Origin of the sequence: Candidatus Burkholderia verschuerenii (assembly GCF_001189365.1) — a bacterium.
GTDB classification, from domain to species: Bacteria; Pseudomonadota; Gammaproteobacteria; order Burkholderiales; family Burkholderiaceae; genus Caballeronia; species Caballeronia verschuerenii.
In genome coordinates, this window is sequence record NZ_LFJJ01000016.1 from 1 (window position 1) to 49,806 (window position 49,806).

The window sequence follows — 49,806 nt, forward strand, 5'->3', positions numbered from 1 at the left end:
TCGGCGAAGTTCCAAACTCCCAGGAAACCATTCAGATCAATATTGCTTCTGGGAGTTCTGGGAAACACGATCTTCCGGCGGCCCCTTGCCACCCTTGACTTCGACTAATTCTGAAGGGCCGACTAAGTATGCTCGTTTCCGCATCCGCTGTTCGATCGGCGCATCCGGCTCGAATGCTGGCGCAACGCGGAAGATCAGGCGCGCGTGGCGGCGTGCAACATGCTCGGTCACGCTGAACCGTTCGATGCCGTGTCGTGGTTCTGGTCCGATCAATACGACACGACGATCCAGATCGCCGGCATGCCGTCGCACGGCGCGACGACTGTGATACGCGAAGCAGGCGACGATGCGCGCGTCTACTTCGCGCTCGATGGCGATGGTATCTTGGTGGGCGCGAGCGGCATCGGCCAGGCGGGACAGATTGCGAAGGATGTGCGGATCGCGCAGGCGTTGATCGCACGTCGCGCGCGTCGATGCGGCCACGCTCGCGGATCGTTCGATCAAACTGCGTTCTCTTTTAAGCGCCACGCTCGACGCCACGACATGACACAACGACTCGTCGTCTTTCAATCGCTCTGGGCAATGGAGCGCCGTAATACCGACGGCCACGAGCGCACGCTCGAAGAAAACGTGCGCATGATCGCGCAAGCCGGTTTCGACGGCGTCAGCGCGCATTACACGAAGCGCGACGACGTGCGCACGCTGGCCGCGCTCTTGAAGGAACATGGTCTGCAAGCGGAAGGACAATGCTTTCCGCGCACGGTCAGCGATCTCGCGCCCGTGCTGGAGAATGCGCTTGAATTCGGCGTGCATCATATCGATGTGCAACCGGACGTGCGGCCGCGCACCGTGCGCGAATGCGTCGCGCTGCTCGAAGGCTGGCAGCGTCTCGCCGATGATGCGGGCGTGCACATGTATATTGAAACGCATCGCGACCGCATGACGACGGATCTGCATTTCACGCTCGATCTGCTCGATGCCATGCCCGATCTGAAACTGCTCGCCGATCTCTCGCATTACCTCGTCGCGCGCGAATTCCCGTATCCCGTCTCGGATGAAAATCACGCGATGATTCATCGCATCCTCGATCAATCGTGGGCGTTTCATGGGTGCGTGGCGAGCCGCGAGCAGGTGCAGGTCGAAGTGTCGTTCGAGCCGCATCGCATGTGGGTCGACCTGTTTCTCGACTGGTGGACATACGGCTTCGCATCGTGGCGGCGGCGTGCCGGCCCGGACGATACGCTCGCCTTCACCTGCGAGCTCGGCCCCAAGCCTTACGCGATCATCGGGCGCGACGGCAACGACACGACGGATCGCTGGGCCGAAGCGCTGCTGATGAAGGAATGGATCGAGTGCATCTGGCGCGAGACCGAAGTCTCGACGCGTTAGGCCGGATCGGTTTCGCCGCTTTCGTCGGCGGGCAGGTTGTTGATCTCGGGCGCGGGGCGCCTTTCGATAGCGTCGCGAAGCGGAAGCCGTTGCGGCCCTTGCGCTTCGCTTCGTACATCGCGCGATCGGCGTCGGAGAGAATCGTGTCGGGACACACGCGCGAACCCGGCGGACACGTCGCGATACCCACGCTGGCGCCGATCTGCGCGCGCGTCGCGCCGAGTTCGAACGCGCGGCCCACGCTGCGGCAAATATCCTGCGCGATGCGGCTGCACGCGCTCGACGACGACACGCCGCGCACCAGCAGCACGAATTCGTCGCCCGCGAGGCGGCAAACGAGATCGTCGGCGCGCGTGATCTTTTTCAGGCGTTGCGCGACCTGTCTGAGCAGATCGTCGCCGACATCGTGACCGTAATCGTCGTTGACGTTCTTGAAGCCGTCGAGGTCCATGAAGAACAGCGCGAAGGGCGCGTCTTCGGTATGCGCGGCATCGACCGCGAGCGCGAGTTGTTCCTGAAGCGCGCGACGGTTCGGCAAGCCGGTCAGCATGTCGCGCATGACTTCGGAGCGCATCGCGTTCTCGCGATGCTTACTGTCGGTGATGTCCTGCGACATGATGTACAGGCCGACCACTTCGCCGCGCTGCAATTCGGGCACGTACGTCGCCTTCCAGATGCGATCCGGCGCGGCATTGTAGACGACTTCTTCGAGCGTCACGCGTTCGCCCGCGAGCGCGCGCAGCAACGACGGCTGGCAGCACGAATACGATTTTTCTCCGAGCGTTTCGCGCACGCTCTTGCCGCGCAGCGCGCCCGGATCCACGCCGAATATTTCGCGATACGTCTGATTGTTGAAGCGATATCGCAGCGTTTCATCGACGTGCGAGATCAGCACCGGTAAATTGTCGGTGATGGTCTGCAAGGCCGCGCGGCTGCTGGTCAGTTCGCTGGTGCGTTCGAGCACGCGGCGTTCGAGTTCCTGCTGATAGTCGCGCAAAACCTGTTCGCTCTGCTTACGACTGGAAATGTCCTGCATCACGCTGACGAAGTGCAGCGGGCGGCCCTTGTCGTCGCGAATCAGCGCGACGCTCAGATCGACCCACACCAAACCGCCATCGCGGCGTCGATAGCGCTTTTCCAGCGAATACGTCTTGCAGCGTCCGGCCAGCAGATCGCCGACGAGTTGCAAGTCGGCGTCGAGATCGGCTTCCTCGGTGATCTGCTGAAACGTCATGCGCCTGAGGTCGTCGGCGGTGTAGCCGGTGATTTCGCACAGTTTCGGATTCACTTCGACAAAGTGGCCGTCGAGATCGACGATGGCCGCGCCGGTCGGCGTCTCATGAAAAATGGTGTGAAAACGCGATTCGCTCAACAGCAGCTTGCGGCGATCGACTTCCTGCACGACGCGCGACACGCGCGCGAATTCGCGTTGAATCAGTTCGCGTTCGATGGTCGCGGCGAGATCGCACAAGGCGGACTGCGCGCTCGCGCTCAGCGTGCGCGGCTTCGAATCGATCACGCATAAAGTGCCGAGCACGAGGCCTTCCGACGATCGCAGCGGCACGCCCGCGTAAAAGCGGATAAACGGCGCGCCGGTCACGAGCGGATTGTCCGCGAAACGCAGATCGCGGTGCGTATCCTCGACCACCAGCAGCCGGCCCGAATGCACCGAATGCGCGCAGAACGACGCATCGCGCAAGGTTTCGCACACGTCCACGCCGACGCGCGACTTGAACCACTGGCGCTGCGCATCGACCAGCGAGACGAGCGCGATCGGCGCCTGCAGCATTTCGGCGGCGACGCGGGTCACGCGGTCGAATACTTCCTCGCTCGGCGTGTCGAGCAATTCGAGGCTGCGCAGCAGCCGCAATCGTTTGTCTTCGTTGGCGGGAAAAGGCGCCACCTGCCAGTTTTTCACGCTTCTGACTCTCGTCTCGTTGACTCCAACCCGATGCGCGGCTCGCGCGCGAATGGGCTTCGAACGGCAGCTTTGCGCGCATCGCGCACGGCCCACTGCCACGTTCGCAATGTACTCGCCGATACGCTCGTTCGAAACGCCGAATAAAGGGTGACTTGTGCCTCAGTTCACGGCCGAAAGCGGACGAAGCTCGAATCATCGGATGAATAAGCGCCGAACGCGGCGCGCCAAGCTTTCGACAGTTAATAAATAAAATTACTAAAGCCTGTCAAATGTATTTCACATTTATTTCATAAGGTAGCGCGTCATCCGGCGAGCCGGGATGTCGCACGCCGGATTCCACCCCACAAATCCAAGGATTAGAACCACACATGGCGCAGCCACTCGATCTTTCCCGTCGCAAGGCCCTCAAGATCCTCGCGGGCGCACCGATGCTTCCGCTCGGCTCCGTCGCGGCGTCGACCTCGTTCCTGACCGCGTGCGGCGGCAGCGACGACAACACGCCCGCGCCCGTCGCCAATGCGCAGTTCACGACGGCGTCGTTCGGCGGCATGGCCGCGCCCGCGCTCACCGACGCAGCCGCGATGGCCAAGACCACCGTCGCCTCGACGATGACGCTCAGCTTCAGCGACGGCAGCAGCCGCGCCTACAAGCTTGCGTATCAGCCGTTCTTCATGACGGGCGACACGGTGACGAATACGGCGGGCGGCACCATCGTCGCGGGCGGCTACTTCGATATCAACAATCAGCCGATCATCGACAGCACGGTGGCGAGCGGCGCGCGCCAGTATTTCTCGGACTGCCCGGACGGCACCTCGCTCATCAAGATCGACAATTCGACCGTCAAGGGCGTGAAGGGCAACGCGGTGTTCGCCGTGGTGCAGTTCGAATACACCACGCGCGACGGCGCGGGCGAGGACATGTACGGCCGCCTGCCGTCGCCGATCGCCGTGCTAACGCTCGATCAGGACCCGGCCACCGACAAGCTCGCGCTGGTGAGCTACGCGAACGTCGATACCTCGAGCGCGAACGGCCTGTGGATCACCTGCGGCGCGAGTCTGTCGCCGTGGAACACGCATCTGTCGAGCGAAGAATACGAGCCGGATGCCGCCACGCTGTCGACCAACGATCAGTTCAAGGCCTACAGCAAGAACCTCTATGGCGACAAAACGCGTGCGCGCGCCTATCACTACGGCCATCTGCCGGAAGTGACGGTGCATGCGGACGGCACGGGCACCATCAAGAAGCATTACTGCCTCGGCCGCATCTCGCACGAACTGATTCAGGTGATGCCCGACAAGCGCACCGTGATGATGGGCGACGATGCGACCAACGGCGGCCTCTTCATGTTCGTCGCGGACAAGGAAGCCGATCTGTTGGCGGGCACGCTCTATGTGGCGAAGTGGGCGCAAACGTCGTCGGCGGGCGCGGGCTCGGCCACGCTCACGTGGATGAACCTCGGTCATGCGACCAGCGACGAAATCCAGAACCTCGCCAATACGCTGACCATCGCCGACATCATGGACGTGGTCACCGACGAGAAGATCGGCGCGACGCTGGATACGAGCTATACGCGCATCAACTACAGCGGCAAGTACAACTGGATCCGCATCAAGCCTGGCATGGAGAAGGCCGCCGCGTTCCTGGAGACGCATCGCTACGCCGCGCTGCGCGGCGCGAGCCTCGGCTTCACCAAGCTCGAAGGCACGACGGTCAACGCGAAGGACAAGATCGTCTACACGGCGATGTCGCAGATCACCGCATCGATGATCAAGACCAGCAAGTACACGATGGATATCGCGCTGGACAAGCAGATTTCGTCGGGCGCGGTGTATGCGTTGAACCTGAAGAGCGGCCAGAAGGACCTGACGGGCGGCACGATCAGCAGCGAATGGGTGCCGGTCGATATGGCCGCGCCCGCCGCGCTGGTCGGCGAAGACCTCGCCGCCGCCGATGCGCTCGGCAACACGGCGAATCCGGAGAAGGTCGCGAACCCGGACAACCTGAAGTTCTCGGAGAAGCTGCGCACGCTGTTTATCGGCGAGGACAGCAGCATGCACGTCAACAACTTCCTGTGGGCGTACAACGTCGACCCGAAGACGCTGACGCGCATTCTGTCGACGCCGGCGGGCGCGGAATCGACGGGTCTGCACGCGGTCGACGAGATCAACGGCTGGACCTACATCATGAGCAACTTCCAGCATCCGGGCGACTGGGGCAGCGTGCACAAGCAGGTCCAGTCCACGCTCGATCCGCTGGTGCGGGCGAACTACAAGGACCGCTACGGCGCGTCGGTCGGCTATCTGACCGGCGATCCGGCGGCGGTCAAGCTGGCCTGAGCGGGCTGAATCCTGCCTGAATGTCGATAAGGCGGGCTGCGGCGCGCCTTATTTGTTTTCGGCCGCATTCCACGTATGCGCCGTCGTGCGCCATTTGCCGTCCGTGCCTCGAGTCATGACCTTGAGCAGCACACCCTTGAACGCCTGCTTCTTGCCGTCCTTGTCCAGCATCGCGCTCCAGTTCGCCGTCTCGTACATCACGTTGCCATGATGGCTCGCGTGCACGACGCTGGTCGCGTGATCGTGGACGCCAGCATCGAAGAAACTCTTGAAGAGCTTTTCGATTTCATCGCGTCCCTGCACGGTCTTGCCGTTGCCGGGCGAAACGACGGCTTTCTCGTCGTAGAGCGCGGCGAGCGCGTGGGCATCGCCCTTGTTGAAGGTCTGGTCCCAGAGCGCGTTGGCGTGTTCGACGGACGAATCGGCGGCATGCGGATACCACGCCGGACTGAGTGCGACGAGCACGACGAGCTTCCCGATCATCTTCTGCATGACGTTCCTCCGATGCGAAAGGTAAGACGTAAATGAACGCACGTGTTTTGAAACAATCGTTTGTGCGTTACATTTAATGAGGATTGTTCGTCAGTGCGTGAAGTATAGGAACGGGCGGCTCCGTTAATCAATTACGGAGAAGGTCTCAAAGCGCCGCCGCCAGCGCGCCGATCTGCCGGAAAGCCGCGTCTCGCTGCGCGGGCGCCGCGTGCACGGCTTGCGTGAGATACGCGGCGACGAGAATGGGCGCGCGTCCCGTCGGCCACACGATGGCGATATCGTTCGCGGTGCCTTGTTCGCCCGTGCCGGTCTTGTCGCCGATGCGCCAGTTCGACGGCAAGCCCGCGCGCAATCGCGTGCCGCCGGTCTGATTGGCGACTAGCCACGCCACCAGCCGATCGCGCGACGACGAAGACAGGCGCTGACTGAGCAAGATCTCGCGCATGTCGGTGAGCATCGCGCTGGGCGTCGTGGTATCGCGGAGATCGCCGTCGATGGCTTCGTTGAGCGCGGGTTCGATTCGATCGAGCCGCGTCGTCCGATCGCCGATCTGGCGCGCGAACGCCGTCAGCGCCGTCGGCCCGCCGATGCTCGCGAGCAGCAGATTCGCCGCCGTGTTGTCGCTGCGCGTGATCGCCGCTTCGCATAGTTCCGCGACCGTCATGCCCGCGCCGCCCGCGCGCGGACCGCTGACGGGCGAATTCGCGACCACATCGTCTTTCGTGAAGGCGATCCGCCGATCCAGCGATTCCTCGGCACGATCCTGTCGTTCGAGAATGGCCGCGGCCAGCAGAAACTTGAAGGTGCTGCACATCGGGAAGCGCTCGTTCGCGCGGTACGCGTAGTGCGTGCCCGATGCGGTATCGAGGATCGCCACGCCGAGCCGTCCGCCGGTTTCCGATTCGATCGACGCGAACTGATGTTCGATCGCATCGTCGGCGGCGAAGGCTTTCCATGCCGAGCCGAAGGCCACGCATGTCAGCGCGGTGGAAATAAAGGTACGTCCGGATGTCATCGTCGGCTCCGTGAGAGAAGCCGTCACTATCGTGAGTTTCGCTTTTCGGGACAAACGATGAATTGTTGCCGCTGCCTTTAGAAAAACTATCGGCTTACCTGAACGCCCGCATCTGCGCCGTCATCATCTGCAGCATCTTGTTCGACGCCACCGACAAGCGCCGGCCCGTGCGCGTGACGAGATGCGCTTCGGCATCGGCGAGAATCGGATGCGTGATGTCCACCGCGTACAGTTCGCCCGCTTCCATTTCGGTCGTGACGGCAAAGGCGGGCAGCACGGTAATGCCGAGTCCCGATTTAACGAACTGCTTCAGGATGGCGATGGAGTTGGTCGTCATGACCGGATCGAAGCGGATTTTTTCCGCGTATTCGACCGCCTGCAGCATCTGGCACGTGCCGTAGGACGCGTGCGTGACGGCGAGCGGGTACTTCGCCAGATCGTGCACGGTCATCGACGTGACGTGCTTGCGCGGAAATTTCGGTCCGACGATGGCCATCATCGGCTGACGCTTGATTGCGCGCGACACGAGCTTCGGCTCCTGCGGCGGGTTGTAGACGAGGCCGATTTCGCCTTCGTCCTCGCCGATCTTGCGGATCACGTCGTTCGTGCCGCCGAGATCGAGATTCACCTTGATGCTCGGATAGTGCTTGCAAAAGGTCTGCATCGGTCCGGACAGCAGATCGGACACGAAGCCTTCGCCGAGCACGATATTCACCTGACCGGTGCGCAGCCCGCGCAATTCCTGAAGGCGCGAAAGCAGGTCGTCGCGATGCGCCAGCTGCTCGCGAAAATACTCGATCACGCATTGCCCGGCGTCGGTCGGTTTCACGCCGCGCGCGTGACGCTCGACCAGCGTCGCGTCGAGTTCCTTTTCCAGCAAGCCGATCTGCCGGCTCACCGCCGATGGCGCGACGTTCAGGAAATCCGCCGCCGCGCGGATCGTTCCGCAGCGCACCGCTTCGAAAAAATAGACGATCCGGCTGTCGGTCAGGTTGTCGCTCATGGCTTATCCGTACAGTTCCGAGTATTCTAATTTTTAGAACAATCTCAATATTGTCGTTGATTGATTGTACGGCTCCCCGGCGTGAATATGACAGGAACACGCAACGAGAAGGAGTCTCGCGGATGAAAACGGTAGGTGTGATCGGCTTGGGGAACATGGGGCGCGGCATGGCGCTGTCGGCGGTGCGCGGCGGATATCGCGTGCTGGGCTTCGATGCCGCGCCGGGCGTCGCGGAAAAATTGCAGGCGGAAGGCGTGGAAGCACGCGCATCGATCGCGGCGATCGCGGCCGATGTCGACGTGCTGATTCTGTCGCTGCCGACATCGGCAATCGTCGAGGACGTGGTGCTCGGCCAGGGCGGCGTCGCGCAGAGCGGCAACCCGGGCCTGATCGTCGTCGATACCACGACGGCGGACCCCAACAGCACGAAGAAAGTCGCCGCCGCGTTGGCGGAATGCAAGATCGGTTTCGTCGATGGCCCGGTAAGCGGCGGCCCAAAAGGCGCGGCCACGGCCACGATGACGATGGTCCTCGGCGGCTCGGATGCGGACGTCGCGGCGGTCGAGCCGATTCTCGCGGTGATCAGCGCCAAGCGCGTGCATGTCGGCCCGGTCGGCGCGGGTCACGTGACGAAGATCATCAACAACATGCTGACTGGCGTGCATCTGCTCGCCGCGAGCGAAGCGGTGCGCGCGGCCGAAGCAAACGGCGTCGATCCGGAAAAGCTCGTCGAGGCGCTCAACGGCGGCTCGGGCCGCAATAGCGCGACGCTCACCAATTACCCGACGTGGATCTTCAACGACACCTTCAATTCCGGCTTCACGATGAAGCTGATGCGCAAGGACGTGCGCCTCGCGATGGCGCTGCTCGACAGCGTGCACGCGAGCGCGCCGATCGCCAAGGAATCGGGACGCCTGTGGGCCGCGAGTGAAGCGAGCATCGGCGATGCGGAGGATTTCAACCGCATCGTGCAGTTCATCGAATCGAAGTAAAAGGATCGGTAAAAAATGGAATACAACGCAGCGGAACAACTTCTCGCGGCCTTCGCGCATTTCTTTCCCAACGCGAAGACCATTGGCTCGTATGTCGGCGGCGAATTGATCGAAGGGCAAGGCGAAACCATCCAGCTTTACGATGCCGCGACCGGCAAGCCGAGCCTCGCGTACAAGGACGGTGGCGAAGCGGTCGTCGTGCAGGCGGCGGCAGCGGCGGAACGCGCGCAAAAACAATGGTGGGCGATGACGCACGCCGCGCGCGGCCGCGTGATGTTCGAGATCGCGCGCGAGATTCGCAAGGAAGCGGAAAACATCGCGCGTCTGGAATCGCTCGGTTCGGGCAAGCCGATCCGCGATTGCCGTGGCGAAGTCGCGAAAGTCGCGGAGATGTTCGAGTACTACGGCGGCTGGGCCGACAAGTTTTACGGCGAAGTGATTCCCGTGCCGACCTCGCATCTGAACTACACGCGCCGCGAGCCTGCCGGCACCGTATTGCAGATCACGCCGTGGAATGCGCCGGTCTTCACTTGCGGATGGCAGGTCGCGCCCGCCATTTCGATGGGTAACGCCGTGCTGCTGAAGCCGTCCGAACTCACGCCGTTCACGTCGATCGTGGTCGGGCTGCTGGCCGAACGCGGCGGCGCGCCGAAGGGTTTGATCAACGTGCTGGCGGGTCTCGGTCACACGGTCGCGCAATCGGCGATCGCCAACAAGGCGGTGAAGAAGGTCGTGTTCGTCGGCTCGCCCGCGACGGGTGCGCGCATCGCGGAAAGCGCGGCGAAACGCGTGCTGCCGTGCGTGCTGGAACTCGGCGGCAAGTCGGCCAACATCATTTTCGGCGATGCCGATCTGAAGCGCGCCGCGCTCACCGCGCAGGCCGCGATCTTCGCGGGGGCGGGACAAAGCTGCGTCGCGGGTTCGCGTCTTCTGGTGCAGCGCTCGGTCTACGACGAATTCGTCGCGATGGTCGCGGCGGGCGCGAAGAAGATCAAGGTCGGATCGCCGCTCGACGATACGACCGAAGTTGGCCCGATCAATAATCGTAAGCAGTACGATCATGTGATCTCGATGATCGAACGCGGCATCGCGTCCGGCGCGACGCTGGCGGCAGGCACGTCGGAACGCTCGGATGCAGGCTATTTCGTGCCGCCGACGGTGCTCGCCAATGTATCGAACGAAATGGATGTGGCGCGCACGGAAATCTTCGGGCCGGTCGTCGTCGCGATTCCGTTCGATACCGAAGAAGAAGCCATCGCGATCGCCAACGATACGGAGTTCGGTCTCGCGGGCGCGGTCTGGACCAACGATGTATCGCGTTCGCATCGCGTCGCGGCGCAGGTGAATGCGGGCACGTTTTGGGTCAACGGCTACAAGACCATCAACGTGGCGTCGCCGTTCGGCGGTTACGGTTTGTCCGGCTACGGGCGTTCGAGCGGCGTCGAGGCGCTGTACGAATATACGCAGACCAAGAGCGTGTGGGTCGAAACCGCAAAAGATCCCGGCACGACTTTCGGCTATCTATGATGTCTTGACGCAGTGCATCCGCGCCGCGCAAAACCATGCGGCGCGGAGCGAACAGGGGAGAAGAAAAAATGGAAAGCACGTTGAGCGCGGGACGCCACGAAAGCAGTGGTTTAAGAACCGCGAAGCTCTTTTTCTATGCGGCGGTCATTCTGCTGATCGCGGAGTTCATCGGCTCGTTTACCTTCAAGATCGGGCCGGGCAAGGTCATTCTCTTGCCGATGATCTGGGCGCTGTTGCTCGGCGCGGCGCTCGGGCTCGTGTCCGAACGCTGGAAGAGCAGCGCGCGGCTCGACGTGCGTAGCCAGTTTTATGCGGCGGCCATTCTTCAACCCGCGTTGCTGTTGTTCGTATCGAAGCTCGGCCTGATGGTCGGCAGCGCCTTGCCGAAGCTCGCGGCCGCAGGCTGGGCGCTCGCGTTTCAGGAACTCGGCCACTTCGTCGGCACCATTCTGCTCGGCTTGCCGCTCGCGCTGCTGCTCGGCATCAAGCGCGAGGCGATCGGCACGACGTTTTCCGTGGGACGCGAACCGAGTCTTGCGATCATCGGCAAGAAGTACGGCATGGATTCCGCCGAAGGCCGTGGCGTGCTCGCCGAATATCTGACGGGCACGGTGTTCGGCGCGGTGTTCATCGCGATTTTCGCGGGCTTCGTCGCGAGTCTGCATATCTTCCATCCGCTCGCCCTGGCGATGGGCTCGGGCGTCGGCTCAGGCAGCATGATGGCGGCGGCATCGGGCGCGATCGCGGCGCAGCAGGACCCGGAAACGGCCAAGTCCGTGCTGACGTTCGCGGCGGCCAGCAATCTGATCACGACGACGGTCGGCACGTATTTCAGGCTCTTCATCTCCTTGCCGATGGCGCTGTTCGGCTATCGCGTGCTCGAGCCGATCATCGGCCGTAAGACGAAGGCGTCCGCCGCCAGCGAGGCCGTCGCCGCGCCCAAACTCGGTGACGTGAAAACCGAAGCGCCGGAACTCGGCTACGGCGGCAAGCTGCTCGCATGGGCCGCCACCGCGATCATGGCGCTCGCCGCCGACTGGATCACGCACGGCACCACGCCGATGCAAGGCCTGCCCGGCATGCTGATCATGGTGCTGGCGACCATCGTCGGCGATGCCATCGCGCAAGCGACGGGCCGCAAGATTCCGGCGGTGTGCTGGGTATCGATCGTCGCGATGTTCCTGACGTCGCCGTGGTGTCCGTGTGGCGCGCAGATCGCGCAAATCAGCTCGGTCAACGACTTCCTCGGTGTGACCACGCCGATGCTGACGTTCGCGGGCCTGTCCATCGCGAAGGATATTCCGGCGTTTCGCCGGCTCGGCTGGCGCATCGTGCTGGTGTCGTTCGTCGCGAACGCGGGGACGTTCCTCGGCGCGGCGATCGTCGCGCAGCTCTTTCATATCTGATCGACGCCGATCGATCGGCCGACGACGGTGGGCGCGGGGGTATAAAATCGACAGTATCGATTTTGTCCCGCGCTCGAATGCGCCTGCCGTCATGGAACCTTCTTCGAGCAAAGATCCCGCGCGCCGGAAGATTTCTCCGCGCATGCTCAACGTGCTGACCGCGCTCATCGGCATTGCGACGCTGGCTTTGGGAATCGGCTGGCTGATTTACAGCTGGACGGTCGATCTGGAAGTGCCGTACTTCGCCATTCCGCTCGTGATGACCGTGCCGGTGATCGTCGCGGTGGCGTTTTGAAACTGCTGGGAATAGCTGCCGTTTTCGACCGACGAAGGTCGGCGCATAAAACAAAACGCCGCGTGTTTGATACACGCGGCGTTTTGTTTTTAATCGTTGGTAGGCTCGATTGGATTTGAACCAACGACCCCAACCATGTCAAGGTGGTGCTCTAACCAACTGAGCACGAGCCTAAGGAGCCGCGAATTTAGAGACCCGATTCGCGGTCCGCAAGCCCTCACGCACAACTTTCTGCACGATCATGCATCGGCTGGCTACCTTTTGGGCCTTGCGCGGCATGACCGGCGCATCTCACACACTTCTTTACGGTCTGAATGCAATGATATAACATCTCATTCGTTCTTGAGTGACCTTCCTTTCCATCGGCTCGATTCCCGCGCCCAGCCACGCTCGCATTATGCAACGATATATTGTTGCGTGGCAGGGCGTGAATAGTGGCGAGCCGACTTATCGCTGAAAACTTCGAATAACGACCGTGACCAACATCTTTACGTGCTCCTTTTCACGATCCCGCCGGCTGTCGCCGATCACCCTGGCGTTGCTCGCGCTGACCGCTCAGGCCCAGCAGCAGGACGATTCCGCCAAGCCGACGTCCGTCCCCGGCGGCGCGCTCGCGCCGGTTTTCGTCACGGCCAATCCGCTCGGCGATACCGATCTGATCGCGCCCGCCACCGCGCTGTACGGCGACGAGCTGACGCGCCGTCAGACCAACTCGCTCGGCGAGACGCTCAACGGTTTGCCCGGCGTATCGACGACGACCTACGGCCCGATGGTCGGCCGCCCGATCATTCGCGGCATGGACGGCGATCGCATCCGTCTGCTGCAGAACGGCGTCGCGGCGTGGGATGCGTCGTCGCTGTCCTACGATCACGCCGTGCCGCAGGAACCGCTGACGGTCGAGCGCGTCGAGATCGTGCGCGGGCCGGCGGCGCTGCTGTACGGCGGCAACGCGATCGGCGGCGTCGTCAATACGATCGATAACCGCATTCCGCGCGAGCCGGTGAAGGGCGTCGACGGCGCGGTCGATGCGAGCTACGGCGGCGCAAACAACGCGCGCGCGGGCGAAGCGATGGTCGAGGGCGGCAACGGCCGCTTCGCCTTCCACGTCGATGCCTTCGATCGCGAGACCAGCAAGGAGCGCATTCCAGGCTTCGCGCATTCGGATCGCCAGCGCGCGCTCGACGGCCCGGACGCCGATCAGGCTTACGGCAGCATCCCGAACAGCGATGGCCGCTGGCACGGCGGCGCGGTCGGCACGTCGTACACCTGGGCCGACGGTTACGCCGGTCTGTCGTACAACGGCTACGAGGCGAATTACGGCTCCGTCGCGGAAGACGACGTGCGGCTGCGCATGCATCAGGATCATGCCGCGTTCGCATCGGAAGTGCGCAATCTGCAAGGGCCGTTCTCGCAACTGAAATTCGACTTCGGCTATACGGATTACGAGCACAAGGAAATCGACAACGGCGAGACCGGCACGACCTTCCGCAATCACGGTTACGAGGCGCGGATCGAGGCGCGGCATCGCAAGATCGGGCCGCTCGAAGGCGCCATCGGCGTGCAGATCAGCCAGAATACGTTCTCCGCGCTCGGCGACGAAGCGCTCGTGCCGACGACGCAAACGACCAACGTGGCGCTGTTCGGCCTGGAAGAATGGAACGTCACCGATGCGTTCAAGCTGAGCGCGGGCGCGCGCTACGAGCACGTCAAGCAGGACCCTACGGCTGCGGGCAACGACAAGTTCGCGGGCGTCGCCGATCGCGATTTCAATGCGTTCAGCGCATCGCTCGGCGCGTTGTACAAGCTGACGCCGGCATGGGCGGTGGCCGGCAATATCGCGTACACGGAGCGCGCGCCGGCGCTGTACGAACTGTTCGCCAACGGTCCGCACGATGCAACCGGCCAGTACCTGATCGGCAATCCGGATGCGCAGAAGGAAAAAGCCGTATCCGCCGATCTCTCTCTGCGATTCGCCAGTGGTCCTAACAAAGGCAGCATCGGCGCCTTTTACAGCCGCTTCCGCAATTACCTTACCGAGTACAACACCGGTCGTCTCGTCGATGACGACGATCAGGTCGTCGCGCCAGGCACCGACGATGCATTGAACGAAGCCGTCTATCGCGGCGTGCGCGCCGAGTTCTACGGCATCGAACTCGACAGCAAGTGGCGCGTGTACGAGCACGGCGCGCACAAGGTCGATGTGTCGCTGGTCGGCGACTACACGCACGCGCGCAACATCGATACCGACCAGCCGCTGCCGCGTATCTCGCCGCTGCGCGCGACCGTGGCGGTCGATTACGGCTATGGCCCGTTCGGCGCGCGCGCGGAAATGGAGCATGCGTGGGCGCAGCATCGCGTGCCGGAAGACGATCTGCCGACGGCCAGCTACACCAAGCTCGGCGTGATGTTCACCTACAAGTTCCATGTCGGCACGACCCACTGGCTCGCCTATGTGCGTGGCGACAACCTGACGAATCAGGAGATCCGTTACGCGAGTTCCGTCGTGCGCGATATCGCGCCGGAAGGCGGACGCAGCGCGATGGTCGGCTTGCGCACGACCTTCTGACGCGCGACCACGATACAAGGAGCGACTCATGGATTCACGGCTGCCGGTCACGGTACTCTCGGGTTTTCTCGGCGCAGGCAAGACCACGCTACTCAATCACATCCTCAACAATCGCGAAGGGCGTCGCGTCGCGGTGATCGTCAACGACATGAGCGAGGTGAATATCGATGCGACGCTGGTGCGCGACGGCGGCGCGCAGTTGTCGCGCACCGACGAGAAGCTCGTCGAGATGAGCAACGGCTGCATCTGCTGTACCTTGCGCGAGGATTTGCTGCTCGAAGTGAATCGGCTCGCGAAAGAAGGGCGTTTCGATCAGCTCGTCATCGAATCGACGGGGATATCGGAGCCGCTGCCGGTCGCGGAAACCTTCACGTTCGCCGATGAAACCGGCCAAAGTTTGTCCGATGTCGCGCGTCTCGACACGATGGTGACCGTCGTTGACGGCTTCAATTTTCTGCGCGATTTTAGCTCGCAGGAAAGCCTGCAATCGCGCGGCGAATCGCTGGGCGACGACGATCATCGGACCATCGTGGACTTGCTGATCGAACAGGTCGAGTTCTGCGATGTCATCGTGCTCAACAAGACCGATCTCGTCGATGCCGCCGAGCGCGAGCGCTTGCACGCGATTCTGCGCGGGCTCAATCCGCGCGCTCGCATCGAAGTGTCGTCGTTCGGCCGCGTGCCGCTCGATCGCGTGCTCGATACGAAGCTCTTCGACTTCGACGCCGCCGCCGAAGCGCCCGGATGGCTGCGCGAAATGCGCGGCGAACCTACGCCGGAGACGCAGGAATACGGTATCGAAAGCTTCGCGTGGCGCGCGCGGCGTCCGGTGCATCCGCAACGCTTCTGGGATTTGATCAATAGCGAATGGGAAGGCGTGGTGCGCTCCAAAGGCTTCTTCTGGCTGGCGAGCCGTCCGGTGCAGGTCGGCTCGTGGTCGCAGGCGGGCGCGGTGTGCCGGCATGGCGCGGCGGGATTATGGTGGGCCGCGGTGCCGAAGGAACAATGGCCGACCGATCCCGAAGCGCGGCAAACCATCGAGAAGGAATGGGATGCGAATGTCGGCGATGCGCGACAGGAGATCGTGTTGATCGGCATCGAGATGGATGAAGCCGACTTGCGTCTTCGTCTCAACGCATGTCTCTTGAGCAACGATGAAATGGCGCTCGGCCCCGAAGGATGGATGCGTTTTCCCGATCCCTTCTTCCCTGCGTGGAGCGAAGTCGACGCAGAAGACTGAACCTTCGAAGGCTTGCCGGCGCAATAGAAATCAAACAGCCGGCAAGCCCATTCAGCCAATCGAAAGCTCGCGGCGCAAGGCCGACAGGGTTAACACCCGGATTTAACGAGCTATTACCTCGGCCCACGGCTTCATCGATAAATTCACTCTCAATCGTGCAGGGTGTTTTCATCGAAGGAGGGTCGATGGCAAAGCTGATTCATACCATGATTCGGATCAAGGACCTGGACCGTTCACTGGACTTCTATCGGTCCGCACTCGGACTAACCCCTAGTCATCGACTCGATTTCGACGACTTCTCGCTCGTCTATCTGCGCAACGACGAAACCGAAGCCGAGATCGAATTGACCTGGAACAAGGGACGCGCCGAACCTTATACGCATGGCGATGGCTACGGTCACTTCGCCGTCGTCGTCGACGATGCGCGCGCCGAGCATGAGCGCCTTGTCGGTCTGAAGCTGTCGCCCAAGGACGTGAAGGAGTTTCGCGACGGCAAGGGCGATCTGATCTCGCGCACCTTGTTCGAGACATCGAACTCGTTGAAGTTCTTGATCTTCGGATCGAGCGTGACGGCCACGACGGGAATGCGCTGCGTCTCGTTCATGATCGTGAAGTAGCCGCTCTTGACCAGCTCGTCGCGCAGCTTCACGGCATTCGCCAGCGTGTGCGTCATGATGCGCTTGTAGCCGTCGAAACCCCAGCCGCATGAATTGATAGTACTGCACGGCGATCGGCGCGGCATTGCGGCTGAAATTGAGTGTGGCCGTGGGCATCTCGCCGCCGAGATAGTTCACGTAGAAGATCAGATCCTCGTTGAAGATCTTGCGCTCGCGGAACACGACCCATCCGAGGCCCGGCGGCGTGAGGCCGAACTTGTGCCCCGATGCATTGATCGACTGCACGCGCGGCAGGCGAAAATCCCACTTGTAGTCGGGGTAAAGAAACGGATTCACGAAGCCGCCCGACGCACCGTCGATATGCATCGGAATGGAGACGCCGGTGCGCTTCTCGTAATCGTCGAGCCAGTCGTGGATCTGCTGGATATCGTCGTCTTCGCCGGTGAAGGTTTGCCCCGCGATGGCGACCACGGCGATGGTGTTTTCGTCGACGTACTGGTCGAGCTGATCCGCCGTGAGCCGGTAATTGCCCGGCTTCAGCGGCACGATGCGCGGCTCCACGTCGAAATAGCGCAGAAACTTCTTCCACACGATCTGCACATTGCTGCCCGTCACCATATTGGGCCGCGAACCGTCCTTGCCGGCTTTCTCGCGCGCCTGCCGCCAGTTCCATTTGTGCGCGAGCCCCGCGAGCATGCAGGCTTCCGACGAACCGATGGTCGCCGCGCCATACGGCTCGACGCCCTTCGGCCCGTTCCATAGCTCATGCAGCCAGCGCACCATGCGCCGCTCCATCGCGAAGAGCTGCGGATACATATCGTGATCGATGTAGTTCTTGTACATGCTGCGCCGCGCGGTTTCCAGCGCTTCCGGCTCGGCGAAGGTCGTCACGAACGACGACATGTTGAGCATCGGATTCGTGTCGGTCCATTCGTCGCTCCAGACGAGCGCGTTGGCGGCGCGCGCGGAAATGCCCTTGCGCGGAAACTCGTCTTCGGGCACCTCGATGTTGAACTCGTCGTACATCGTGATTTTTTCGAGCGGCATGCTGGCCGGATCGGGTGATGGTTCCATCGTGGCTCCTCGTTGTCTGATGCGTCGTGCCGTGATCGCTCTACTTCGCCTTCTTGCCGGTTTCCTTGTTGAAGCGCTCGACGTAGCGATCCATCAGCTTGCGGATCGACCGGCCGATATGCATGTAATCGCTTTCGTTGAGATTGGCGAGCGACACGCGCCCCGACGGATGCGGCGTGCCGAAGCCGCGCCCCGGCAGCAGCACGACGCGCGCTTCCTTCGCCAGCTCGAACAATAGTTCGGATGGCTTAGTGTTTTTCATCACCCATTCGACGAAGTCGCGGCCATGCGTCTTGCCGCCGAAGTATTCCAGATCGAGAATCGTGTAGTAATCGACCTGATTCTCGTCCTTCTCGGCGTCGTCCAGCGCCAGACCCATCTCGCGATACAACGCCTGCTTGCGGCTGCGGATCAGACGCTTGAGCGCGTTCTTGTATGCGTCGGGCGTGTCCATCAGCGAGAAGAGCGAGAACAGCACCATCTGCACCTGCTGCGGCAGCGACAAACCCGCAGTGTGATTCAGCGCGACCGTGCGGCTGTCGGCCACCAGCCGGTCGATGAACTTGAGCTTGTCCGGCTCGGTCGTGATCGATTCATACCGATGATGCAGAATCTCGCGCTTGTCCTTCGGCAGCGCGGCGAGCTTCTCGTCGAAGATATTCTCGCGATGCGTGGCGATGGTGCCGAACCGCCATCCCGTCGCGCCGAAATACTTCGAGTACGAATACACGAGGATGGTGTTCTTGGGGCACAGCGCGAATAGCGACACGAAGTCGTCGGCGAAGGTGCCGTACACGTCGTCGGTCAGCAGGATCAGATCGGGCCGTTCCTTGACGATCTCGGCAATGTACTGAAGACTCGCGTCGTCCATCTTCACCGACGGCGGATTGCTTGGATTCACGAGGAAAAATGCCTTCACCTTCGGATCGCGCAGCTTGTCGAGTTCCTTCTTCGAGTATTGCCAGCCGTTCGCGACATCGGCATCGAGATTGACGACCTCGAGCTTGTAGTCGTTCAGCGTCGGAATCTCGATGTACGGCGTGAAGATCGGCCGGCCCAGCGCAATGGTGTCGCCTTCGCTGATCAGGAAGTTCTCGCGCATCGTGTTGAAGATGTAGGTCATCGCCGCGGTGCCGCCTTCCACCGCGAAGATATCGAACTCGCCGACGAACGGATGCTTGCCGATCATCTCGCGCCGCAGATATTGCCCGACGATGATCTCCGCGAGCTTGAGCATCCGATCCGGCACCGGATAGTTGCAGGCGAGAATGCCTTCGCACATCTCGTAGAGAAAGTCGCCAGCGTTGAGCCCGAGTTGATCGCGCACATACGACACCGCGCCCACCAGAAACGCAATGCCCGCCACGCCCTTGTTCTCGCGCGCGAAAATCTCGAAACGCTCCTCGATGCCCTCGCGCTTCGGAAACCCGCCGATGCCTTCCGGCATATACGCGAACGAACGTTCCGACTCGCGCATCGCGAACAGGCCGAGTTGCCAGAAGCCGTGACGCTGGATCGTCGCGAGAAAGTTCGGGTTGCCGCGCCCGGCGTTGAGCATCGCGAGATTCGCGGGCCGTTCGACCACGCCGCCGCCCGCCGCCTTGATGAGTTCGTCCTTCAGTTCGAACGGGCTGAGCGACGCCATCGCGGCGCTATCGTCGTGATCGGATTTCGAGGATTTGGCCATCCAACACCTCCGGGAGATGAGCAGAAAAGTTCGATACGAGCCGCGTGCGGCGTCAGGAGAGCAGCATGACCACACCATGCCCCAGATCGTCAGCAGCGTATTGCCGACCGCGTAGGTCACGGTGTAGCCCAGACCCGGCACCTGACTCTTGGCGGCATCGCAGATCATGCCGAGCGCGGCCGTCGTGGTGCGCGCGCCTGCGCAGATGCCGAGCAGAATCGCCGGATGAAACTTGAACACGTACTTCGCGATATACATGCCGATGATGAGCGGCACCGACGACGCGAAAATGCCCCACAAAAACAGGCTTACGCCGAGCTTCTGCAGACCCGCGACGAAGCCCGGCCCGGCCGTGATGCCGACCACCGCGATGAACACGTTCAGCCCGACCGAGTTCATGAACCACAGCGTCGGCGAGGGAATGCGTCCGAAGGTCGGATGAATCGCGCGCAGCCAGCCGAACACGATGCCCGCGATCAGCGCGCCGCCCGCAGTCGACAGCGTGATCGGAATGCCGCCCGCGCGAATCACGATCGCGCCGATCAGCGCGCCCAGCGTGATCGCGAGACCCGTGAACGCCATGTCCGCGACATCGCTCGGGCGATCGATCACGCCGACCGCTTTCGCGACCGCCGTGGTGTCCTGCGTGCGGCCGACGAGCGTCACCGTATCGCCGCGATGCAGCGTGGTGCTCGGCAGCACGGGAATCGGCGTTTCGGTCGCGCCGCGCTTGATACGGCGGATAAACACGCCGCGCGCACCCGGCAATTGCGCCAGTTCGGACAGCTTCTTGCCGTCGACGTCCTTGCTCGTGATGTAGATATCGACGCCTTCGACCGGCACGGCGAGCAGTTCCGCGTCGTCCACTTCGTGCGCGACGCCGCCGAGCACCTGCACGAGTTCCTCGCGCCGCCCCGCGACCGCGACGATATCGCCGCCCTGCAGCACGTCGTCGATCTTGGCGTCCTGGATCGTGCCGCCGCGCCGAATCCGCTCGATGAACAGCCGCGCGCCCGGCAGCTCCAGCGCTTCCGCCTGCCCGACCGTCAGACCGGCCACGCGCCCGCCCTCCTGCACGCGATACGCGCGCAACGCGAACTGATGCCACGCGCTGCCCGCGCCGCCAATTTCCGCTCCGCCGCCTAACTGCGCTTCGTAGTCCTTGCAGGCCGCGACGAGATCGATATTCAGCAGCTTCGGCCCGAGCATCGCGAGGATCAGCGCCGAGCCGATCGTGCCGTAGATGTAGGTGACGGCGTAGGCCGTGGGCATCGCGTCGAGCAGCGCCTTGGCCTGATCCGGCGGCAAGCCGATGCGGTTGATCGCGTCGGTCGCAAGGCCCATCGATGCGGAAATCGTCTGAGAACCGGCGAACAGCCCCGCTGCCGAGCCGATGTCGTAGCCCGCGATCTTCGCCGCCGCGTAAGGCGCGGCGAGGCACAGCAGACACTGGATCACCGAGAACAGCGCTTGCGGCAAGCCGTCTTTCGCGATGCCGCGCACGAATTGCGGCCCGACGCCGTAACCGACGGCGAAGAGAAACATCAGAAAGAAGACGGATTTGACGTTCGGCGAGATCGTGATGCCCAACTGCCCGATGGCGATGGCCGCGAGCAGCGTCGCCGTAACCGAGCCGAGACTAAAGCCCTTGAAGCTTTTCCCGCCGACCCAGTAGCCCACCCCCAGCGAGAGGAAGACCGCGATCTCGGGATAACTGCGCAGCGTTGCGGTAAGCCATGACATAGGAGCTCCTTTCCGTGATGTGCCTCGCGTACGTGTGTGTGTCGCAGCGAGAAGGAAACGAAGGGAATGAATGACTTGAAACCATGCTGCCCGTATCGTTAGGATGCGATGCAGGCCGTGGGGAGCCTTGCCCGCGATCGGGCTTAATCATCACCAATACACCATTTTTGTCGTAGCGTTCGACGAAAGCGCGATAATTCTGCGACGCGGGGCGCCCACTCGTTTCGTTGCGGGATGCGAAGCGCGCTCCGTCGGCACGCGGCCGGCGAATCCGCTTTTTACCCAGCTTTTGGGCTCGCCGCTTCGGATACTGCCGGCCGTTTTCCGGGCCCGCATCGAGACCGAGTTCGTCCCTGGCATACGACACCGCGCCGCGCAGAAAGTCGATTCCCGCCGCGCCCTTGTGCTCGCGCACGAAAATCTCGAAACGTTTCTCCAGTCCATCCCGCCTCGAAAATCCGCCTACACCTTCCACCAAAGAGCGAACGAGCGCTCGGACTCGCGCATGGACATTACCGACATTCGACACCTCGTTGTTTCAGCGACAATGATTCGCGACGCATGATTTCGACGGGACGCCTGTCAGCTGAGCAGCATGACGGTCACCATTCCCCAGATCGTGAGGAGCGTGTTGCCGACGGCATACGTCACCGTGTAACCGAGACCCGGCACCTGACTCTTCGCGGCATCGCAGATCATGCCGAGCGCGGCCGTGGTGGTGCGCGCGCCCGCGCAAATGCCGAGCAGAATCGCTGGATGGAACCTGAATACGTACCGGGCGATCAACATGCCCAGAATCAGCGGCACCGCCGACGCGAAGATGCCCCACAAAAAGAGACTGACGCCCAGCTTCTGCAAGCCCGCAACGAAACCGGGACCGGCGGAAATGCCCACCACGGCGATGAAAACGTTCAGCCCTACCGAATTCATGAACCAGAGCGTGGGCGCCGGTATGCGCCCAAAAGTGGGATGGATCGCGCGCAGCCAGCCGAACACGATGCCCGCGATCAACGCGCCACCCGCCGTCGACAGCGTGAGCGGCACCGCGCCCATCTTCAGCACCAGCGAACCGATGAGCGCCCCGACCGCGATAGCCAGCCCCACCGTGGCGATATCCGCCACATCCGACGCGCGATCCTGCACGCCGAGCGACTTCGCCGCAGCGCTAATGTCTTGCGTGCGCACGATCAGCGTGACCGTATCCCCGCGATGAACCTGCGTGTTGGGCAACACCGGAATCTGCGTCTCCGTCGCGCCGCGCTTGATCTTGCGCACGAACACGCCGCGCGCACCCGGCAGCGCCGACAACTCACGCAACGTCTTGCCGTCCACCTGCTTGCTCGTCACATAGACGTCGATACCTTCTGCCGGCACCGACAGCAACTCGCGATCGTCGACTTCTTCTGTGCGGCCGCCGAGCAACGCGACGAGTTGTTCGCGCGGTCCCGCGATCGCGATAATGTCGCCCGCCTGCAGCACGTCATCGCTCTTCGCGTCCTGCAGCGTGCCGTCGCGCCGGATCCGCTCGATGAAAAGCCGTGCGCCGGCCGGTTCCAGCGCTTCCGCCTCTCGCACGCTCAGACCGGCGAGCTTGCTGCCCGCCGCGACGCGATAGGCACGCAACGCGTATTCATGCCACGCAAGAAGCGCGTTGCCCGAGTCGCCCGCGCCGCCCAAGGTCTGCTCGTATTCTTTGCATGCCTTGACGAGATCGATACGCAGGAGCCTGAGCCCGAGCATGGCCAGAATGAGTGCCGAGCCTATCGTGCCGAAGATGTAGCTGACCGCGTAGGCCGTGGGCATGGCGTCGAGCAAGCCTTTCGCCCTGGTCGGCCCGAAGATCGCGGATAAGGCGATCATCGGCCCGGGCACGGCCATTGGCTTACACAAGGGCGACGCCGACTTGCAGAATCGCCTGAACACCGCGTTCGATACCATCAAAAAGGACGGCACGTTCAAGCGCATCATGGCAAAGTACTTCACCACCGATATCTCGGTGCAGTAAGCACGGTTCGACGCGTTCGCGGCTTGATCCGCGAATCCATCGGAAAGGCATCGCGTGCGGTGCCTTTCTTTTTTGACGGAGCGATTCAGGCCAAGATGCAGGTTCAACACCATCAGCTCGTCGGCGTGTCGCTGGGTACGGGACGCGCGCGCGCTCACGAGCTATCGGTTCGGCCCGCACGACGACACGCTTCCCTCGGTTTTCATCCAGGCGTCGCTGCACGCGGATGAACTGCCGGGGCTGGTCGTCGCGTGGTATCTCAAGCGCATCCTCGCGGAACTTGAAGCGCAGGGACAACTCAAAGCGCGCATCGTGCTCGTGCCGCTGGCCAATCCGGCCGGGCTGAATCAGCACTGGTTCGGCGCGCATATGGGCCGTTTCGACATGCGTTCGGGGCAGGACTTCAATCGCCGCTTTCCGGAACTCGGCCCGGATGTCGCGATGAAAATCCGCCATCTTCTTTCGGATGATGAAGCAAATAACGGCACTCTAGTGCGCAGTGCATTGCGCGAGGCGCTCGGCGCGCGCCGCCCGCACGACGAACTGGAATCGCAACGGCTCGAACTGATGAAGCTCGCATGCGCGGCCGATCTCGTGCTCGATCTGCATTGCGACTGGGAAGCGGTGCTGCATCTCTACACCACGCCCGATGCATGGCCGACGATCGAGCCGCTGGCGCGCTATCTCGGCAGCGAGGCGCAATTGCTCGCGGACGTGTCGGGCGGCGAGCCGTTCGACGAAGCCTGCGCGTCCGCGTGGCGTTACGTGCGCGGCGCGTTCGGCGATCGTTATCCGATGCCCGTCGGCATGACGGCGGTGACGCTCGAATTGCGCGGCGTGCGCGATGTCTCGCACGAATTCGCCGCGCGCGATGCGCAGGCCATCGCCGATTATCTGACGCATGCGGGGCTGATCGCGGGCGAGGCGCGCGCGATGCCGCCGCTGCGTCAGCCCGCGACGCCGCTCGCCGGATGCGATTACGTGTGCGCGCCGAGCTCGGGCGTGATCCTGCATATGCAGGACCTGGGCGCGCGCGTGCGCGCGGGCGATACCATCGCCGAGTTGCTCGATCCGCTCGACGATTGCCTGATGCCGCTCGTCGCGCAGACCGACGGCCTGCTGTACGCGCGGCACTGGACGCGTTTCGCGACGGCGGGCATGCTGGTCGCGCGGATCGCGGGCGAGGGCGCGACGAGACAGGGCGCGCTGCTGGTGCCGTAGCGCAGCGGTTACCATATTCGACGCTAATCGACCCGAAGACCGCAAGGAGACAAACATGCTGAAGAACATCGACCCGCTGCTGAACGCCGACATCCTGCACGCGCTCTGCGCAATGGGCCACGGCGATGAAGTCGTCATTTGCGATGCCAATTTTCCGGGCGATTCCGTCGCGCGTCAGACCGTGCTCGGCAAGCTGCTGCGGATGGACGGCGTGAACGCGCCGCGCGCCGTGCGGGCCGTGTTGTCGGTGATGCCGCTCGACAGCTTCGTCGAGCATCCGGCGGCGCGCATGGAAGTAGTCGGCGATGCCGCCGCGCTGCCCGCCGTGCAACGCGAAGCGCAGCGCGAAGTCGACGACGCCGAAGGCCGCGCCACGCCGTTCGCCGCCGTCGAACGCTTCGCCTTCTACGAGCGCGCCAAGAAGGCCTATTGCGTGATCACGACCGGCGAAGCGCGCGGCTACGGCTGCTTCGTCTTTACAAAAGGCGTACAACTTGCCACGGATACGCCTGAACAAAGCTGAACATTGTTGCGATGCAGCAACAATCCGCGCCTTAGAACCAATCTCGAATTGCTTCCCACTAGGAGGATTCTTAACATTTCAGGGTTACTTCTTACTCGATAACCCAGACCTCCGCCATGACCCCGTTCGACGCCGCCCATTCCATCGACAAGCCGGCCAATTCCCTTAAGCGTCTTATGAACGGCGTGCAGGCCGCGATGCAGTGGATCGACGACCTCGCCGACGAAGTGCGCCAGGTGCGCGAGCAGGCGGCGGATCGTCTGCGCTGAGCGGGCGAAAAAAACGGGCAGGACGATCACTCGTCCTGCCCGTTTTGCACTGATCTTCGATAACTCAGATCACTGGTTTTCCGCGCGAACCGGCGGCGCGGCCGCACCGGTCGACTTGCGCACCTTCGCCACCTGATCCGCCGTGACGGCCGGCGCGTGATTGCCCCAGCTCGAACGCACGAACGTCAGGACATCGGCGACATCGCGGTCGGTCAGGCGCTCGGCGAAACCGGGCATCTCGTAGTGCGTCGGACCGGCCTTGGTCCACGGCATCGCGCCGCCTTGCAGCACGATATGGATCAGCGAGATCGGATCGTCCGTGTTCACCGCCGTCGACAGCGCGAGCGTCGGGAACGTCGAGACATAACCGCTGCCGCTCGTGCGATGGCACGCCGCGCAGTTATCCACGAAGGTCATCGCGCCGTTGCTGCGATCGGTGCCCGCGCGCAAGGCATTGGCGGCATCGGCGTTGGTCGCGAGCGCGGTCTGCGATGCATCCTTCGGTGCGAGCGTCTTCAGATACGCGGCGATCGCGTTGAGATCGGCATCGCTCATATGCTGCGTGCTGTTCTCGACCACTTCCGCCATGCCGCCGTATGCGTCGTGCGCCCGCTCTTCAGAAACTCGACGATATCCGCCTCGCTCCAGCTCGCGAGACCCGTCTTGGCGTCGCCGCGCAGGTTCTTCGCCAGATAGCCGTCGATCACGCCGCCCGACAGGAACGTGCTGCCGTCGTCGGTGAGCGCCTTCTCCTGCAAGCCGACGCCGCGCGGCGTGTGGCATGCGCTGCAATGCGCGAGACCTTCGACGAGATAACGTCCGCGCGCGACCGGATCGTTCGAGACCGGCGTGTCGTCGACGACGACTTCCGGCGCGAACGCGATGCGCCAGAAGCGCAGCGGCCAGCGCATCGACAGCGGCCAGGTGATGTCGGTCGGCTTGTTGGCCTGATCGACCGGCTGCACGCCGTGCATGAAGTACGCGTACAGCGCCTTCACGTCCGATGGCTTGACCTTCGCGTACGACACGTAAGGCATGGCCGGATAGAGCGACGAACCGTCCTTCGCCACGCCATGACGCACGGCGTTGTCGAAGTCTTCGAGCGTGTAATCGCCGATGCCCGTTTGCTTGTCCGGGGTGATGTTGGTCGAATAGATCTTGCCGATCGGCGATTCGATGCCGAGCCCGCCCGCGAACGGCTTGCCGCCCTTCGCGGTGTGGCACGCGACGCAATCCGCCGCCGCGAGATAGCGGCCTTTCTCGATAAGCTTCTGATCCGCATCGCTTGCCGCCGTTGCCGCATGCGCAAGACCCGTCCACGCAGCGCTCGCGACGAGCGCCGCCATCATGATGTTTTTCATGTTCATGAGCCGCTGCCTTGCGGCTTCTTCAGAAAGCCGAGCGATGCCTGCACCGGATCGGTGTACAGCGCGTCGATCCGGCCCGCGACGAGATCGGCCTCGACCTGCCTCCTGATCGCCGTAAGCGACGATGGTCGCGCCGAACGGCTCCCACTTGGTCTTCGCGTAACGCTCCTGCACGGTGCCCTGCTCCACGCCGATGCGCTTGCCCTTCAGCGCTTGCGGCATCGGCAGAATGCCGGAACCGGCGCGCGACGAGTTGCGTGTCCGTGTCGTACAGCGGCTGGGTGAAATCGATCTGCTTCAGACGTTCTTCGGTGATGCCCATGTCCGACAGCACGGCGTCGAACTTGCGCGCCTTGAGGCCGGGAATCATGCCGTCGAAGGAATTTTCGACCCAGACGCACTTGAGCTTCATTTGCGCGCAGAGGGCGTTGCCAAGATCGATGTCGAAACCGGCCAGCGAGCCATCAGCCAGCTTGGATTCGAACGGCGGATAAGTGGGATCGACGGCGAAACGGACTTGCGTGAGTTCTTTCGCGTGAGCGGCGGCCGGGAGCACGGCGGAGGTGACGGCGAGTGTGGCGAGCATCGCGCCGAATGCGAGCGATGCGGACTTCTTCAGAGACATTCCAATCCTTCGAGACTTGCGGTGAACACTCGCGCGCGGCGTTGCGATGCATCCTGAAGTTTCATTCGGTGCGATGCGGCGCCGCGCGCGGAAAACCCGCAATGGTAACAAACTGCCTCAACCGGATTCTTACGGTACGACGGACAGGAACAGGAACGACGCGAAGATCACCAGATGCACGACGCCTTGCAGCACCGTCGAGCGGCCTGTGCCGAGCGTGATGACGGACACCAGCAAGGTCAGCGCGAGCATGGTGATTTCCTTGGGCGCGAGCCCCAGTTCGATCGGCTGGCCGATCACGATCGACACCACCGCGACCGTCGGAATCGTCAACCCGATGCTCGCCAGCGCCGAGCCGAGCGCGAGATTCAGACTCGTCTGCAAGCGATTGGCGCGCGCCGCCCGCAGCGCCGCCAGCCCTTCCGGCAACAGCACGAGCGCGGCGATCACCACGCCGACGACCGCTTCCGGCGCGCCCGCCGCCGCGACGCCCGCCTCGACCGCCGGCGACAGCAGCTTCGCCAGTCCCACCACCGACACCAGCGACAGCAGCAGAAACACCAGCGCCAGCCACGCTTCGCCGTTGCCCGGCGGCGCGTGCGGCGCTTCGTCTTCCTCGTCCGCGTCGCGGCCTTCGGTCACGCTGACGGGCTCGAACGGCAGAAAGTAATCGCGATGCCGGATGGTCTGCACGAACACGAAGGTCACATACAACACCAGCGAAATCACGCCGACGAAGATCAACTGCGACGTGGACAGCGCCGGTCCCGGAATCGTGCTGGTGAAGTTGGGCAGGACCATTGTCAGGACGGAAAGTGCGCAGAGGATCGCCAGCGCGGCGCTCGCGCCCTGCAACTGGAATTCCTGTACGTGATGCCGCAGGCTGCCCACCAGCAGGCACAGGCCCACGATCGCGCCGCTGCAGATCATGATGGCGGCGAACACGGTATCGCGCGGCAGGCCGGCTTTTTCCGGGCCGCCGGAGAGCATCACCGAGACGATCAGCGCCACTTCGATCACCGTCACGGCAATCGCCAGCACCAGCGTGCCAAACGGCTCGCCGACGCGATGCGCCACCACTTCCGCATGATGCACGGCGGCGAACACCGCCAGCGCCAGCGCGATCGCCGACACGACCAGCAGCGCGTTGCTGTGGATCATGGCGGCCGCGCCCAGCACGACGAGCGCGGCGATCGGGGTGACGAGGGTCCAGTCCAGCTTGAGTTTCATCGGCGCTCCGGGTTGTCGGGTTGAATGTGGGATCGTCGACGCGTGGCGTTCGCCGTCGCTACGATTCTGACCCGCGCGCGCGTCGGGCGTGCGGATCGAGCGTCGTGGCAAAAAGCCGCGGACCATCGGGATGATAGCGAAAATGGGGTTACAAACGTTCGCGGGACCGCTTTGATGCATCCGCGTGACCGGTTTTTGATATTGTCGGAAAATAAGCATTAATTTCCGTCACCGCAGGATCGCTCAGGAACCGGAGACCATGCTGGCCGCGCCCATCCCTGTCAACGAAACCACCCGCCTCGCCACCTTACGCACGCTCAAGCTGCTCGATACGCCCGCCGAAGAGCGCTTCGACCGGCTGACGCGCCTTGCGCGCCGAATCTTCGACGTGCCGATCGCGCTGGTCAGCCTGATCGACGAGAACCGCCAGTGGTTCAAGTCGTGCGCGGAATTGGGCGTGTCCGAAACGCCGCGCGACATTTCCTTCTGCGGCCACGCCATCCTTCACGACGATGTCTTCCTGATTCCCGATGCGCGCGCCGACGAGCGTTTTCAGGACAATCCGCTCGTCACGGGCTATCCGAACATTCGTTTCTATGCGGGACAGCCGCTGACGGTGCCGAACGGCACGAAGCTCGGCACGCTTTGTCTGATCGACACGCGCCCGCGCGATCTCGACAACGAAGAGCGCGATTTGCTGCGCGACCTCGCGCATATCGCCGAGCAGGAAATCGCGGCGATCGAACTCGCGACTGTCGACGAACTGACGCTGCTGGCCAACCGGCGCGGCTTCGAAGCGCTCGCGCAGCACGCGCTCAACGTGTGCAAGCGGCTGTCGCGGCACGCGTCGCTGCTGTTCTTCGATCTCGACGATTTCAAGCGCATCAACGATACCTTCGGCCACGCGGAAGGCGATCGCGCGCTGGCGACCTTCGCCACCGCGTTGCGCGGCGCGTTGCGGGAAAACGATGTGATCGGCCGACTCAGCGGCGACGAGTTCGTCGCGTTATTGACCGATGCCGGACAGGACGAAACCGAGCGCGTGCTCGAACGGCTGCGCGATGTCGTCGAATCGCTGAACCGGGCGTCGACGCGCGGTTACGAAATCCGCTTCAGCGTCGGCAAGACGCAGTTCGATCTCGAACTGCACGAACTGGTGATGGATTTGCTGGTCGCCAGCGACAGCAAGATGTACGCGCACAAGGCCGCGCAAAAAAACGGGCCGCGCGACTGAACGCGCGGCCCATCTTTAGCCGGGAACGCCTTACGAAACCAGCTCGGCGTTCAGCGTGATCTTCGCGTTGCCGGCGAACAGTTTCGACACCGGGCAGCCTTCCTTCGCGGCCTGCGCGGCCTTCTCGAAAGCGGCCTTGTCCGCGCCCGGAATCTTTGCCTTCAGGTCGAGCTGACAGGCGGTGATCGAGAAGCCTTCGCCGTCCTTATCCAGCGTGACCGTCGATTTGGTTTCGAGGCTTTCGGCTTTCATGCCGGCCTGTTCGAGTTGCAGCGACAGCGCCATCGTGAAACAGCCTGCGTGCGCCGCGCCGATCAGTTCCTCGGGATTCGTGCCCGGGCCTTCCTCGAAGCGCGACTTGAAGCCGTACGGCGCATCGCTGAGCACGCCGGTTTGCGTCGAGATGAAGCCCTTGCCGTCCTTGATGCCGCCGCTCCATTTTGCCGATGCTGTCTTTTGCACGAGAGTTCTCCAAAGGAATGGGAAGGGATTTGCGTTCGACCGATGCCGCATGCCGCGCACCGGACGCGTGAAGCGGAGTCGCATGCGTCATGCCTGCGCCGGCGCTCGATCGTGGCCGCGCGGCGGGCATGTTTTGCCGATGCGGCCGAATGCATCGTAGCGGAACGTTCGAGCGCGCGCAGCGGACGCGTCCGGGCATGTGATCCGGCCTATGCCATTCGGACTATGATCGCCAGCGAGGCTTGTGCGACAAGGGTTGGCGGACCGTCGACGGCAGCCGCCGATGGTTCACCGCGCGCTAATCGTATGGTCAAACTTCGAGCTTTCCCTTAGCATGCTCGCACGCGGATTTCGGCATCAACGCACCATCGCAACATCGGGCAGACACATATGAATGCAACATCGCAAGTCGTCAGGACGCACGAGGTCGACGAGGCTCGGCCGACGCCGGATGCATCGCTCGGGCGCGAATGGCGCGACATCGAGCAGAACATCGCGCGTCTGTTCGACGGCGACGCGCGCGATAACTGGATCGCGGCGGGATCGTGGCGTCCGGTGTCGAATGCCGTCGAACCCGCCGATGTCTATCGAAGCGCGCCGTCCGATCGCGGGCTGTTTTCGTCGGCGCATGCGTGGTTCGCCGAAGCCGCCGCGCCGCGCGCCGACAACTTCGCGGCGATGGTGTCGTGCGGCTTTCTGATCGGCGCGATCGAACGTACCGGCGCGCTGATCGAACTGGGACAAGCGCACCGATTCGAGTGCGACGAAGCGATCGCGCAGCAGGTGATGGAGGCGCGCTCAATCCTGCGCGAGGCCGAGTTCACCGATGAGCGCATCGCGCGGCAACTGGATGCGGCGGCTAAGGTGCTGCGCCGGCACGGACTGCGGCCGACGATCGTGCCGCGCATTATTCTGGTCGAAGGGGTGTGTAAGGATGTGACGTATCTGTTGAATGTGCCTATTCAGCCCGAGCGTGCGGACGATCTCAACTTCGAACTGGTGCTTGAGGAAATCGAGGCGGATATCGTGCTCGAGAACGCGTTCGATGCCCGTTTCAACGGAATCGGCAAATGAGCAGCACGGCGCGCGAACTCGTCGAATGCGCGGCCGCGTTGTGGCGGAACGCCGGCAATGAACCACAGTTCCGGGCGGTATGCAGTCGCGCCCACTACGGCGCGCATCACGCAGCGCAAGTCTTTCACCGTGCATTGCGCACGCGCGGCAGCCACGAACAATTGATCGCACAACTGCGCAATCCGATGATCAACCCGCGCTATCACCGTCCGCCTCCTCCACTCCGCCGCCTGACGACATGGGTCCACCTACCGAACGCATCCCAGAAGATCGCACGCTGCCCGAATCCGTCGATGTCGTCGTGATCGGCGGCGGCGTGATCGGCGTCAGCACCGCACGCTTTCTCGCCGAGAAAGGACTGTCCGTCGCCGTCTGCGAGAAAGGGCATATTGCGGGCGAGCAATCGAGCCGCAACTGGGGCTGGTGCCGGGCGACGCATCGCGATTTGCGCGAGCTCGAACTCAGCCTCGAAAGCCTCAAGCTGTGGCGGCGCATCGACATGGATCTCGGCATCGACAGCGGCTATCGCACCTGCGGCATCCTCTACGCCGCCGACGATAAAAAAGCCCTCGCCGATCACGAAGCATGGCTTGCGCGCGCCCTCGCGCTAGTGGGCCGCGATGCGCTCGATTCGCGCATCGTCTCGCCCGAAGAAACCGCGGCGTTGATGACCGGCGCGTCGCGACGCTTCGCAGGCGGCATCTACACGCCCGGCGATGGCCGCGCCGAACCGCAGCGCGCCGTGCCCGCGATGGCGGCGGCGTTGCGCACGCGCGGCGTGAAAGTGCTGACGCCCTGCGCCGTGCGCGGCGTGGAGACGAGCGGCGGCGCGATCAGTCATGTCGTTACCGAATACGGGCGCATCCGCTGCGCCAGCGTGGTCGTCGCGGGCGGCGCGTGGACGCGACTGTTCGCGGGCAATCTCGGCATCGACGTGCCGCAATTGATGGTGCGCTCGCCGGTGCTGCGCACCGCGCCGCTCGATCACGGGCCGGACGTCAGCGCGTGCAATCACGCAATGGGTTATCGCAAGCGGCTGGACGGCGGCTATACGATCGCCAATGCGTTTCGCAGTTACAGCGACATCACGCCCGACAGCTTCCGCCTGTTCTTCAAGTTTCTGCCGGCGCTCAGAAGCCAGTTCGGCTCGCTCAAGCTGGGGCTCAACGCACGCTTTTTCGAAGAATGGCGGCGTCCGCGTCGCTGGCCGCTCGATCGTCCGACGATCTTCGAGACCGAGCGCACGCTGGATCCGTCGCCCGTCGCGGCGTTCAACAAGGCGGCCATCGACGAATTTCGCGCGATCTTTCCCGCGCTCGCTGGCGTGAAGGTCGAGCAGGAATGGGCCGGCTATATCGATGTGACGTCCGACGCGGTGCCCGTGATCTCCGGCGTCGAACGCATGCCGGGTTTGTTCATCGCGACATCTCGGGTCACGGCTTCGGCATCGGACCGGGCGCAGGCAAGCTGATGGCCGATCTCGTCACCAACGATACCCCGCAGGTCGATCCGCGCGCGTTCCGGTTATCGCGCTTTTTCGACGGCAGTCCGATCGTGCTCGATGGCGGGTTCTGACGGCATCGGACGCGCGAGCGGCACGAGGCGTCACGCGCTAACATACCGGCTTTTGCGGCGCGCGCGGCCGACTGAACCACGGGTTCGCCGTCTCGCTCCGCACGGTTCGTTTTCGCTTGTCGAGGCTTTCATGGCATCCACGCCTACTCTTTTCGTCGACGTCTGGTCCGACTTCGTCTGCCCGTTCTGCTATCTCGAGACGCCCGTGATCGACCAGTTGCGCAACGCTTACGGCGATGCGGTCGAGATTCGCTGGCACGCGTTCGAATTGCGTCCGGAACCGACGGCGCTGCTCGATCCGAACAGCGATGCCATCGCCGATAGCTGGGAAAATTCGGTGCAGCCGCTCGCAGCGGAACGCGGCTTGACGATGCGCCTGCCGCCGGTCGCGCCGCGCAGCCGCAAGGCCTTCGAAACCGCGATGTTCGCACGCGAATCGGGCCGCTTCGAGGTCGTGCATCGCGCGCTCTTCAAGGCGTACTTCGAGGAAGGAATCGATATCGGCGATACCGATGCGCTGCTGGATATCGCCGCGACCTGCGGCATCGATCCGGAAATGCTCGAAGAAGCGCTCGACGAAGGCACCTACACCGATCTCGTGATCGAAGACGAAGAATTCGCGACCAAACTCGGCGTGAGCGGCGTGCCGTTCGCCGTGCTCTCGCGCGAAGGCGCACCGGGCGCGGAACCGCCGCCGCCCATCGCGCTGCGCGGCGCCGCGCCGATCCAGCACTTCGAAGCCGCCATCGAACGGCTGTTTCCGGACGGCTTTCCGGCGGGCTGAAACACTTCGCCTAGCTGTGCTCGGCCATGAACGACTTCAACGCGATGCGCTGCGACGGCTCGAGCGCTTCGAATTCCAGCCCGTACGCCGCCGTGCCCGTCGCCGCTTCGATCTCACCCACATGACGCACGATCGCGATCGTATCGACCTGAACGTCGGTGCCGTCGGTGTTGAAGTGGAACGAGAGCTGCAAGCGGTCGCCGACGCGCGCCAGTTGCTCCGCGCCGTCGCCTTCCGGTGAGAAGCGCGCGGCGAGACGCGTCGGCATGCGCGCGAATTTGCGCGTACGCAGACGCCGAATCGCGCCGGGCGCCGACAACACCACGTAGCTGAACGGTTCGCGGCTGGTGGCATCGACGGTGCACATGAAGCGGAACACGCCCTTGCCCGTCAGCGCGACCAGTTCCACCTGCTCGCCGCGCGACAGATCGATCGGGCCGTGACCCTGCATCTGCGGCTGAGTCAGGAACAGCGATCGTTCGCCGTTGCGCCGCGCGTGCGAGAAGCCGATCACGCGACTCGCGTACATCGACGAGCCCGACGTGCCGGTTCCACGCATGCCGACGCGTGCGCCGATATTGAGTCCCATATGTTCGAGCGTGAGCAGGTCGTCGCGCGTGCCATCGCCAGGCGTGGGACCGCCTCCCGCGTGATCGGCGGGCCGATGCGGCTCGAACTGCTGAAACAGGAATTGACGCGCGGCTTCGTCGGGAATGACGGTGCCGGTATCGAAAAGCAACGCACCGTCTGCCGCCACGATCGGCCAATCGAGCGGCATGGACAACGGAACGTCGGCAGGGTCGAGGCGAACAAGCGCCGGGCCCTCGGAGGCGGCGTTAGCTTGTGACATTTTCTGGACGATTTTTAAACGTTTTTTGCAATCGTCCTGTGAAGTCGAGCTGCCGTCAAGTACTCCGAGGCAATTTTTACGCTCCCGTCCTAATTACGGGACAAGAACAGGCGTTCTTACGCGTATCGCGTGAAAATCGCTATCCCGTAAAAAACTTTATACACATAAAGTCGGGAAGAAAGAATCAGCGCAGGATCGCGCCCGGTTCCGCGTGACCGTCGATATTGCGAGCCGGTTCGCCGAGCACGCTGCGCGTCGCCGCGAGCACTTGCTGGACATCGGGCGGCGCGCCCTGATCACCAACCGAGACTGAGCGTCCCGGCTCGCTCACGCCGAAATGCTCGCGCGATGTCGCGGCGAACAACATCACGGTGCGCTTTTGCAGCGCGTGCGCGAGATGAACCAGCCCCGTATCCGCGCCGATAACCAACTCCGACGCCTGAATCCAGTTCGCGCATTCCTCGACGGTCAGCTTCGGCAATACGAGCTCTTCCGGCAGCAGCGCCGCGATCGCCTGCGCCTCGCCGCGTTCGCGGTCGGTGCCCCACGGCAGCGCGATCGCGTAGCCGCGTTCGACCAGCCATCGGCCGACTTCGGCCCAGTTTTCTTTCGGCCACTTTTTGATGTCGGCGGAAGTCGCGTGGAACAGCATCGCGATGGGTTTGCCGCGCGGAATGTCGAGACTGCGACTCAGCGCCGGCAAGCGGACGTTGTAGTCGGGCTTCTCTTCGAACTGATAGCCGAGCGCATCGGCGACGCTCACGCGCATGCCGCGCCAGGCATCCGTATGCGGGCGCGGACCGAAGCGCCGGTTGTAGGCGAACGCCGCGCCGCGTTCGCCGAGATCCTGATTCAGATAGCCATAGCGCCGCTTGCCGCGCGCGATGAACGCGATAATCGCGCTCTTGTACACGCCATGAATATCGACGATGACGTCGTACTTCTCCGCGCGCAGTTCGCCGATGGACGCGCCGATCTCCTTCAGATCGTTCCAGCTACGCGCCTTTTTGAACTTGCGCAGCGGCGCGCTCAGCACGCGATCCACGCCCGGATTCCAGCGGATGATATCGGCGAACGCGGCATCGGCGGCCCAGTCGACTTTCGCGGACGGGAACGCGCGCCGCAGGTCGGAGACGACCGGCAGCGTCTCGACGATGTCCCCGAGAGACGTGACTTTGACGATCAGGATTCGCTTCATGAAAGGTGCTTGATAGCTTCGGCGGATGCGTCCATGCAGGGCAGGCACGAACGCACGCATGCGGAAAACCGGGATTCTAATGAATTCGCGATGATCCGGCTGTCAGCGATTGTAAGCCGCAGCGCTTTGTCCGATTCGAAGCACCGCTCTCAAAGCGATTGCGCCGAAAACGTATCGCACTGACGCACGTCACCAGTCGACAGCCCGCGACGCAACCAGCGCTGACGCTGCGCGCTCGTGCCATGCGTAAACGCTTCGGGCACTACACGTCCTTGAGATTGCTGCTGCAGCCGATCATCGCCGATGGCCGCCGCCGCGTTCAGCCCTTGCTCGAAATCGCCCGGCTCGATCAGCTTGGCGTTATCGCGCTGCGCGACCGCCGCCCACACGCCCGCGAAGCAATTCGCCTGCAACTCGACGCGCACCGACAGCGCATTCGCCTGCTCGCGCGACATGCGCGAGCGCGCCTGATCGACCTTGTCCATGATGCCGAGCACGTTCTGCACGTGATGCCCCACTTCATGGGCGATCACATACGCTTGCGCGAAGTCGCCGCCCGCGCCGAAGCGGTCGCGCAATTCGCGGTAGAACGAAAGATCGATATACACCTTGCGGTCGTTGGGACAGTAGAACGGACCCATCGCGGTTTGTCCCACGCCGCACGCGGTCTGCGTGCCGCCGGAGAACATCACCAGTTTCGGCGCCGGATAATCCTGATTGAACTGCGCGCGGAAGATGTGCTGCCAGGTGCGCTCGGTATTGCCGAGCACGCGACGCACGAACACCGCGCCGGCATCCTGCGCGGGCGGGCCGTTCTGAGGCGCGGCTTGCTGTTGCGGCGCGCTCTGCTGAAGCACCTGCGCACCGTTGATGATCGTCATCGGATTGATGCCGAAGAAATACGAGGCCGCCAGCGCCACGACGATCGTGCCGATGCCGATCGATCCGCCGCCCATGCGAAATCCACCCCCGCCTCCGCCGCGCCGATCTTCTACGTTCTGACTTTCCGCTTCGTCGTCGAGGCGCATGGTGTTCTCCGCTTGGATCGCGCTATGTCGCGCGTAAAGTCATTATGGTACTTGCGCGCCCTCGTCGTCTCGCGACTTTCGAGCGTCAAACTTCGTTCGACCGACGCGCTCGCGCCTGCGACAACATGCCGTGACGCAGTGCGGTCGATTGTCGCAAAAACCGGTCCGCATACGCCCGTCACAACTGCGCGCGCCATGCCGAAAACATCGGCATATCAAGCCTCTGACGACGATAAGCCCTTGAAACTGCGGCATTTGCGCGCAACGCGCATCCTCTGACGCAGCGCAACACGCTTCCTGAAATAGGACTAATCTTCGGACCGTCACGAGTCTGATTTTTATCAAAAAGGACCTGGCGGTCCTGCCGGCTCGTGCGCGTGAATTTCAAAGCAGAAGTCATCATGCATACGACCACCCAAGCACTCGATCTGGCGCGCATCCAGTTCGCGTTCACCGTGTCTTTTCATATCATCTTTCCCGAGCTTTCGATCGGGCTGGCGAGCTTCATCGCCGTGCTCGAAGGCGCGTGGCTCAAGATCGGCAAACCGGTCTACAAGGAACTGTGTCTGTTCTGGTCGAAGGTCTTCGCCGTCGCGTTCGGCATGGGCGTCGTGTCGGGCCTCGTGATGGCCTACGAATTCGGCACCAACTGGGGCGGCTTCTCCAGTTTCGCCGGTCCGGTCACCGGTCCGCTTCTCACGTACGAAGTGATGACCGCGTTCTTCCTCGAAGCGGGCTTCCTCGGCATCATGCTGTTCGGCTGGAACAAGGTCGGCCCGAAGGCGCACTTCGGCGCGACGCTGATGGTCGCCATCGGCACGCTGATCTCGACTTTCTGGATTCTCGCGTCGAATAGCTGGATGCAGACGCCGCAGGGCTTTCGCATCGAAGGCGATCATGTGGTGCCGGTCGACTGGTTCAAGATCATCTTCAATCCGTCGTTTCCGTACCGGCTCGCGCATATGGCGATTGCGGCGTTTATCGTCGCGGCGCTGGTGGTGGCGGCGACGGGCGCGTGGCATCTGCTGAAGGGCCGGCGCGATCCGGCCATCCGCAAGACGTTTTCGATGGCGCTCTGGCTGTTGCTCGCGCTGACGCCGATTCAGGCGCTCGTCGGCGATGCGCACGGCCTCAACACGCGCGAGTATCAGCCGGCGAAGATCGCGGCGATCGAAGGTCTGTGGGACACGGAGAAAGGCGGCACCGCGCTGAACCTGTTCGGCATTCCCGACATGGACGCCGAAACCACGAAGTACGCGATCAAGGTGCCGCATCTCGGCAGCGTGATCCTCACGCATAGCTGGGACGGCGAGATTCGCGGCCTCAAATCGTTCCCGAAGGAAGACCGGCCGAATTCGACGCTGATCTTCTTCACCTTCCGCATCATGGCCGGCCTCGGCGTGCTGATGATCGTGATGTCGATCGCGGGATGGTGGCTGCATCGGCGGCGCAAGCTGTTCGACGCGCGCTGATTTCATCGCTTCGTGTTGTGCATGGGGCCGAGCGGTTTCGTCACGCTGCTGGCGGGCTGGATCACGACCGAAGCCGGCCGTCAGCCGTGGGTCGTCTACGGCGTGATGCGCACGGCCGATGCCGTGTCGCCCGTCACCGCGCAGCAGGTCGGCGTGTCGCTGATGGCGTTCGTGATCGTCTACAGCATCGTGTTCGGCACGGGCATCTACTACCTGTTGAAGCTGCTGCGTCACGAGCCCGCGCTGCCGGGTTCGCACACGGAAGCGCCGACGTTGCCGGGCGGCGCGCATCGTCCGCTCGGCGTGCCGGGTCAATCGATCGAGGGAGCGTAAGCGCTATGGATCTCACTGTCGCCTGGGCCGCGATCATCGCGTTGGGCCTGTTCATGTACGTCGTGCTCGATGGCTTCGATCTTGGCATCGGCATTCTCTTTCCGTTTATCCCCGACCAGCACGATCGCGACGTGATGATGAACACCGTCGCGCCCGTCTGGGACGGCAACGAAACCTGGCTCGTGCTCGGCGGCGCGGCGCTGTTCGCCGCGTTTCCGATGGTCTATTCGACCGTGCTGTCCGCGCTTTATCTGCCGCTCGTGCTGATGCTCGTGTGCCTGATTTTTCGCGGCGTGTCGTTCGAAATCCGCGCGAAGGCGCAGCGCACCAAGCATCTGTGGGACCTCGCGTTCATCGGCGGATCGGCGGGCGCGACGTTCTTTCAGGGCGTGGCGCTGGGCGCGTTCCTCGAAGGCATTCCGGTGACCGACGGCCGCTTTTCCGGCGATGCCTTCGGCTGGTTCACGCCCTTCGCGATCTTCACGGGCGGCGCGCTGGTTGTGACCTACGCGCTGCTCGGCGCATGCTGGCTTATCGCGAAGACCGAAGGCGATTTGCAGCGGCGGATGTATCGCGTGGTGTGGCCGCTGACGGTGCTGCAACTCGCGACGATTCTCGTCGTCAGCATCTGGACGCCGTTGCACGATGCGGGCATCGCGTCGCGCTGGTTTGATTCGCCGTGGTTCTATCGGATGCTGCCCGCGCCGGTTCTGGTCGCCGCGTTCGCGTGGACGATGCGCCGGTCGATCGCGTCGCGGCATGAGAAGCGGCCGTTCGCGGTGGCGCTGGGATTCGTGCTGCTCGGTTATCTCGGGCTCGTCGCGAGCATTTCGCCGCACGAGATTTTTCCGGGCGTGTCGCTGTGGGATGCCGCCACGCCGCGTTCGAGCCAGCTATTCACGATCGTGGGCGCGGCGGTGATTCTGCCGGTGATCATCGCGTACACGACGTTCGGCTATTGGGTATTCAGAGGAAAGGTGCGTCATGGCGAACATCACTACCACTGATCGCGCGAAGAAGCTGTTCTGGTTCGTCGCGCTGTGGTTCGCCGGTGTCGGCGGCGCGATGCTGCTGGCGCTGCCGTTCAAGTTGCTGATCAAGCTGGGCGCGGGGATTCATTAGCCCACGCCCGAAACGGCGCGCGGCTTAAAACACCGCCGCCGCAATCCCTCCGGCGACGATACCGAAAATCACCACCGACACCGCCACGAACGTCAGCACCTTCGCCGGGAACGACTTCGCGAGCATCGCGAGTGACGGCAGGCTGACGGACGGCAAGGTCATCAGCAGCGCGCCCGCCGGGCCCGCCGCCATGCCGAGCGACAGCATCGCCTGAATGATGGGCACTTCGCCCGCCGTCGGAATCACGAACAGCATGCCGGCGACCGCGAACGCCGCGATCCACAGCGCGCTATTGCCGATGTCCGGTCCGATATGCGGAAACAGCCACGCACGCGCCGCGCCGCGCAGCAGCACGAGCACGATGTACTCGGGAATCAGGCGCAGGCTCATCTTGCCGAGCAGCTTGATCCAGCGCGCGAACGCGGTGCCCGGATCGTCCTCGTCGACGAGCTTCGCCACCGCCGCCCGCGATGCCGCCGCCTGCGCCGGCGTCACCATCCGGTTGATCGCGAAGCCCAGGCCGAACACCATCAGCACGCCGAGCACGACGCGCAAGCCCGTCCATTCCCAGCCGAGCACGAAGCCCATGAAAATCAGCGTCGCCGGATTGAGCACCGTGTTGCCGAGCCAGAACGCGACCGCCGCGCCCGGCGCGGCTTCACGCGCGCGCAGGCCCGCGACGACCGGCGCCGCGCAGCAAGTGCACATCATGCCGGGCAAGGACATCAGCCCGCCGTTCACGACGCTGCCAAAGTTGTGCTCGCCGAGCGCACGCGCGACCCAGCGCGGCGGAATCAGCGCCTGCACGGCCGATCCCAGCAGCAGGCCAAGCACCATCGCCTGCCAGATGGCCTTACCGTAGGCAAGCGCGTAATCGAGCGCGGCCTGCCACGACGCGGCGGGCGCGCTCGATGCCGTGCCCATCAAAATCGATTTGCCGATGGAATGCTGGCTGGCCGCGACGAACGCGCGGTTGTAGTACGGAAACCATTTCACGTAGAACAGTCCGGCGACTGCGATCAGCAGAAATACGATCCAGCCGAGCGCGACGCGTGGTTGTCGAAGCGTGTTGTTCATATCGTTCGTTGCTTGAATAAAAAAGAAATCGTCAGCCGAGCGCGGGGCTCGTCTCGTCCAGTTGCGCGAGCAGCGCACGGGCCTGATCGAGGCTGTCGGCATCGTTCGGGCGGAACAGCATGGGCGTCGCGCGTGGCAGATTCGTGTAAAGCTCGCGGCTGCTGCGCGCGTAGGCCGGATCGTAATGCCTGTCGATCAGCTCGCCCGACAGTTCCGCGCGCTTGTCATCGTCGATCAGCCGATGCCACTGCGCCACGCGCTCCCGGCTATGCAACCCGACGAGCTTCGACAATTGCGCCTTGAAGAACGCCGGATCGTCGAACAGATGCCCGTAGTCCTGCAACAGAAACGCGATGCGATCTTCGCGACGCGCCGCGACTTCCACGCACGCCGCCGTGTGCAGGCTGTGCAGCAGTGCATCGGGCGTGGTGATCGAGCCGATGCGACGTCCTTCCGCTTCCGCGAACACCAGACGCGCCGCATCGAAACGCGCGAGCTCGGCGACGAGCGCGGAATCGAACGCTTTCTGCGACGGCTGCGCATGTCCCGGCACGCCGCCCAGCAGCGACCCGCGATGCGCCGCGATCCCTTCGAGGTCCAGCACCTGCGCGCCCGCTGCGCCCAGCGCGTGCAGAAGCCGCGTCTTGCCGCTGCCCGTGTGGCCGACCAGCACGACGTATCGGAAGCGGCGCGGCAAAGTCGTGAGTTGGTCGAGCACGTCGCGCCGATAGGTCTTGTAGCCGCCTTCGAGCTGGCGCGCCTGCCAGCCGATCATGTTCATCATCGTGGTCATCGAGCCGGAGCGCTTGCCGCCGCGCCAGCAATAGATGAGCGGACGCCAGTTGCGCGGCTTGCCCGCGAACAACGTATCCAGATGATGCGCGATATTGTGCGCCGCCATCGCCGCGCCCACACGCGTGGCCTCGAACGGCGACACCTGCTTGTACATCGTGCCGACGATGACGCGCTCCTCGTTGCTGAGCACGGGCGCGTTGATCGCGCCGGGAATGTGGTCTTCGGCGAATTCGAGCGGCGTGTGGACGTCGACGATTTCGTCGAAATCGGCCAGGCGATCGAGAGGAGCAAGCAGGTTTTTCACGGAAAAGGGGCAGACGGACAGAAACGGCATCGCAGCCAACGAAAAATTATCGCATGGAGATGAAATTCGGCGTTGACGCGCATTTTTGGCGCGCGCGACGCCCCGCGCGCGGAGCGGTCAAAGTGCAGGCATCGATGCCCGACGCGAGGGAACTACGATGGCCTTCCAGGAAACGATCGGCGCGCGCCGCTACCGCTTCGACGATCTGAAGACGCTGCTCGCCCGCGCCGCTCCGGCGACGAGCTCGCGGGCATCGCGGCCGCCACGGAAGAGGAACGCGTCGCCGCGAAAATGGCGCTCGCGCAGGTGCCGCTGCGCACCTTTCTCGACGAAGCGCTGATTCCCTACTAAGACGACGAAGTCACGCGCCTGATCGTCGATAGCCATTCGGCCGAGGCCTTCGCGCCGATCGCGCATCTGACGGTCGGCGAATTCCGCGAATGGCTGCTCGCCGACACGACCGACACCGCCGCGCTCGAACGCGCGACGGCGGGCATCACGCCGGAAATGGCCGCGGCCGTCTCCAAGCTGATGCGCAATCAGGACCTGATCCTCGTCGCGAAAAAGCGTCCGGTGGTCACGCGCTTTCGCATGACCGTGGGCCTGCCGGGACATCTGTCGGTGCGTCTGCAGCCGAATCATCCGACCGACGACGCCAAGGGCATCGCCGCCTCGATGCTCTACGGCTGCGGCGATGCGGTCATCGGCATCAATCCGGCATCGGATTCGCCGGCCGCCATCGGCACGCTGCTGACGATGATGGACGACTTCCGCCAGCGCTACGACGTGCCGATGCAATCCTGCGTGCTGACGCACGTCACCAACACGCTCGCGGCCATCGAGCAAGGCGCGCCGGTCGATCTCGTGTTTCAGTCGATCACGGACACCGAGCGCACCAACGCGAGCTTCGGCGTGACGCTCGCGCTGCTCGAAGAAGCGCACGATGCCGCGCAATCGCTCAAGCGCGGCACCGTCGGCGACAACGTGATGTACTTCGAGACCGGTCAGGGCAGCGCGCTGTCGGCGAACGCGCATCACGGCGTCGATCAGCAAACCTGCGAGGCGCGCGCGTACGCGGTCGCGCGGCGCTTTCAGCCGCTGCTGACGAATACGGTGGTTGGTTTCATCGGCCCGGAATATCTGTACGACGGCAAGCAGATCATGCGCGCGGGGCTCGAGGATCACTTCTGCGGCAAGCTGCTCGGCGTGCCGATGGGCGTCGACGTCTGCTATACGAATCACGCCGAAGCCGATCAGGACGATATGGACACGCTTCTGACGATGCTCGGTGTGGCGAACGTCAACTTCATCATGGGCGTGCCCGGCGCGGACGACGTGATGCTCAACTAACAGAGCACGTCCTTTCACGATGCGCTCTATATCCGCCGCGTGCTCGATCTGAAGCGCGCGCCCGAATTCGAAGCGTGGCTCGCGAAAATGCGCGTCACCGATGGCGCGGGCACGTTGCTCGCGCCAGCCGCGCAACCCTTGCTCGAATGGATCGACGCATGACAAACGCCGACCCGTGGGACGCGCTTCGGCGCTTCACGAACGCACGCATCGCGCTGGGGCGCACGGGCAATAGCCTGCCGACCGCGCCGCTGCTCGCGTTCCAGCTCGCGCATGCGCAGGCGCGCGACGCCGTGCACGAACCGCTCGACACCGCCGCGCTCGCCGACGCGCTGCATGCCGCAGGCTTCGAGACGCTCGATGCCGCGAGCGCCGCGCCCGATCGCGATCACTATCTGCGTCGCCCGGATCTGGGCCGCGACCTCGATGACGACAGCGCGCAACGGCTCGCCGACTATGCGGCCGCGCAGCGCGACGAACCGGACGTCGTGTTCGCCGCCGCCGATGGCTTGTCCGCGTTCGCCGTGCAGCGTCATGTCGTGCCGCTGATCACGCGCGTGCGCGCGAAGCTCGATGGCTGGCGCATCGCGCCCGTCGTCATGGCGAAGCAGGCGCGCGTCGCGCTGGGCGATCGCATCGGCGAATCGTTGCGGGCGAAGCTGGTCGTGGTATTGATAGGTGAGCGGCCCGGGCTCAGTTCGCCCGACAGCCTCGGCCTGTACGTAACGTACGCGCCGCGCGCGGGCCGCAGCGATGCCGAACGCAATTGCATCTCCAACGTGCGGCCCGAAGGACTGTCTTACGATGCCGCCGCGTTCAAGCTGCATTGGCTGTTGACCGAAGCGCTGCGTCGGCAATTGACGGGCGTCGGGCTGAAGGATCACAGCGGCGCGTTGCCGGACGAGCGGCCCCATTCTTCCGCGCTGACGCCGCCTGCGATCTAGTCGTCAAACGAAACGATGCGGGCGATCGTTTCGATGTGCGAGCACGATAGGCGTTGCATCGGTTCGAAAACCAGACACAACGTCATAATTATTTCGGATGACGAACATAATGAACACGCTACGCGTCGCCGCCCTGCTCTTGCTTGCGCTCCTTTCGCGCACGGCGATAGCCGATTACGTGAATTTCCCGAAGACCCCGCCGCTCGCCAATCTCGCCTTTCCCGCCACCCACGATGACGCCGGGACGAGACACGACAGTCGGCACGGTACTGCAAAGCGTGCCTCAGAACCCCGGCATGACGGCGAGCATCACGTGTACCGTGCAACAGGCATCGACGGTCAACGGCACGCTCGTACCGGGCAATCCGAAAACCTATCAAACCAATGTCCCGGGAATCGGCGTGCGTTTCTACGTCACATCGGGCTATAGCGGCGGATTCGAGCAGGCGCCGATCACCAGTTCGTTCAGCAACAGCGGCAGCACCGCGCATTACACGCAGGCGAATCTCGTCGTGACAGGACCGGTCGGGACCGGCACGCTCACCGATCTGCCGAGCATGACCATCACCTATACGGGTTCGTGCATCACGACGACGAGCACGACGCAGTACCTCACCGCGGGCTCCGCCATCACCGGCACGACGTGCAGCATCGACAACTCGAACGTGCAGGTCAAGCTGCCGACGGTCGCGCCCTCCGCGATGCCGAGCGCCGGCTCGACAGCGGGCGATACCGCCTTCACGCTCAACCTGACCTGCTCGGTCGCCGCCAAGGTCTACGTGACATTGACCGACGCCGTCAACACGGGCAATCGCTCGACTACGCTATCGCTCGATCCGAATTCGGTGGCGGCGGGCGTCGGCATTCAGGTGTTATTCAACTCGACGCCCGTCGCTTACGGCGCGGATACGTCGGTCGCGGGGAATCAGAATCAGTGGCTGGCGGGCAGCGCGTCGGCCGGGCCGATGAGCATTCCGCTCGTCGCGCGCTATGTGCGCACGTCGTCGTCGAAGATCACGATGGGCAGGCTCACCGGCAAGGCCACTTTCACGATGTCTTATCAGTGAGTGGCCAAGGCGCTCACGCCCGCAACTTGCGATACACCGTCGTGCGCGACACGCCCAACGCGCGCGCCGCCGCCGATACGTTGCCGCCGTGCGCCTGCATCGCGGCGGCGACCGCGCTGGCTTCGATATCGGCGAGACGCGCATCGGCGGATGCGTGGGGCTGCGCCGGATCGGCGAGCGATGCATCGTTCAGTTCATCGACGAAATCGCGCGGCAGATGCGTCACGCGGATGAAGGCATCGTGCTCGTCGAGCATCGCATACGCGGTGCGCAGCACGTTGCTCAGTTGCCGGAAGTTGCCCGGCCAGCGATGCCGCTCGAACAGTTCGAGCACGTCCGCATCGATGCTCACGGCGCGGCCTTCCGCGCATTCGGTGCGCAGAATCCGGTTGACGACCGCGCGCAGATCGGTGCGCTCGCGCAGCGGCGGCAAGGTCAGCGACAAACCGTTCACGCGATAGTAAAGATCCTCGCGAAACTCGCCGCACGCCACCTGCTCGCGCAGCTTGCGATTGCTCGCGCAGATCAGCGTGAAATCGACCGGCACCGCGCGCGCCGCGCCGAGCGGCTCGACCACGCGCTCCTGCAACACGCGCAACAGACGGCTTTGCAGGCTCAGCGGCATATCGCCGATTTCATCGAGGAACAGCGTGCCGCCGTTCGCCTGCACGATCTTGCCCGCCGCGCCGCGTTTGGCCGCGCCGGTGAAGGCGCCCTGCACGTAGCCGGAGAGTTCGCTTTCGATCAGCGTCTCCGGCAGCGACGCGCAATTCACCGCGACGAACGGCCCCGCGCTGCGCGGCGAATCGCGATGGATCGCGCGCGCGAGCATTTCCTTGCCCGCGCCGGTTTCACCGCCGATCAGAATCGGGATGTTCTTGCCGATGACCTTGCGCACGCGCATCACGACGTCCTGCATCTGGGCGTCGCCCGTGCAGAGTTCGGCGAGGCTCGACTGCGCGGGCGGCGCGACGACCGCCGTGCTGCTCGAATGCGTCGCGGCGCGCGCGTGAAACTCCACGGTCGCGAATACGCCGACGCCGCTATATAGTTCGAAGCGACGCGCCGGTTCGCCCGCGCGCGCGATGAGATCGTCCGTCGTCACGCCGAATAGCGACGACAGCGTCTGCACCCGCAGATGTCCGAGCTCCAGCCCAAGCTGAAACTGCGCGCTGCGATTCGCGGACAAGAGCCGCCCGTCGAGATCGAATACGGCGATGCCTTCCATCAGCGTGCCGATAAACTCCGGACGGCTATGAAAATGGATGCGCAGGCCATCGGTGAACGTGCTTGCGATCAACCGGTTTTCGATCATCTGACCGGACATCTTGACGAGCGCCATCGTGTGCTGGTGATAGCCGCGCCGGTCGCCGGTGACGTCGAGCACGCCGCCGAGATTGCCGAGCGGATCGAGAATCGGCACGCTCGAGCACGTGAGAAAGTGATTGGCGCGCAGATAGTGCTGATCGCCGTGCACGGTGACGGCTTCGCGCGCCGCGATGGTCGTGCCGATTGCGTTCGTGCCCTGATGCTCCTCGCTCCACACCGCGCCCGCCCGCAGCGCGACCTTTTGCGCGCGCGCCAGAAAATCGTCGTCGCCGAGCGAATGCAGGATCAGGCCGCTCGCGTCGGTCAGCGCGATCATGCTGTGCGTATTGGCGATCTGCGCGTAGAGCGTTTCCATCACCGGCAGCGCGTGCGCCCATAAGGCGCGGCTCTCGTCGAGCTTGACGGACAACTCCGGTCCGCTCAGGACGGAGTAGTCCGGACGCATCGTCGCGAACAGGCCGAAGGTGGCCGAACGCCCGTGCGACGCGTGAATGACGTCGTGCTGCGCGTGTCGCAAAGACGCGCCGATGGCATGCTGCATCGCCCTCTCCTTTTATCGTTTCGCCTGTCTCCTCAGCGAATGTAACACCGTCCGCGCGCACGGGTCGATGCGAGGAAGCGCGCATGCGCCGACGCCCGCGCGATGCAAAACATCGCGCGGGCGTCGAAGAAAAGGACGTGGGAAGCGTCCTCAGAGTACCAGCGAACCCGCCGATATCGCGACGATCAGGAAGATGACGAACAGGATCGGGAAGATAAAGAAGCAGATTTTCGCGATGCCGGCCGCGCCGGACGACACACGCGTAAAGCCGAACAGGCCGGCAATGACCGCGAAAAGAATGGCAAGTTTGAGCATGACAGTTCCGTTTTTTGTTGTAGGTGTCGAACCTCACGCAAGCAGCGTGCCTTGGCCGCTTTTATGTGCGGGCGCTGATGGGGAAAACCGTTAGTTGCGCTTCAATCGCGATAAAAAAGCGGAAAGGTTCTTCCCGCTTTTTCTTGCGCGCCGCCGACGAACCGTCAGCGCACTTCCCGTGCGCGCCTGCTTCCCGTGACGAGCGACGACGCCGCCATGGCGGTGGCGCGCGTGCCCGCGCCGAGACGCTGCATCAACGGCTGGCGAGCTTGTGGCACGACCAGCAGCAACGAGATGGCGACTGCATCGGCGAGCAGGCCGGCCGGGACGTTGATCAGGCCATCGGTCATCGTGAACAGGATGGAATCGACCGTCAGCGAAATCACCGCGCTGGCAACGAAGCACACCATCCCATCGCGCCCCACCGCGCCGACCCACGGCAAGCGATTGGCGATCTTCTTGACGATGCCATAGCGCGCCAGATTGGTCGCGAGCCACGCGATCGCCAAAAAATTGACGACGCGCGCGCCGGCCAGATCGCGCTTGAAGGAACTGTCCAGCGGTGCCGGCAGCACCAGCAGCTTGTAATACGCCATGCCCGCAATCAGCGCGACCGCGCCCGCGCTCACGGCCCAGCCGAACCGATGCGCGCTGATCCGCTGATACACCGGCTGGCAGCGCGCCAGCACGCCGAGCACGAACATCAGCTGCCAGGCGGCCGGGTTGAAGTCCCACAGGTTGTCGTCGACGGACGGCATGTACTCGCCGATATCCGGCGCGCACGCCCACAGCAACAGGCTCAGGCCCAGCAGCATCCACGGCGACTTGCGCGCGAGCGGCAGCACGATCGGCACCGCCAGCGCGAACAGCGCGTACATCGGCAGCACGGCGGACAGATACGGCTGACGCTCGAAGGTCAGAATCTGCGCGACCGATGCCACCGGCTGCGCGATCAGGCTGTCCAGATCGTGCAGCGCGAGATTCGGCGCATGCCCGAACAGCGGACGCAGAACGAACGACGCGACCAGCATAAGCGCGGCCGTGACCAGAAAGGCGCGATAAATCTCGAAGGCGCGCTTGACGAAGCGCACGCGCGCGGCGCTTTCCGAGCGGCGCTGGGCCATCGACACATACGCCGTCGCGAAGCCGCCGAGGAACACGAACACTTCGGCGACATCGTTCAGCGCGACGAATGCAAGGTGATGCGCGAAAGCATGCTGCCGCCGATGTGATCGACGACGATGATCAGCAGGACCAGTCCACGAAAGAAGTCCAGCTCGACAAGACGTTGCGGTTTATCCGACATGCGGCGAGTGTGTGAGGGTCTGCGGCGCAGACCGGTGTAAAGGACATCAACTCTGAGGAATGAGAGTTTACCCGTAAACGGGTCCGGCAATCTCGAAAAGAGATGCAAATATCCGTTTCAAATCCGCAGTTTGTGTTATTTACGCGTCAAGAATTTCCGTCCGGCTGCATGACGCCGAATTTCGTCTCATTGGTGTCTTAAAATTTTTTCAAATTCCTTTCATTTTTGACAACACTCACGCGGACCCGACGCCTATGGACTACTTCGTCACGCTTCTGACCGATCCCGCCGCCTGGGCCGCCTTAGCCACGCTCGTCGTGATGGAGGTCGTGCTCGGCATCGACAATCTGATTTTTATTTCGATCCTCACGAACAAGCTGCCCGAGGCGCATCGGGCGCGCACGCAGAAGCTGGGTATCGGGCTCGCGCTGGTGATGCGGCTCGCGCTGCTCGGCACCGTCGCGCTGATCGTGCGGCTGACGACGCCGATTTTCGAACTTTTCGGGCACGGTTTTTCGTGGCGCGATCTGATTCTGCTGGCAGGCGGCGCGTTTCTGGTCTGGAAGGCGACGAGCGAAATCCATCATCACGTCGCGCACGACGCGGACGACAAGCCGGGCAAGCAACTCACGCCCGTCTCGGCGATCGGCCAGATTCTGCTGCTCGATCTGGTGTTTTCAATCGACAGCATCGTGACGGCGGTCGGCATGACCGAGCACATTCCGATCATGTTCGTCGCGGTGATCGCCGCCGTTTCGGTGATGATGTTCGCCGCCGGGCCGCTGTCGCGCTTCATCGAACGCAATCCGACCGTCGTGATGCTCGCGCTCGGCTTCCTGCTGGTGATCGGCATGACCGCTGGTCGCGGAGAGCTTCGGCACGCACGTTCCGAAGGGCTACATCTACGCGGCGATGGCGTTTTCAGCGCTGGTCGAAGGGCTGAACATGCTGTCGCGCCGTAGCAAGAAAAAGCCGGTCTAGTGTTCCGTCCCAGAAATAACTTTATATAAATCCAACATGTTCTATGATCGACTTATGGTGTGCGGGAGACGATCGTGGGACGTAAGGGAATCGAGGTTCTCGTGTCCAATCTGGAGCGAGAA

General features: G+C 63.4%; 35 protein-coding genes, 1 tRNA gene and 10 pseudogenes. 24 read left to right on the top strand and 22 right to left on the bottom strand.

What is annotated here, in order from left to right:
• Positions 1-219: 219 nt before the first annotated feature.
• Positions 220-1,389, top strand: a complete 1,170-nt coding sequence (locus tag BVER_RS05525) for an oxidoreductase C-terminal domain-containing protein (RefSeq protein ID WP_157055935.1) — start codon at positions 220-222, stop codon at positions 1,387-1,389.
• Here BVER_RS05525 and BVER_RS05530 read toward each other — a convergent pair.
• On the bottom strand, positions 1,283-3,307 hold the full coding sequence (locus BVER_RS05530) for a diguanylate cyclase domain-containing protein (RefSeq protein ID WP_232316399.1): 2,025 nt from the start codon (positions 3,305-3,307) through the stop codon (positions 1,283-1,285). The genes BVER_RS05525 and BVER_RS05530 overlap by 107 nt on opposite strands.
• 371 nt (positions 3,308-3,678) lie before the next feature.
• Here BVER_RS05530 and BVER_RS05535 point away from each other — a divergent pair, with 371 nt between their 5' ends.
• Positions 3,679-5,646, top strand: a complete 1,968-nt coding sequence (locus BVER_RS05535; protein ID WP_050452431.1) for a PhoX family protein — start codon at positions 3,679-3,681, stop codon at positions 5,644-5,646.
• 48 nt (positions 5,647-5,694) lie between these two features.
• On the opposite strand, the gene BVER_RS05540 is transcribed toward BVER_RS05535, so the two are convergent.
• The 3 genes from BVER_RS05540 to BVER_RS05550 form a co-directional block, all read right to left on the bottom strand.
• A complete protein-coding gene (locus BVER_RS05540; RefSeq protein ID WP_232316400.1) occupies positions 5,695-6,138 on the bottom strand; it encodes a YybH family protein in 444 nt (147 codons plus the stop codon).
• A gap of 145 nt (positions 6,139-6,283) precedes the next feature.
• Complete coding sequence (gene bla / locus BVER_RS05545; protein ID WP_050452432.1) at positions 6,284-7,153, bottom strand: class A beta-lactamase; 870 nt, start codon at positions 7,151-7,153, stop codon at positions 6,284-6,286.
• A gap of 94 nt (positions 7,154-7,247) precedes the next feature.
• Entirely contained in the window at positions 7,248-8,156 is a 909-nt protein-coding gene (locus tag BVER_RS05550; RefSeq protein WP_050452433.1) for a LysR family transcriptional regulator, read from the bottom strand.
• A 122-nt stretch (positions 8,157-8,278) separates the two neighbouring features.
• On the opposite strand from BVER_RS05550, the gene BVER_RS05555 reads away from it, so the two are divergent.
• The 4 genes from BVER_RS05555 (at position 8,279) to BVER_RS05570 (ending at position 12,376) form a co-directional block, all read left to right on the top strand.
• Positions 8,279-9,148, top strand: a complete 870-nt coding sequence (locus tag BVER_RS05555; protein WP_050452434.1) for an NAD(P)-dependent oxidoreductase — start codon at positions 8,279-8,281, stop codon at positions 9,146-9,148.
• A gap of 15 nt (positions 9,149-9,163) precedes the next feature.
• Entirely contained in the window at positions 9,164-10,675 is a 1,512-nt protein-coding gene (locus BVER_RS05560) for an aldehyde dehydrogenase family protein (protein WP_050452435.1), read from the top strand.
• A 68-nt stretch (positions 10,676-10,743) separates the two neighbouring features.
• Positions 10,744-12,081, top strand: coding sequence for a DUF3100 domain-containing protein (locus tag BVER_RS05565; protein ID WP_050452436.1), 1,338 nt, complete (start codon positions 10,744-10,746; stop codon positions 12,079-12,081).
• 91 nt (positions 12,082-12,172) lie between these two features.
• Complete coding sequence (locus tag BVER_RS05570) at positions 12,173-12,376, top strand: hypothetical protein (RefSeq protein ID WP_050452437.1); 204 nt, start codon at positions 12,173-12,175, stop codon at positions 12,374-12,376.
• Positions 12,377-12,473: 97 nt separating this feature from the next.
• Here the strand turns inward: BVER_RS05570 and BVER_RS05575 are convergent.
• Positions 12,474-12,549: transfer RNA gene (locus tag BVER_RS05575), tRNA-Val, on the bottom strand.
• A 302-nt stretch (positions 12,550-12,851) separates the two neighbouring features.
• Between BVER_RS05575 and BVER_RS05580 the strand changes: the two genes are divergently transcribed.
• From BVER_RS05580 to BVER_RS29845, 3 genes are all read left to right on the top strand, one after another.
• Complete coding sequence (locus tag BVER_RS05580) at positions 12,852-14,942, top strand: TonB-dependent receptor (protein WP_232316401.1); 2,091 nt, start codon at positions 12,852-12,854, stop codon at positions 14,940-14,942.
• A 28-nt stretch (positions 14,943-14,970) separates the two neighbouring features.
• On the top strand, positions 14,971-16,182 hold the full coding sequence (gene zigA / locus BVER_RS05585) for a zinc metallochaperone GTPase ZigA (RefSeq protein ID WP_050452438.1): 1,212 nt from the start codon (positions 14,971-14,973) through the stop codon (positions 16,180-16,182).
• A gap of 185 nt (positions 16,183-16,367) precedes the next feature.
• Entirely contained in the window at positions 16,368-16,799 is a 432-nt protein-coding gene (locus BVER_RS29845; protein ID WP_083452050.1) for a VOC family protein, read from the top strand.
• A 102-nt stretch (positions 16,800-16,901) separates the two neighbouring features.
• Here the strand turns inward: BVER_RS29845 and gad are convergent.
• The 5 genes and pseudogenes from gad to BVER_RS05610 form a co-directional block, all read right to left on the bottom strand.
• Positions 16,902-17,873, bottom strand: a pseudogene (gad, locus tag BVER_RS05590) (glutamate decarboxylase); the annotation flags it as partial.
• A gap of 40 nt (positions 17,874-17,913) precedes the next feature.
• Positions 17,914-19,560, bottom strand: coding sequence for a bifunctional aspartate transaminase/aspartate 4-decarboxylase (locus tag BVER_RS05595; protein WP_050452455.1), 1,647 nt, complete (start codon positions 19,558-19,560; stop codon positions 17,914-17,916).
• Positions 19,561-19,692: 132 nt separating this feature from the next.
• Positions 19,693-21,303 (bottom strand): annotated as a pseudogene (gene aspT, locus BVER_RS05600) (aspartate-alanine antiporter); the annotation flags it as partial.
• 328 nt (positions 21,304-21,631) lie between these two features.
• Positions 21,632-21,813: pseudogene (locus BVER_RS36195) on the bottom strand (bifunctional aspartate transaminase/aspartate 4-decarboxylase); the annotation flags it as partial.
• A gap of 72 nt (positions 21,814-21,885) precedes the next feature.
• Positions 21,886-23,136: pseudogene (locus tag BVER_RS05610) on the bottom strand (aspartate-alanine antiporter-like transporter); the annotation flags it as partial.
• On the opposite strand from BVER_RS05610, the gene BVER_RS33445 reads away from it, so the two are divergent.
• The 4 genes and pseudogenes from BVER_RS33445 to BVER_RS31195 all read left to right on the top strand — a co-directional run bounded on the left by BVER_RS33445 (position 23,105) and on the right by BVER_RS31195 (position 25,321).
• Complete coding sequence (locus tag BVER_RS33445; protein ID WP_232316402.1) at positions 23,105-23,308, top strand: transporter substrate-binding domain-containing protein; 204 nt, start codon at positions 23,105-23,107, stop codon at positions 23,306-23,308. The pseudogene BVER_RS05610 and the gene BVER_RS33445 overlap by 32 nt on opposite strands.
• Positions 23,309-23,403: 95 nt before the next feature.
• Positions 23,404-24,529: pseudogene (locus BVER_RS05615) on the top strand (succinylglutamate desuccinylase/aspartoacylase family protein).
• A gap of 55 nt (positions 24,530-24,584) precedes the next feature.
• Positions 24,585-25,052, top strand: coding sequence for an RbsD/FucU family protein (locus BVER_RS05620; protein WP_050452440.1), 468 nt, complete (start codon positions 24,585-24,587; stop codon positions 25,050-25,052).
• Between the two features lie 116 nt (positions 25,053-25,168).
• Positions 25,169-25,321: a hypothetical protein gene (locus BVER_RS31195; RefSeq protein WP_157055936.1), complete on the top strand. Its 153-nt coding sequence runs from the start codon at positions 25,169-25,171 to the stop codon at positions 25,319-25,321.
• A gap of 69 nt (positions 25,322-25,390) precedes the next feature.
• Here BVER_RS31195 and BVER_RS05625 read toward each other — a convergent pair.
• The 3 genes and pseudogenes from BVER_RS05625 to BVER_RS05635 all read right to left on the bottom strand — a co-directional run bounded on the left by BVER_RS05625 (position 25,391) and on the right by BVER_RS05635 (position 28,543).
• Positions 25,391-26,682 (bottom strand): annotated as a pseudogene (locus BVER_RS05625) (c-type cytochrome).
• A gap of 28 nt (positions 26,683-26,710) precedes the next feature.
• Complete coding sequence (locus BVER_RS05630) at positions 26,711-27,313, bottom strand: transporter substrate-binding domain-containing protein (RefSeq protein WP_370444196.1); 603 nt, start codon at positions 27,311-27,313, stop codon at positions 26,711-26,713.
• 129 nt (positions 27,314-27,442) lie between these two features.
• Positions 27,443-28,543 (bottom strand): calcium:cation antiporter, encoded by a 1,101-nt coding sequence (locus BVER_RS05635; RefSeq protein WP_050452456.1) that lies wholly within the window; start codon positions 28,541-28,543, stop codon positions 27,443-27,445.
• A gap of 259 nt (positions 28,544-28,802) precedes the next feature.
• Between BVER_RS05635 and BVER_RS05640 the strand changes: the two genes are divergently transcribed.
• On the top strand, positions 28,803-29,777 hold the full coding sequence (locus BVER_RS05640; RefSeq protein ID WP_050452441.1) for a GGDEF domain-containing protein: 975 nt from the start codon (positions 28,803-28,805) through the stop codon (positions 29,775-29,777).
• 30 nt (positions 29,778-29,807) lie between these two features.
• Here BVER_RS05640 and BVER_RS05645 read toward each other — a convergent pair whose 3' ends face one another.
• Positions 29,808-30,239: an OsmC family protein gene (locus BVER_RS05645; protein WP_050452442.1), complete on the bottom strand. Its 432-nt coding sequence runs from the start codon at positions 30,237-30,239 to the stop codon at positions 29,808-29,810.
• Between the two features lie 390 nt (positions 30,240-30,629).
• On the opposite strand from BVER_RS05645, the gene BVER_RS05650 reads away from it, so the two are divergent.
• The 3 genes from BVER_RS05650 to BVER_RS05660 all read left to right on the top strand — a co-directional run bounded on the left by BVER_RS05650 (position 30,630) and on the right by BVER_RS05660 (position 33,672).
• Complete coding sequence (locus BVER_RS05650; RefSeq protein ID WP_050452443.1) at positions 30,630-31,313, top strand: hypothetical protein; 684 nt, start codon at positions 30,630-30,632, stop codon at positions 31,311-31,313.
• A 238-nt stretch (positions 31,314-31,551) separates the two neighbouring features.
• The gene (locus tag BVER_RS05655) at positions 31,552-32,784 is read left to right on the top strand and encodes an NAD(P)/FAD-dependent oxidoreductase (RefSeq protein WP_370444199.1); all 1,233 of its coding nucleotides are present in this window, start codon (positions 31,552-31,554) and stop codon (positions 32,782-32,784) included.
• Between the two features lie 234 nt (positions 32,785-33,018).
• Positions 33,019-33,672: a DsbA family oxidoreductase gene (locus tag BVER_RS05660; protein WP_050452444.1), complete on the top strand. Its 654-nt coding sequence runs from the start codon at positions 33,019-33,021 to the stop codon at positions 33,670-33,672.
• Between the two features lie 10 nt (positions 33,673-33,682).
• Here BVER_RS05660 and BVER_RS05665 read toward each other — a convergent pair whose 3' ends face one another.
• From BVER_RS05665 to ypfJ, 3 genes are all read right to left on the bottom strand, one after another.
• Positions 33,683-34,450, bottom strand: a complete 768-nt coding sequence (locus BVER_RS05665; protein WP_232316403.1) for a flagellar brake protein — start codon at positions 34,448-34,450, stop codon at positions 33,683-33,685.
• A gap of 256 nt (positions 34,451-34,706) precedes the next feature.
• Positions 34,707-35,720 carry a lipopolysaccharide heptosyltransferase I gene (gene waaC / locus BVER_RS05670; RefSeq protein ID WP_050452457.1) on the bottom strand — a complete coding sequence of 338 codons (1,014 nt, stop codon included), beginning with the start codon at positions 35,718-35,720 and terminating at the stop codon, positions 34,707-34,709.
• A gap of 149 nt (positions 35,721-35,869) precedes the next feature.
• Positions 35,870-36,748 carry a KPN_02809 family neutral zinc metallopeptidase gene (gene ypfJ / locus BVER_RS05675; protein WP_050452446.1) on the bottom strand — a complete coding sequence of 293 codons (879 nt, stop codon included), beginning with the start codon at positions 36,746-36,748 and terminating at the stop codon, positions 35,870-35,872.
• A 401-nt stretch (positions 36,749-37,149) separates the two neighbouring features.
• Here ypfJ and BVER_RS05680 point away from each other — a divergent pair.
• The 3 genes and pseudogenes from BVER_RS05680 (at position 37,150) to BVER_RS32365 (ending at position 39,675) form a co-directional block, all read left to right on the top strand.
• Positions 37,150-38,553, top strand: a pseudogene (locus tag BVER_RS05680) (cytochrome ubiquinol oxidase subunit I).
• A 5-nt stretch (positions 38,554-38,558) separates the two neighbouring features.
• Positions 38,559-39,560 (top strand): cytochrome d ubiquinol oxidase subunit II, encoded by a 1,002-nt coding sequence (gene cydB, locus BVER_RS05685; protein ID WP_050452447.1) that lies wholly within the window; start codon positions 38,559-38,561, stop codon positions 39,558-39,560.
• Positions 39,538-39,675, top strand: a complete 138-nt coding sequence (locus BVER_RS32365) for a hypothetical protein (protein ID WP_198155163.1) — start codon at positions 39,538-39,540, stop codon at positions 39,673-39,675. Before cydB ends, BVER_RS32365 begins: the two co-directional genes overlap by 23 nt.
• Before the next feature lie 24 nt (positions 39,676-39,699).
• Here the strand turns inward: BVER_RS32365 and BVER_RS05690 are convergent, their stop codons facing one another.
• The gene (locus BVER_RS05690; protein WP_050452448.1) at positions 39,700-40,752 is read right to left on the bottom strand and encodes a permease; all 1,053 of its coding nucleotides are present in this window, start codon (positions 40,750-40,752) and stop codon (positions 39,700-39,702) included.
• Between the two features lie 31 nt (positions 40,753-40,783).
• Positions 40,784-41,851, bottom strand: coding sequence for a tRNA 2-selenouridine(34) synthase MnmH (gene mnmH / locus BVER_RS05695; RefSeq protein ID WP_050452458.1), 1,068 nt, complete (start codon positions 41,849-41,851; stop codon positions 40,784-40,786).
• Between the two features lie 157 nt (positions 41,852-42,008).
• Between mnmH and BVER_RS05700 the strand changes: the two are divergent.
• The 3 genes and pseudogenes from BVER_RS05700 (at position 42,009) to BVER_RS05710 (ending at position 45,212) form a co-directional block, all read left to right on the top strand.
• A pseudogene (locus BVER_RS05700) lies at positions 42,009-43,363 on the top strand (ethanolamine ammonia-lyase subunit EutB).
• Positions 43,360-44,145: an ethanolamine ammonia-lyase subunit EutC gene (gene eutC / locus BVER_RS05705; protein WP_050452449.1), complete on the top strand. Its 786-nt coding sequence runs from the start codon at positions 43,360-43,362 to the stop codon at positions 44,143-44,145. Before BVER_RS05700 ends, eutC begins: the two are co-directional and overlap by 4 nt.
• A 233-nt stretch (positions 44,146-44,378) precedes the next feature.
• Complete coding sequence (locus tag BVER_RS05710; RefSeq protein WP_083452052.1) at positions 44,379-45,212, top strand: fimbrial protein; 834 nt, start codon at positions 44,379-44,381, stop codon at positions 45,210-45,212.
• 13 nt (positions 45,213-45,225) lie between these two features.
• Here BVER_RS05710 and BVER_RS05715 read toward each other — a convergent pair whose 3' ends face one another.
• From BVER_RS05715 to BVER_RS05720, 3 genes and pseudogenes are all read right to left on the bottom strand, one after another.
• A complete protein-coding gene (locus BVER_RS05715; RefSeq protein WP_050452451.1) occupies positions 45,226-47,082 on the bottom strand; it encodes a sigma-54-dependent Fis family transcriptional regulator in 1,857 nt (618 codons plus the stop codon).
• Between the two features lie 150 nt (positions 47,083-47,232).
• The gene (locus tag BVER_RS29850) at positions 47,233-47,397 is read right to left on the bottom strand and encodes a DUF1328 domain-containing protein (RefSeq protein WP_083452053.1); all 165 of its coding nucleotides are present in this window, start codon (positions 47,395-47,397) and stop codon (positions 47,233-47,235) included.
• Between the two features lie 164 nt (positions 47,398-47,561).
• Positions 47,562-48,703 (bottom strand): annotated as a pseudogene (locus tag BVER_RS05720) (OpgC domain-containing protein).
• Positions 48,704-48,957: 254 nt separating this feature from the next.
• Between BVER_RS05720 and BVER_RS05725 the strand changes: the two are divergent.
• Positions 48,958-49,684, top strand: a pseudogene (locus BVER_RS05725) (TerC family protein).
• The last annotated feature ends 122 nt before the right edge of the window (positions 49,685-49,806 follow it).

Excerpts from the sequence above, each read along its gene's own strand:
- BVER_RS05525 (WP_157055935.1), top strand. The coding sequence starts at position 220 with ATGCTCGGTCACGCTGAACCGTTCGATGCCGTGTCGTGGTTCTGGTCC.
- BVER_RS05535 (WP_050452431.1), top strand. The coding sequence starts at position 3,679 with ATGGCGCAGCCACTCGATCTTTCCCGTCGCAAGGCCCTCAAGATCCTC.
- BVER_RS05540 (WP_232316400.1), bottom strand. The coding sequence starts at position 6,138 with ATGCAGAAGATGATCGGGAAGCTCGTCGTGCTCGTCGCACTCAGTCCG.
- bla (WP_050452432.1), bottom strand. The coding sequence starts at position 7,153 with ATGACATCCGGACGTACCTTTATTTCCACCGCGCTGACATGCGTGGCC.
- BVER_RS05550 (WP_050452433.1), bottom strand. The coding sequence starts at position 8,156 with ATGAGCGACAACCTGACCGACAGCCGGATCGTCTATTTTTTCGAAGCG.
- BVER_RS05555 (WP_050452434.1), top strand. The coding sequence starts at position 8,279 with ATGAAAACGGTAGGTGTGATCGGCTTGGGGAACATGGGGCGCGGCATG.
- BVER_RS05560 (WP_050452435.1), top strand. The coding sequence starts at position 9,164 with ATGGAATACAACGCAGCGGAACAACTTCTCGCGGCCTTCGCGCATTTC.
- BVER_RS05565 (WP_050452436.1), top strand. The coding sequence starts at position 10,744 with ATGGAAAGCACGTTGAGCGCGGGACGCCACGAAAGCAGTGGTTTAAGA.
- BVER_RS05570 (WP_050452437.1), top strand. The coding sequence starts at position 12,173 with ATGGAACCTTCTTCGAGCAAAGATCCCGCGCGCCGGAAGATTTCTCCG.
- zigA (WP_050452438.1), top strand. The coding sequence starts at position 14,971 with ATGGATTCACGGCTGCCGGTCACGGTACTCTCGGGTTTTCTCGGCGCA.
- BVER_RS29845 (WP_083452050.1), top strand. The coding sequence starts at position 16,368 with ATGGCAAAGCTGATTCATACCATGATTCGGATCAAGGACCTGGACCGT.
- BVER_RS05595 (WP_050452455.1), bottom strand. The coding sequence starts at position 19,560 with ATGGCCAAATCCTCGAAATCCGATCACGACGATAGCGCCGCGATGGCG.
- BVER_RS33445 (WP_232316402.1), top strand. The coding sequence starts at position 23,105 with ATGGCGTCGAGCAAGCCTTTCGCCCTGGTCGGCCCGAAGATCGCGGAT.
- BVER_RS05620 (WP_050452440.1), top strand. The coding sequence starts at position 24,585 with ATGCTGAAGAACATCGACCCGCTGCTGAACGCCGACATCCTGCACGCG.
- BVER_RS31195 (WP_157055936.1), top strand. The coding sequence starts at position 25,169 with ATGACCCCGTTCGACGCCGCCCATTCCATCGACAAGCCGGCCAATTCC.
- BVER_RS05630 (WP_370444196.1), bottom strand. The coding sequence starts at position 27,313 with ATGTCTCTGAAGAAGTCCGCATCGCTCGCATTCGGCGCGATGCTCGCC.
- BVER_RS05635 (WP_050452456.1), bottom strand. The coding sequence starts at position 28,543 with ATGAAACTCAAGCTGGACTGGACCCTCGTCACCCCGATCGCCGCGCTC.
- BVER_RS05640 (WP_050452441.1), top strand. The coding sequence starts at position 28,803 with ATGCTGGCCGCGCCCATCCCTGTCAACGAAACCACCCGCCTCGCCACC.
- BVER_RS05650 (WP_050452443.1), top strand. The coding sequence starts at position 30,630 with ATGAATGCAACATCGCAAGTCGTCAGGACGCACGAGGTCGACGAGGCT.
- BVER_RS05655 (WP_370444199.1), top strand. The coding sequence starts at position 31,552 with ATGGGTCCACCTACCGAACGCATCCCAGAAGATCGCACGCTGCCCGAA.
- BVER_RS05660 (WP_050452444.1), top strand. The coding sequence starts at position 33,019 with ATGGCATCCACGCCTACTCTTTTCGTCGACGTCTGGTCCGACTTCGTC.
- BVER_RS05665 (WP_232316403.1), bottom strand. The coding sequence starts at position 34,450 with ATGCCGCTCGATTGGCCGATCGTGGCGGCAGACGGTGCGTTGCTTTTC.
- waaC (WP_050452457.1), bottom strand. The coding sequence starts at position 35,720 with ATGAAGCGAATCCTGATCGTCAAAGTCACGTCTCTCGGGGACATCGTC.
- ypfJ (WP_050452446.1), bottom strand. The coding sequence starts at position 36,748 with ATGCGCCTCGACGACGAAGCGGAAAGTCAGAACGTAGAAGATCGGCGC.
- cydB (WP_050452447.1), top strand. The coding sequence starts at position 38,559 with ATGGATCTCACTGTCGCCTGGGCCGCGATCATCGCGTTGGGCCTGTTC.
- BVER_RS32365 (WP_198155163.1), top strand. The coding sequence starts at position 39,538 with ATGGCGAACATCACTACCACTGATCGCGCGAAGAAGCTGTTCTGGTTC.
- BVER_RS05690 (WP_050452448.1), bottom strand. The coding sequence starts at position 40,752 with ATGAACAACACGCTTCGACAACCACGCGTCGCGCTCGGCTGGATCGTA.
- eutC (WP_050452449.1), top strand. The coding sequence starts at position 43,360 with ATGACAAACGCCGACCCGTGGGACGCGCTTCGGCGCTTCACGAACGCA.
- BVER_RS05710 (WP_083452052.1), top strand. The coding sequence starts at position 44,379 with ATGACGCCGGGACGAGACACGACAGTCGGCACGGTACTGCAAAGCGTG.
- BVER_RS05715 (WP_050452451.1), bottom strand. The coding sequence starts at position 47,082 with ATGCAGCATGCCATCGGCGCGTCTTTGCGACACGCGCAGCACGACGTC.
- BVER_RS29850 (WP_083452053.1), bottom strand. The coding sequence starts at position 47,397 with ATGCTCAAACTTGCCATTCTTTTCGCGGTCATTGCCGGCCTGTTCGGC.